This is a genomic window from Paenarthrobacter ilicis (assembly GCF_016907545.1).
GTDB lineage: Bacteria > Actinomycetota > Actinomycetes > Actinomycetales > Micrococcaceae > Arthrobacter > Arthrobacter ilicis.
In genome coordinates this window covers 453161-510831 of record NZ_JAFBCD010000001.1, presented here as the reverse complement: position 1 = coordinate 510831, position 57671 = coordinate 453161, and the positions used below count along the sequence as shown (strand labels likewise).

Annotated in this window: 51 protein-coding genes (2 of these 51 running past the window's edge); 18 read left to right on the top strand and 33 right to left on the bottom strand. The window is 62.8% G+C overall.

Annotated features, from left to right (window positions below; translation table 11 throughout):
- The 3 genes in view from JOE60_RS02480 to JOE60_RS02470 are tightly spaced (at most 32 nt apart) and all read left to right on the top strand, a layout consistent with a single transcriptional unit that may run on beyond the window.
- Window positions 1-321: the 3' portion of a glycosyl hydrolase gene (locus tag JOE60_RS02480; protein ID WP_167265237.1), read on the top strand. The gene continues 3051 nt to the left of window position 1, outside the view; the window shows 321 of its 3372 coding nt (coding positions 3052-3372); its start codon lies off the left edge, out of view; the stop codon is at window positions 319-321.
- Window positions 318-1493: a Gfo/Idh/MocA family protein gene (locus JOE60_RS02475; protein ID WP_167265238.1), complete on the top strand. Its 1176-nt coding sequence runs from the start codon at window positions 318-320 to the stop codon at window positions 1491-1493. The genes JOE60_RS02480 and JOE60_RS02475 overlap by 4 nt, the downstream gene beginning before the upstream one ends.
- Before the next feature lie 32 nt (window positions 1494-1525).
- A complete protein-coding gene (locus tag JOE60_RS02470) occupies window positions 1526-3088 on the top strand; it encodes a family 43 glycosylhydrolase (RefSeq protein ID WP_167265240.1) in 1563 nt (520 codons plus the stop codon).
- Here JOE60_RS02470 and JOE60_RS02465 read toward each other — a convergent pair.
- The 7 genes from JOE60_RS02465 to JOE60_RS02435 form a co-directional block, all read right to left on the bottom strand.
- Window positions 3085-3318: a DUF6480 family protein gene (locus JOE60_RS02465; protein WP_167265242.1), complete on the bottom strand. Its 234-nt coding sequence runs from the start codon at window positions 3316-3318 to the stop codon at window positions 3085-3087. The two genes, JOE60_RS02470 and JOE60_RS02465, sit on opposite strands and share 4 nt — an antisense overlap.
- Before the next feature lie 119 nt (window positions 3319-3437).
- Window positions 3438-4328, bottom strand: a complete 891-nt coding sequence (locus JOE60_RS02460) for an SMP-30/gluconolactonase/LRE family protein (protein WP_167265244.1) — start codon at window positions 4326-4328, stop codon at window positions 3438-3440.
- Between the two features lie 10 nt (window positions 4329-4338).
- Window positions 4339-5757, bottom strand: a complete 1419-nt coding sequence (locus JOE60_RS02455) for an MFS transporter (protein ID WP_167265246.1) — start codon at window positions 5755-5757, stop codon at window positions 4339-4341.
- 192 nt (window positions 5758-5949) lie between these two features.
- Entirely contained in the window at window positions 5950-7239 is a 1290-nt protein-coding gene (locus JOE60_RS02450; RefSeq protein ID WP_024819369.1) for an adenylosuccinate synthase, read from the bottom strand.
- 238 nt (window positions 7240-7477) lie between these two features.
- Complete coding sequence (locus JOE60_RS18260; protein ID WP_167265248.1) at window positions 7478-8629, bottom strand: signal peptidase I; 1152 nt, start codon at window positions 8627-8629, stop codon at window positions 7478-7480.
- A complete protein-coding gene (locus JOE60_RS02440) occupies window positions 8626-9282 on the bottom strand; it encodes a SipW-dependent-type signal peptide-containing protein (RefSeq protein ID WP_167265250.1) in 657 nt (218 codons plus the stop codon). Before JOE60_RS02440 ends, JOE60_RS18260 begins: the two co-directional genes overlap by 4 nt.
- 3 nt (window positions 9283-9285) lie before the next feature.
- On the bottom strand, window positions 9286-9900 hold the full coding sequence (locus tag JOE60_RS02435; protein WP_167265252.1) for a SipW-dependent-type signal peptide-containing protein: 615 nt from the start codon (window positions 9898-9900) through the stop codon (window positions 9286-9288).
- Between the two features lie 385 nt (window positions 9901-10285).
- On the opposite strand from JOE60_RS02435, the gene JOE60_RS02430 reads away from it, so the two are divergent.
- Window positions 10286-10918 carry a uracil-DNA glycosylase gene (locus tag JOE60_RS02430; RefSeq protein ID WP_167265254.1) on the top strand — a complete coding sequence of 211 codons (633 nt, stop codon included), beginning with the start codon at window positions 10286-10288 and terminating at the stop codon, window positions 10916-10918.
- 292 nt (window positions 10919-11210) lie between these two features.
- Here JOE60_RS02430 and JOE60_RS02425 read toward each other — a convergent pair whose 3' ends face one another.
- From JOE60_RS02425 to JOE60_RS02410, 4 genes are all read right to left on the bottom strand, one after another.
- Complete coding sequence (locus tag JOE60_RS02425) at window positions 11211-11633, bottom strand: DUF3151 domain-containing protein (protein ID WP_167265256.1); 423 nt, start codon at window positions 11631-11633, stop codon at window positions 11211-11213.
- Window positions 11633-12652, bottom strand: coding sequence for a class II fructose-bisphosphate aldolase (gene fbaA / locus JOE60_RS02420; RefSeq protein WP_167265258.1), 1020 nt, complete (start codon window positions 12650-12652; stop codon window positions 11633-11635). The genes JOE60_RS02425 and fbaA overlap by 1 nt, the downstream gene beginning before the upstream one ends.
- Window positions 12653-12800: 148 nt before the next feature.
- On the bottom strand, window positions 12801-13502 hold the full coding sequence (locus JOE60_RS02415) for a TrmH family RNA methyltransferase (RefSeq protein WP_204814814.1): 702 nt from the start codon (window positions 13500-13502) through the stop codon (window positions 12801-12803).
- Window positions 13503-13553: 51 nt separating this feature from the next.
- The gene (locus JOE60_RS02410; RefSeq protein WP_204814813.1) at window positions 13554-14834 is read right to left on the bottom strand and encodes a hypothetical protein; all 1281 of its coding nucleotides are present in this window, start codon (window positions 14832-14834) and stop codon (window positions 13554-13556) included.
- Between the two features lie 300 nt (window positions 14835-15134).
- On the opposite strand from JOE60_RS02410, the gene JOE60_RS02405 reads away from it, so the two are divergent.
- Window positions 15135-15965, top strand: a complete 831-nt coding sequence (locus tag JOE60_RS02405; protein WP_167265261.1) for an HAD-IIA family hydrolase — start codon at window positions 15135-15137, stop codon at window positions 15963-15965.
- Between the two features lie 25 nt (window positions 15966-15990).
- Window positions 15991-16761: a tyrosine-protein phosphatase gene (locus JOE60_RS02400; RefSeq protein ID WP_167265263.1), complete on the top strand. Its 771-nt coding sequence runs from the start codon at window positions 15991-15993 to the stop codon at window positions 16759-16761.
- A gap of 34 nt (window positions 16762-16795) precedes the next feature.
- Here JOE60_RS02400 and JOE60_RS02395 read toward each other — a convergent pair whose 3' ends face one another.
- From JOE60_RS02395 to JOE60_RS02300, 20 genes are all read right to left on the bottom strand, one after another.
- Complete coding sequence (locus tag JOE60_RS02395) at window positions 16796-17932, bottom strand: thioesterase domain-containing protein (RefSeq protein WP_167265265.1); 1137 nt, start codon at window positions 17930-17932, stop codon at window positions 16796-16798.
- Window positions 17933-18005: 73 nt separating this feature from the next.
- Window positions 18006-18578: an orotate phosphoribosyltransferase gene (gene pyrE / locus JOE60_RS02390; RefSeq protein WP_167265267.1), complete on the bottom strand. Its 573-nt coding sequence runs from the start codon at window positions 18576-18578 to the stop codon at window positions 18006-18008.
- A gap of 5 nt (window positions 18579-18583) precedes the next feature.
- The gene (locus JOE60_RS02385; protein ID WP_167265728.1) at window positions 18584-19600 is read right to left on the bottom strand and encodes a LacI family DNA-binding transcriptional regulator; all 1017 of its coding nucleotides are present in this window, start codon (window positions 19598-19600) and stop codon (window positions 18584-18586) included.
- 135 nt (window positions 19601-19735) lie between these two features.
- The gene (mmsB, locus tag JOE60_RS02380) at window positions 19736-21016 is read right to left on the bottom strand and encodes a multiple monosaccharide ABC transporter permease (protein ID WP_167265269.1); all 1281 of its coding nucleotides are present in this window, start codon (window positions 21014-21016) and stop codon (window positions 19736-19738) included.
- Window positions 21017-21021: 5 nt separating this feature from the next.
- A complete protein-coding gene (gene mmsA / locus JOE60_RS02375; RefSeq protein ID WP_167265271.1) occupies window positions 21022-22551 on the bottom strand; it encodes a multiple monosaccharide ABC transporter ATP-binding protein in 1530 nt (509 codons plus the stop codon).
- 126 nt (window positions 22552-22677) lie between these two features.
- Window positions 22678-23802, bottom strand: a complete 1125-nt coding sequence (gene chvE / locus JOE60_RS02370) for a multiple monosaccharide ABC transporter substrate-binding protein (RefSeq protein ID WP_405474443.1) — start codon at window positions 23800-23802, stop codon at window positions 22678-22680.
- Window positions 23803-24153: 351 nt separating this feature from the next.
- Window positions 24154-26454 carry a gluconokinase, GntK/IdnK-type gene (locus JOE60_RS02365; RefSeq protein ID WP_167265273.1) on the bottom strand — a complete coding sequence of 767 codons (2301 nt, stop codon included), beginning with the start codon at window positions 26452-26454 and terminating at the stop codon, window positions 24154-24156.
- Window positions 26444-27673 (bottom strand): D-mannonate dehydratase ManD, encoded by a 1230-nt coding sequence (gene manD / locus JOE60_RS02360; RefSeq protein ID WP_167265275.1) that lies wholly within the window; start codon window positions 27671-27673, stop codon window positions 26444-26446. The genes JOE60_RS02365 and manD overlap by 11 nt, the downstream gene beginning before the upstream one ends.
- Before the next feature lie 145 nt (window positions 27674-27818).
- Window positions 27819-29204 (bottom strand): glucuronide transporter, encoded by a 1386-nt coding sequence (gene uidB, locus JOE60_RS02355; protein WP_167265277.1) that lies wholly within the window; start codon window positions 29202-29204, stop codon window positions 27819-27821.
- A 233-nt stretch (window positions 29205-29437) separates the two neighbouring features.
- A complete protein-coding gene (locus JOE60_RS02350) occupies window positions 29438-30796 on the bottom strand; it encodes a mannitol dehydrogenase family protein (RefSeq protein ID WP_167265279.1) in 1359 nt (452 codons plus the stop codon).
- Complete coding sequence (gene uxaC / locus JOE60_RS02345; RefSeq protein ID WP_167265281.1) at window positions 30793-32199, bottom strand: glucuronate isomerase; 1407 nt, start codon at window positions 32197-32199, stop codon at window positions 30793-30795. Before uxaC ends, JOE60_RS02350 begins: the two co-directional genes overlap by 4 nt.
- A gap of 108 nt (window positions 32200-32307) precedes the next feature.
- Window positions 32308-33357 carry a LacI family DNA-binding transcriptional regulator gene (locus tag JOE60_RS02340; protein WP_167265283.1) on the bottom strand — a complete coding sequence of 350 codons (1050 nt, stop codon included), beginning with the start codon at window positions 33355-33357 and terminating at the stop codon, window positions 32308-32310.
- A 139-nt stretch (window positions 33358-33496) separates the two neighbouring features.
- Window positions 33497-34663: a Gfo/Idh/MocA family protein gene (locus tag JOE60_RS02335; protein WP_167265285.1), complete on the bottom strand. Its 1167-nt coding sequence runs from the start codon at window positions 34661-34663 to the stop codon at window positions 33497-33499.
- 43 nt (window positions 34664-34706) lie between these two features.
- Window positions 34707-35582: a sugar phosphate isomerase/epimerase family protein gene (locus JOE60_RS02330; protein ID WP_336110614.1), complete on the bottom strand. Its 876-nt coding sequence runs from the start codon at window positions 35580-35582 to the stop codon at window positions 34707-34709.
- Between the two features lie 30 nt (window positions 35583-35612).
- A complete protein-coding gene (locus JOE60_RS02325; RefSeq protein ID WP_167265287.1) occupies window positions 35613-36500 on the bottom strand; it encodes an ATP-binding cassette domain-containing protein in 888 nt (295 codons plus the stop codon).
- Window positions 36497-38377, bottom strand: coding sequence for a dipeptide/oligopeptide/nickel ABC transporter permease/ATP-binding protein (locus JOE60_RS02320; RefSeq protein WP_167265289.1), 1881 nt, complete (start codon window positions 38375-38377; stop codon window positions 36497-36499). Before JOE60_RS02320 ends, JOE60_RS02325 begins: the two co-directional genes overlap by 4 nt.
- Complete coding sequence (locus tag JOE60_RS02315) at window positions 38374-39315, bottom strand: ABC transporter permease (protein ID WP_167265291.1); 942 nt, start codon at window positions 39313-39315, stop codon at window positions 38374-38376. Before JOE60_RS02315 ends, JOE60_RS02320 begins: the two co-directional genes overlap by 4 nt.
- Window positions 39316-39321: 6 nt before the next feature.
- On the bottom strand, window positions 39322-40860 hold the full coding sequence (locus JOE60_RS02310; protein ID WP_167265293.1) for an ABC transporter substrate-binding protein: 1539 nt from the start codon (window positions 40858-40860) through the stop codon (window positions 39322-39324).
- 185 nt (window positions 40861-41045) lie between these two features.
- Window positions 41046-42053, bottom strand: coding sequence for a Gfo/Idh/MocA family protein (locus JOE60_RS02305; protein WP_167265295.1), 1008 nt, complete (start codon window positions 42051-42053; stop codon window positions 41046-41048).
- A 66-nt stretch (window positions 42054-42119) separates the two neighbouring features.
- On the bottom strand, window positions 42120-42965 hold the full coding sequence (locus JOE60_RS02300) for a TIM barrel protein (RefSeq protein WP_167265297.1): 846 nt from the start codon (window positions 42963-42965) through the stop codon (window positions 42120-42122).
- A gap of 196 nt (window positions 42966-43161) precedes the next feature.
- Between JOE60_RS02300 and JOE60_RS02295 the strand changes: the two genes are divergently transcribed.
- The 10 genes from JOE60_RS02295 (at window position 43162) to JOE60_RS02250 (ending at window position 53196) form a co-directional block, all read left to right on the top strand.
- Window positions 43162-44178, top strand: a complete 1017-nt coding sequence (locus JOE60_RS02295) for a LacI family DNA-binding transcriptional regulator (protein ID WP_167265299.1) — start codon at window positions 43162-43164, stop codon at window positions 44176-44178.
- A gap of 103 nt (window positions 44179-44281) precedes the next feature.
- The gene (nadE, locus tag JOE60_RS02290; protein WP_167265301.1) at window positions 44282-45103 is read left to right on the top strand and encodes an ammonia-dependent NAD(+) synthetase; all 822 of its coding nucleotides are present in this window, start codon (window positions 44282-44284) and stop codon (window positions 45101-45103) included.
- 296 nt (window positions 45104-45399) lie between these two features.
- Window positions 45400-46053 (top strand): PadR family transcriptional regulator, encoded by a 654-nt coding sequence (locus JOE60_RS02285; RefSeq protein WP_167265734.1) that lies wholly within the window; start codon window positions 45400-45402, stop codon window positions 46051-46053.
- A gap of 77 nt (window positions 46054-46130) precedes the next feature.
- A complete protein-coding gene (locus JOE60_RS02280) occupies window positions 46131-46889 on the top strand; it encodes a MerR family transcriptional regulator (protein WP_167265303.1) in 759 nt (252 codons plus the stop codon).
- A 237-nt stretch (window positions 46890-47126) separates the two neighbouring features.
- Window positions 47127-47264 carry a hypothetical protein gene (locus JOE60_RS02275; RefSeq protein ID WP_167265305.1) on the top strand — a complete coding sequence of 46 codons (138 nt, stop codon included), beginning with the start codon at window positions 47127-47129 and terminating at the stop codon, window positions 47262-47264.
- Between the two features lie 47 nt (window positions 47265-47311).
- Window positions 47312-48277 carry a HesA/MoeB/ThiF family protein gene (locus JOE60_RS02270; RefSeq protein ID WP_167265307.1) on the top strand — a complete coding sequence of 322 codons (966 nt, stop codon included), beginning with the start codon at window positions 47312-47314 and terminating at the stop codon, window positions 48275-48277.
- Window positions 48278-48505: 228 nt separating this feature from the next.
- Window positions 48506-49408: a hypothetical protein gene (locus tag JOE60_RS02265; protein ID WP_167265309.1), complete on the top strand. Its 903-nt coding sequence runs from the start codon at window positions 48506-48508 to the stop codon at window positions 49406-49408.
- Window positions 49409-49464: 56 nt separating this feature from the next.
- Entirely contained in the window at window positions 49465-50529 is a 1065-nt protein-coding gene (locus tag JOE60_RS02260) for a nitroreductase family protein (RefSeq protein ID WP_167265311.1), read from the top strand.
- Entirely contained in the window at window positions 50526-51803 is a 1278-nt protein-coding gene (locus JOE60_RS02255; RefSeq protein ID WP_167265313.1) for a hypothetical protein, read from the top strand. The genes JOE60_RS02260 and JOE60_RS02255 overlap by 4 nt, the downstream gene beginning before the upstream one ends.
- A 4-nt stretch (window positions 51804-51807) precedes the next feature.
- Window positions 51808-53196, top strand: coding sequence for an MFS transporter (locus tag JOE60_RS02250; RefSeq protein WP_167265315.1), 1389 nt, complete (start codon window positions 51808-51810; stop codon window positions 53194-53196).
- Window positions 53197-53206: 10 nt separating this feature from the next.
- Here JOE60_RS02250 and JOE60_RS02245 read toward each other — a convergent pair whose 3' ends face one another.
- Window positions 53207-54424: an acyl-CoA dehydrogenase family protein gene (locus JOE60_RS02245; protein WP_167265317.1), complete on the bottom strand. Its 1218-nt coding sequence runs from the start codon at window positions 54422-54424 to the stop codon at window positions 53207-53209.
- Between the two features lie 145 nt (window positions 54425-54569).
- On the opposite strand from JOE60_RS02245, the gene JOE60_RS02240 reads away from it, so the two are divergent.
- Together JOE60_RS02240 and JOE60_RS02235 are read left to right on the top strand one after the other, a co-directional pair.
- Window positions 54570-56288, top strand: coding sequence for an AMP-binding protein (locus JOE60_RS02240; RefSeq protein WP_204814812.1), 1719 nt, complete (start codon window positions 54570-54572; stop codon window positions 56286-56288).
- 25 nt (window positions 56289-56313) lie between these two features.
- Complete coding sequence (locus JOE60_RS02235; RefSeq protein WP_167265322.1) at window positions 56314-56823, top strand: MarR family winged helix-turn-helix transcriptional regulator; 510 nt, start codon at window positions 56314-56316, stop codon at window positions 56821-56823.
- An 8-nt stretch (window positions 56824-56831) separates the two neighbouring features.
- Here JOE60_RS02235 and JOE60_RS02230 read toward each other — a convergent pair whose 3' ends face one another.
- Window positions 56832-57671, bottom strand: partial view of an HNH endonuclease gene (locus JOE60_RS02230; protein ID WP_239528934.1) — the 3' portion only. It continues 450 nt past the right edge of the window; 840 of the gene's 1290 nt are visible here — the last part of the coding sequence; the start codon falls outside the window, past its right edge; it ends in the stop codon at window positions 56832-56834.

Genomic DNA, 57671 nt, shown 5'->3' with positions numbered 1-57671 from the left:
GCCAGCACTAAGGCAACGTACGTGATCGATCTGGGAGAAGTACGCGACATCGCCCAGGTCTGGCTCAATGACGTGCCCCTGGGCACAGCCTGGACGTCCCCGTTCCAGGTGACGGCCTCGGAAGCCATCCGCAGCGGGCTCAATCGGCTCCGCGTCGAGGTCACCAACACTTGGTCCAACAGGTTGGCCGGTGACGCCGTGCAGGGCAACACCACAAGACCTGGATCCGAAATTTTCCACCCGGATGCGCCATTGCAGAAGTCCGGACTTGTGGGTCCCGTGCGAATCCACACCACCAACCACCCGTTAGGACAGCCATGAATCACACACCAGAGGCCCGGCCCTTGGGTGTGGCCGCTATCGGCTACGCCTTCATGGGCAAGGCCCACTCGAATGCGTGGCGGAACGTGGCCAGTTTCTTCGACGTCCCGGCCTTCGAACAAAAAGTCCTCGTAGGCCGGGACGCCATCCAGGTTGCCTATGCAGCCGGTAAGTACGGTTGGGCTGAGTCCGCCACGGACTGGCGGGAGGTGATCGAACGCGATGACATCCACATCATCGATATCTGCGCACCCGGCTGGATGCACGCCGAAATCGCCATCGCCGCGCTGGAAGCCGGCAAGCACGTACTGGTTGAAAAGCCGTTGGCCAACACCCTGGCCGAAGCCGAACTCATGACCGCAGCCGCCGCGAAAGCCCGCAAGCGTGGCGTCCAGTCCATGATCGGCTTCAACTACCGCCGCGTCCCCGCCTTGGCACTTGCCAAAGAACTCATCGCCGAAGGCCGCCTCGGCACCGTCCGGCACGTCCGCGCCGCCTACCTCCAGGACTGGCTTAGCGATCCCGAAACCCCCATGAGTTGGCGGCTGCGCAAGGAAACCGCAGGTTCCGGCGCCTTGGGAGACATCGCCTCCCACGCCGTCGACCAGATCCAATTCCTCACCGGACAGGCGGTCATGGAAGTTACCGGCACCCTGCGGACCTTTGTGGCCGAGCGCCCCGGGCCCGGCGGCCCTGAGGAAGTGACGGTGGATGATGCTGTGTGGGCCACGCTGGGCCTGACCGGGAATCTCAGCGCTTCCGTAGAGGCCTCCCGGGTGGCCACGGGCCAGAAGAACTCCCTGAAACTGGAAATTTACGGCTCGGCCGGATCACTGACGTTCGATCTGGAGAACCTGAACGAGCTCATGTTCCTGGACGCCACCGTCCCGGTCCGCGAGCAAGGCTTCCGCCGGATCCTGGTCAACGAACCCGAGCACCCCTACCTGGATGCCTGGTGGCCGCAAGGACACATCATCGGCTGGGAACACACCTTCACCCACCAGGTCCGGGACTTCCTTCTGGCGGTCCGGGACGGAAGCCAGCCATCGCCGTCGTTCGAAGACGGACTGAACGTCCAGCGCGTCCTGGACGCGGTCCAGGAGTCAGCCAACAACAAAAGTGCCATCGCGGTCGTAGGCGGTACGGGCAACAGCCAATCGCACGCAGCGTGATCCCAACCATGGAGATGAAGCAGGAAATGTTGATGAAGGATGCCACACCCACTGCCCTGTCAGAGGGACAGCGTCGCGCCGATCGGGGCGATGGAACGTACCTCAACCCGGTGTTTTCAGGGGACCACCCGGATCCTGCGATTCTCCGCGACGGAGACGACTACTACCTGACCTTTTCCTCCTTCGAATCCTCGCCCGGCCTGATCATCTGGCACTCGCGAGACCTCCTGAACTGGCAGCCTTTGGGACCGGCACTGAAGGATCCCCTGGGAAATGTTTTTGCCGTGGATATGTGCAAGGTGGAAGACACCTATTACATCTACATCCCCGTCATTCCCACGGCGGCGTCACCGGATCCCGCCGCTCCACCGCTGATCTACGTCATCCACGCACAGTCCATGGCCGGGCCCTGGAGTGAGCCGGTGGATATCGGCGTTGCCGGACACATCGATCCCGGCCATGTGGTGGGGGAAGACGGCCACCGGTATCTGTTCCTGAGTGGCGTCAGCCGTGTCCGCCTCAGCGCCAATGGACTGGCGACAGCCGGCGACATTGAGCATGTGTACGACGGTTGGCGTTACCCGGAGAAATGGATCACCGAGGCCTACGCCCTCGAAGGTCCCAAGCTGATGCAGCGCGGCGGCTGGTTCTACCTGAGCACAGCGGTGGGCGGGACCTCGGGTCCGCCCACGGGACATATGGTGACGGTGGCGCGATCACGGTCGGTGCACGGCCCGTGGGAGGAACACCCCCGCAATCCCCTCATCCGGACGTGGACTGAGGAAGAACCGTGGTGGAGCAAGGGCCATGCAACCCTGTTCGAAGGTCCGGACGGCCAATGGTGGAGCATCTACCACGGCTACGAGAATGGCTTTGTGACCTTGGGGCGCCAGGTTCTTTTGGAACCCATCGAATGGGACGACGACGGGTGGCCCCGGGCCGTGGGTGGCGACCTCTCCGAGCCACTGCCGACGCCCATCCCGGCGGGTTCGCTGCAGGGCGACCAGGAGCACGGGATCGCTTTGTCGGACGATTTTTCCAACGTGCGGCTCGGGATTCCGTGGTCTTTCCATGCCCCCGCCGTTGGCGAGCAGCAGCGCATTTCCCTGGATGACGGGCTGGTACTCCAGGCCTCCGGGACCAACCCGTCGGACAGCTCCCCGCTGACCAGCACCGCCGGAGACCGCCGCTATGAGATCAGCGTCTCGATGGAACTATTTGACGGAGCCCAAGGGGGACTCCTCCTCTATTACAGCGACCGCTTGTACTGCGGCATGGGCCACGACGGGGCAGCAATGGCAAGCTACCGGGCAGGCCGGGCCATCCCTTATTGGCGGGAGCCTGCTCCGGCCGCGCAGACCATCCACCTCAAGATTGAAAACGACAACAACATCGTCACCATGCATTACAGCACCGATGGAGTGGAGTGGACCCGGCACGGGCTGCGCTTCAATGTGGCAGGCTACAACACCAACACCTTGGACGAGCTCTTGAGCCTCCGCCCAGCGCTGTTTGCCACTGGAAGCGGACAGGTAAAGTTCCGCAACTACACCTACAGGTCCTTGGACAACATCCAGTCGTCGAAGAAGGTCTAGTCGAAGAACCCCACGATGTAGCCGATGAAGTAGAGCATTGACATCAGCACTACCAGGCCGATGATCGACATCCACAGAATCTGGGTGCCTTTCCGCGGACCGCCTTCATCGTGGCCCTGCGGCCCTGCCGTGGAGGCTTCGCCCGGTGGCGTCTCACCGGGCGGAACTCCACCACCGGGTTCCAGGCCTGTGATCTTGTCCTCGTAGGGATCTGGATTTGGTCCTGACACGCTCACTCCCCTGTTTGCAGTGGTGATGCTTTGGTCCAGCGTATCGAACCGCCGCCCCCAGAACTACAGCAACCTTATGAAGTGGCCGATTCCATCGCGGCCAGGCGGGAGCTGACCTCTCAGCCCCGCCACGCAGCATCCTGCGCGGCAGTCCGCAGCCGGTACAGGGACGTGGTGGCCGTGAGATAGAGGTCCTGGCCGTCCGGCCCACCGAAACAGAGGTTGGAAACTCTTTCGGGGACGTCGACGGCGGCCAGCAGCCCGCCGTCGGGAGCGTAAACGCGCACGGAAGAGCCAGCGGACGTCCACACCCTTCCTTCGGTGTCCACTCTGAAGCCGTCGGAGACGCTGTCCTCATCCAATTCGACGAACGTCTCCCCCGCTCCGCACTTTCCGTCGGCCACCGGGAACACGGCGATGCGGAACGGGACGCCACGGGACGGCCCCGCGGTGTCCGAGACGTACAGCAGGGATTCGTCGGGCGAGAACGCCAGGCCGTTGGGATGGACCAGATCCGTGATGACCGGACGCAGCCCGTCCGCCGCAGGATCGAAGCGGAAAACGTAGCATCCACCGTATTCCTGGTTACCCTCATGGCCCTCAACGGTGCGGGGCAAAATGCCGTAGGGCGGATCCGTGAACCAGACGGTACCGTCTGCCGCCACCACAACATCGTTGGGCGAGTTGAGCCGATGCTCTCCGAACGAGTCAACGATTGCCGAGACCCCGCCGTCGTGATCGCGTTCCATGCGCCTGCGTCCGTGGCTGCACTGGACCACGCTGCCGTCCCGGTCAAGGGTGCGGCCGTTGGTGTACTCGACGCCGGTGGCGTACTCGCGCGTGGCGCCGGTGGCGGGGTTGAACTCCAGGATGCGGTTGTTGGGGATGTCGCTCCAGCGCACGGTCTGCGATTCCGGAATCCAGACAGGCCCCTCGGCCCAGACGGTTCCTTCGAACAGCTTTTCCAGGCTGCCTTCAATGAGCGGGGTGGCGGGGGTTGCTTTGTCCATGGAGTCGAGACTAGTCCTCCTTGGAAGGCATCAGGATCACGGCCACCACCGTCAGCACGGCGCATACCAGGACTGCGAGGAACACAGCGGAGGACGCTGCCACCGTGGCCGCCGGTCCGTGGCCGTCTGCTCCGGCGGCAAGGCCGGCGTTGGCGTAGATGCCGTTGGCCACGGCGCCGAACACGGCCACGCCTATTGCACTGCCAACCGAGCGGGCAAACAGGTTGGTTCCGGTCACTACGCCGCGCTCATTCCAGTCCACGCTGGACTGGGCAGCGATGAGGGTGGGTGTTGCCACCAGTCCCAACCCAAGGCCCACGATGAAACAGGACACGGCTACCAGCAGCACATTGGGCGAGGAGGCCGTGAGGGCCAGGATGGATGTGCCCACTACGGTAATGGAGATGCCGATCAGGGCCGTTTTGCGGAAGCCGATCCGGAGGTAGAACCGGCCGGCCTGGGAGGCGCTGATGGGCCAGCCGAGGGTCAGGGCCGCGAGCGCGAGTCCTGCCAGAATCGGGGAGGTCTTGATGGAGCCTTCCAGGAAGGTGGGGACATAGGAAGTCAGCCCGAGCAGCACCGCACCCACGCCGAAAGAGATGAGTGCCGTCGTCGCAAGCAACCGGCGGGAAACCACCCACGGCGGAAGGACGGGTTCGGCGGCCTTCCGCTCCACCAGGAGGAACAGTCCGAAAAGGACCGCGCCGGCAGCGAACACGCCGATGCTGATGGCGGAGTTCCATTCCCAGGCCTGGCCACCCTCCAGCGCGCCCAGGATCAGCAGGCTCAGGGACACGGTCAGCAGTGCAGCGCCGGGGTAATCCACACGGTGTTTGGTGCGTTCAACGTCCTCGTGGAACGCGCGCACCAGCATCCAGCCGGCCAGGAGGCACAGCGGGATGTTGATGAGGAAGATCCAGCGCCAGATTCCCAGGGTGGAGAAAACGCCGCCCAACGTTGGCCCCACCACCGAGGAGATGGCCCACACGCTGGCCAGGTAGCCCTGGACTTTGGCGCGTTCGGCGAGGGTGTAGATATCGCCGGCAATGGTGATTGAGACGGGCTGCACGGCCCCTGCTCCCAGACCCTGGAGGACGCGGAACGCGATCAGTGCGGGCATGCTCCACGCCAGCCCACACAGGATGGAGCCCAACAGGAACAAGCCGATGCCAAAGAGAATAAGGGGTTTGCGGCCCACCATGTCGGACAGTTTGGCGTAGATGGGAACGGAGACTGCCTGCGCCAGGAGGTAGGCCGAGAACAGCCAGGGGAAGGACGAGAAACCGCCGATGTCTTCCACAATGGACGGCACTGCCGTGGCAACAATCGTGGAATCGATCGCCACCAACCCCGTGGACAGCATCAACGCTATGAGGATGGGTCCCCGTTTGGAGCGGAATCCGACGCCGTCGCTTGCCGTTGTTGTCATGAGGTCTCGTTTCGTCCGCATCGCCGGGAAGGCGCTCACCGTATCCAGTCCCATGGCGTAACCGCCACTGTCCCGGATTTAGTCCCGGGTGGCGGCTGGGGGTGCTCTGTAGGCAGAGCACAAACGGCGACGGCGGACAGCCCCGGCTCCGTGGGAAGAACCTGGGGCGGCCCGCCGCCGTCGAATGTTAAGTCAGTCGTTGATCAGGTCGTGGACAACAATCGTCTGGTCGCGGTCCGGGCCTACTCCGATGGCGGAGAAGCGCGTACCGGAGAGCTTCTCCAGTGCCAGCACGTAGTTGCGGGCGTTCTCCGGGAGGTCTTCCAGGGTGCGGGCGCCGGTGATGTCCTCGGTCCAGCCGTCAAAGTACTCGAAGACGGGCACTGCGTGGTGGAACTCGGTCTGCGTCATGGGCATTTCGTCGTGCCGCACGCCGTCAACGTCATAGGCAACACAGACCGGGATCTGTTCGATGCCCGTGAGAACGTCCAGCTTGGTGACGAAGTAGTCCGTGAAGCCGTTCACGCGGGCAGCGTGGCGGGCCAGGACGGCGTCGTACCAACCGCAGCGACGGGGACGGCCGGTGTTCACACCGAACTCGCCGCCGGTCTTCTGCAGGTAGACACCCATGTCGTCGAAAAGTTCCGTGGGGAACGGTCCGGCGCCAACACGGGTGGTGTAGGCCTTGATGATGCCGATCGAGCGTGAAATGCGGGTGGGACCAATACCCGAGCCCACGGATGCGCCGCCAGCTGTGGGGTTGGACGAGGTGACGAACGGGTAGGTGCCGTGGTCAACGTCCAGGAACGTTGCCTGGCCACCCTCCATGAGCACCACCTTGCCCTCATCCAGGGCGTTGTTGAGGACAAGTGTGCTGTCAATGACCAACGGGCGCAGGCGCTCGGCGAAGGACAGGAAGTACTCCACGATCTCGTCCACCACAATGTCGCGGCGGTTGTAGACCTTGACCAGCAGCTCGTTCTTCTGGCGCAGCGAGCCTTCCACCTTCTGGCGGAGGATGGACTCGTCAAAAACGTCCTGGACGCGGATACCCAGGCGGGCCACTTTATCCATGTACGCCGGGCCGATGCCGCGGCCGGTGGTGCCGATTGCGCGGCTGCCGAGGAAGCGTTCGGTCACCTTGTCCAGCACCTGGTGGTAGGGCGCAACCAGGTGGGCGTTGGCCGAAACACGCAGGCGGGACGTGTCCGCACCGCGGGCCTCAAGGCCGTCGATCTCCTGGAAGAGCGCCTCCAGGTTCACCACGCAGCCATTACCGATAATAGGGATTGCGTTGGGGCTCAGGATGCCCGCGGGAAGGAGCTTCAGCTCATACTTCTCACCGCCAACAACCACGGTGTGCCCGGCGTTGTTACCGCCGTTGGGCTTGACCACGTAGTCAACGCGGCCACCGAGCAGATCGGTTGCTTTGCCTTTGCCTTCGTCGCCCCACTGGGCTCCGACGATCACGATAGCGGGCATGGGATCCTCCCCCATTCTTTCGGGCCCGCTCCGGATGGATCACCAGGGTCAGGCGCCGTACATGAGAATGCCCCGACATAACCGGTGCAGTTCACCGCGGGCGGTGACCAGCGCAAGAGTTCGGGGCTCTTACCAGCCAAGTTTAGCCGATTGCACTGGAATACTTTGTGTCAAGGACTGTACGACGGCGGTTCGGTGAAGTTTGGTTCGTGGCTGCCGCGCTCCTTGGACTACGTTGTTACGTCAGATTCCGGCAGGTACCGCCCAAACCAGCCACCAAGCCTGCGTTGCTGGCAACGGATGCGGCCTGCGAGGTCCAGGTGTACCGCTTGACCACGATCGCTAACTGCAGCTCCGTGCCCAGCCCCAGCAACCCGCCCAACAGGTTGGTGGGCACATCCGTGACGTAGCCGGTGAGGGCGTTCCCGGTGGTATTGCTGCCGCTGAAGCTGAAACCCGTCAAGGGTGCGAGCGCCGAGCCCAGCCCACTGGTGGACGCCTGCACCTCGGCATCAGTCAGGCTGTAAGTACTGGGTGGGAGCCACCGGATCCGCACGTAGGCACCCAGCCCAAGAACACCTGGGTTGTACGAGCATGGACCGTTCAGCACCGGGGCCGGGACAGTCAGTGCCCCAAGGTACGCTGGCGCCGGGTTGCTCCGCTGCCAGGAAGCTTCCGTTTGGCCCGTTGTCCCGGAGAGCGGAATCAGCACGGCCGGCACCAGGATCAGGGCTGTTCCTGCGGCGGCTTTCTTCCCTTGGCTTTTGTGGTTGCCTGCCGCGCGTCGGCGCCCGTGTTCCTTGCCCTGCCGTTCGCCGACCTGCCGTTCGCCGACCTGCCGTTCCCCGACCTGCCGTTCCCCGACCCGGGGTTCGCCGACCCGGGGTTCGCCGACCCGATGTCCCCTGCCCCGCCGCGGCCACAACACCCACGTCACCAACGCGGATACTGCGACCGTGGTGGCACCCAGGACCGCCGGAGTGGCAGTCGCCGCCAGCGGGTACGCCAGGCCCGGGGCGGACCAGAGCACCACCCGCACCTGGTCCACCACGTATGGCTCCGGATCGTCCTGGGCGTTGGCGTCGCCTTTCATGGTGATGGTCCGCGTTGGACCCTCGCCGGGCTGCACCGTTTGCACCCTGTGCGTGATGGGGAGCTTCCCGGGACGGTCCACCGTGACCACATCCCCCACGCTTATGTCCGACGCCGGGACCGCCCGCACCACAGCCAAGGATCCGGCCGGTATGGCCGGCGCCATGGATCCGGTCTTGAACATGATCAGGGTGATGTTGAACAGCACAGCGCAGAGCGCGGCAACAATGCAGACCGCTCCCCCGGCCGCCGCGATGTTCAGGAGGGCGTTCCGCAGCCTGGCTCCACGGCTTCTCATGTGGTGGAGGTGGCCGTGAACGGCCAGGTGACGGTGGCGGTCTGACCCTGCAGTGCAGTGTTCGCTCCTGCGGGCAGGCTCACTTCAAAGCAGAACTGCGTGGGAGCCCCCGGTTGGTTGATTGTCGCGGCTGCCAAGGGATTCACGACGCCGGCCGCCTGGCCCTGCGTGAGGGGCTTTGCCCCGTCACTGCCCACCACAAATGCGGGTGCGCCCCCGAACGCAGAGGCATCGCAACTTGCTGACCGCACCACACGGTACCGAAGTGCCGTGCCAAGGTCAGCGGCGCCGCTGTTGCTGCTGACCACGGAAGGAACCCCCAACACCACCGTGCCTGCAACGGATTTTTCTGTGGTCCTGATCGCGAACGGCGCGTAAAAGGCTGTCCCGGGGCTCATCCCCGTGGCCTGGAACAGCAACGTAGCTCCAGGCACTGTGTCGTTGGCCGCCCACGGTCCGCTGGCAACGTAGGGCTTGGCCGCTGTGGACTCCGTGGCAAAGACACTCGTGCCAAAGGAGCCAGTTGCCTGGTCACTGTCAGTCCACGCAGCAAGGGTTACCGAACTCCCCACTCCAAGCACCAAGGCCCCGGCCAGGACGGCCCGGAGCCGCAGCAACGTCGCGCCACGGTGGTTTGCAGCTCGCCGTCCCACGGATCACTCCGAGGTAGCCGCAAATTCCCAGGTGGTACTTCCGGTCTGGGCTTGCGGAAGCGTGGATCCAGCAGTCACCTTGAAGCAGAGATTTACTGCCGCACCGGGATCCGAGCCGGCTCCCTGGCTCAACGCGAAGGTGACATTTGCCGGCGTCGAACCCAGCGTCTGACCGCTGGCCACCAGCGTTTCGGTGACGGCCTCACCGCAACCGAATCCGGACGTCTGCGTGAGCTCGTAGGTCAGGCCAGTCAGTGCACCCGTTGAACCGGATGTAGACACCAGAACGGTGGCGTCGTTGCTGGAGGCTCCATCCAAGCGAACCGCGAACGGGGCGCTGACCACGTCCCCGGGCGCAAGGTTGGTTGGGTTGGTGGTGAAGCCCAGGGTGGCGGGCGAGTCCACCGGGTTTTCCGTGAACGTGGTGCCGTTGGTGCTGCCCTGAAGATTGAAGGAGCCGGCGGTGAAAGTGCCTTGCCCGAATTCAGAATTGTTCCACGCGGCCAAGGTGATCGCGGCCCCCACTCCGAGGACCAGGCCACCGGCCAGGATGGCGCGGACCTTTGGTGCCTTGTTTTCCGGTGTTGTCCCAGCTGACGCTTCTTGTGTAGCAACCACTTTTACCCCCACGGTAGTTTCCAAGCTGCGGTCCCGGATTGGGTCCTGGGTATGGGGGTGCCCAGCCGGTTTCCCCCAAACCGTTGGGTTCAACACACCATCCAGGGGACGGAAAGTCAACACTAAGGCTCCTGAGCTGCGACGATACGGCGTCACACTGCACCGGAAACACCCCGGCATAACGGGCACCAATAACGTGGTTTTCCATCACATTTGCGGGCAACACGCCGGGTCGCAACCGGAAGGCGCGCCGCAGCGGGACCCGTGGGCGCCCATAGTCCGGTAAGGTTAGTTAGCCCCCAACAGCACCCTTTGAGGTTCGGCTGCGGCATGCCCGCGGCACCTTGGAACGGTGCGCTGTAACACCTAGGAGACCTAACCCCTGATGCAAGAACTGGCGACTGAATCACCCGAAGAAATCCTCTGGAACCGCCGCTACGAACCGCACATCGCCGAGGTCAACGAGCTGTGCGACTCCATCAAGGAGCAGAAGCCGGGCAGCGAGGTCCTCTACATCGACCCCGCCCACAGCATGGATGACTGCCGCATCGTCAGCCTTTTCTCCAACCAGCGCACCACCTCCGGCGAGGGTTTCATCACTCCCGGCGATGAAGAAGCAAACACCCGTATGCTCGGCATGCAATGGCAGCTGGGCCTCCGTCCCGAGCTCATGATGCCCTGGAACGCCTACCCGTGGATCGAGCCCAATGGCGAGGCCGGCAAGCTGACCCCGGCAAACATCACCGAGGGCCTCAAGCCGCTGCTGCGCCTCCTGCAGCTCCTGCCCCGCACCTCGGCCCTCGTGGCCCACGGCAACGAGGCACACCGTTTGGCAGACCAGCTCATGAAGGCTGCACCCGCCAGCATCGCCCGCCGCGGTTTCAAAACCTTCAAGGTCCGCTCGCTCGGTGGCCGCTCGTTCGCCGGCACCCCGGCACGCCAGCAGGAATACCTGGACGCCATCCACGGCGCATACGCCGAGGCCATGGCCCGGACGGGCATTCCCCGCAAGGCCTAAGTACCCCTTCGTTGTGGGGCCTGCTTTGCGCCTCAAACCCACGGGATAGCCCGCAGACCAGGCCTCACAACACACGCACCCTTTCGTTGTGGGGCCTGCTTTGCGCCTCAAACCCACGGGATAGCCCGCAGACCGGGCCTCACAACACACGCACCCTTTCGTTGTGGGGCCTGCTTTGCGCGCCAAACCCACGGGATAGCCCGCAGACCGGGCCTCACAACGCACGCACACAACGACGACGGCCCCCACCTTCCGGTGGGGGCCGTCGTCGTTTGTTATCCGGGGGTCAGCTTCAGCGGGCTTCGAGCGCCGCTTTGGCCGTGGGGTCGGAGTCGTTCAGGAACTTCGCGATCCGTTCCGGCTCTTCAGCCTCACCGATGGCAGACGCCGCACGGCCCAGCGCGAAGAGCGCACGCAGGAAGCCCTGGTTGGGCTCGTGCTCCCACGGGATGGGTCCGACGCCGCGCCACCCGTTGCGGCGGAGCGAGTCCAATCCGCGGTGGTAGCCCACCCGGGCGTAGGCGTAGGACTCGATGGTCCGGCCTTCCGCCCAGGCTTCCTCTGCCAGGATCGCCCACAAAAGCGATGACGTGGGGTTCTGGGCTACGAGATCCAGTGCTTCCTTGCCGAGGGCCAAGTGCTGGTAGATCTCGGTTTCGGCGGGCAGGAGTGTTGGCTCCGGCCCCATCAGGTTCCTGCGAAATTCGTCCGACATCAGAAGGTCTTGCCTACCGATCCGAGCTGCTGGGCAGCCTCGACGATGCGTGCGGCCATGCCGGCTTCGGCCGAAGCACCCCAGACGCGGGGGTCGTACGTCTTCTTGTTGCCCATTTCGCCGTCGATCTTCAGGACGCCGTCGTAGTTGGAGAGCATGTGGCCCGCAACCGGACGGGTGAAGGCGTACTGGGTGTCGGTGTCGATGTTCATCTTGATGACACCGTAGGAAACGGCGTCCGCGATTTCCTGCTCGGTGGAGCCCGAGCCGCCGTGGAATACGAGGTCGAACGGGTTTTCCTTGCCGATCTTGGCGCCAACTTCAGCCTGGATCTGCTTGAGCAGTTCCGGGCGGAGCTTCACGTTGCCGGGCTTGTACACGCCGTGGACGTTGCCGAAGGTCAGAGCGGTCAGGTAACGGCCGTTTTCGCCGGCACCCAGGGCCTCGATGGTGGCGAGGGCGTCCTCGGTGGTGGTGTAGAGCTTCTCGTTGATCTCGTTCTCAACACCGTCTTCTTCACCGCCCACAGTGCCAATTTCAACCTCGAGGATGATCTTCGCAGCTGCGGCGCGTTCCAGCAGTTCGCGGCCAATGCGCAGGTTGTCCGTGAGGGTCTCGTGCGAGCCGTCCCACATGTGGGAGTTGAAGATGGGGTCCTTGCCGGCCTTGACGGCTTCCTCGGAAGCGGCCAGCAGTGGAAGCACGAAGCCTTCCAGCTTGTCCTGCGGGCAGTGGTCCGTGTGCAGGGCGATGTTCACGTTGTAGTTCTTGGCAACTTCGCGGGCGAACGCTGCGAAGCCCAACGAACCGGCAACCATGTCCTTGACCGAAGCGCCGGACCAGTAGGCTGCGCCACCGGTGGAAACCTGGATGATGCCGTCCGACTCGGCCTCGGCGAAACCGCGGATCGCAGCGTTCAGAGTCTGCGACGACGTCACGTTGACCGCGGGGAAAGCGAATCCGCCAGCCTTCGCGCGGTCGATCATCTCGGAGTAAATCTCTGGGGTTGCAATGGGCATGGTGACTCCTATGCTGAATTCGTCTGTGGGCGGGTAGCCCTGGAGTAGACCGCTTACGGCTAGGCACCATCCTAGCGACAACGGCCCCGCGCCGTGTTTCCGGTCACTGAGGCCCTTAACACTTGCGCCGGGTGCCGTCCGGCGGGAGTTAAACGGGTTGCTGGAACACGTGCCGGCGGACCCAGGCGTGCATGGCGATTGCGGCGGCGGATGCGGCGTTCATGGACCGAGTGGATCCGAACTGCTCAATGGACAGCGTGGCCTCGGCAGCCTCGTGAACCTCCGGCGTCAGCCCGGGTCCCTCCTGGCCGAACACCAGCACGCACTTCTCCGGAAGGTCGTAGGTTTCCAGCGGCACTGAGTCCGGGAAAATGTCGATCCCGATCACGGCCAGCCCCTCCCCCTGCGCCCACTGGACAAAATCCTCCACTGTGGGGTGGTGGCGGACGTGCTGGTAGCGATCGGTGACCATGGCGCCGCGCCGGTTCCACCGCCGTCGTCCGATGATGTGGACCTCTTTGGCAAGGAAAGCGTTGGCTGTGCGGACCACGGTGCCGATGTTGAGGTCGTGCTGCCAGTTTTCAATGGCAATGTGGAACTCGTGGCGTTTGGAGTCGAGGTCGGCCACGATCGCTTCGTGCTTCCAGTACCGGTACTGATCCACAACGTTGCGGCGGTCACCGTCCCTCAACAGGTCCGGGTCCCAATGGTCGCCTGCAGGCAACTCACCTTCCCAGGGGCCGACGCCGACCTCCACTTTGGCTTCTGCCTCGCCACCCGCAGGGGCTTCTTCGGCAGCCGTTCCGTCGGCAGGGGCGGGCAGGGCGGAGTTGGGGGGAAGGTCAGTCACCCCTCAACTTTAGCCCTGCCCGGAGTTCAACCTGCCCGGCTGTTCGGAGCCTTAGCCCACTTTCCACTTGTTGATGCGGTATGAGTTGGCCAGCTGCTCAAACAGTCCGGGGTGCGCGTCCCAGTACTCCTTGTGCCCGCTCACGCCGAGCATCTGCGGGGTGCCCCACGGTGTCACGGAGAACAGGTTGACCGCCTGGATGGCCTCGCCGCGGGCGTTGTTGCAGGTGAAACCAATCACCACAGCTACGCCGCGGCGGAACTCACGGGCTTCGGGCATGCTGGTTTTGAAGTTGGAAGTACATTTGTGGCCCACAAGGTTCTGCGGCAGTTCCGTGGCAGTCATGCCCTTGAACCGGGCCTCAATGTCCTTGATGGCTTTCTTGACGTCGTCCGGGTTCTTGCCGAACTTGCCCTCCTCCGACTCGGCGAAGAACGCGTAAGCCTGCGCAATTCCGTCCGCATCGGTTTCCACCGTGCCCTGGGCGCGCTTCTGGATTTCCTCACCCGTGGAGGGATCCTTGGTAATTCCAAACGACTCGTCATGGGTCCACTCAGCAAGGTACTGGAAGGACGATTCGCCCGTTACCCACTTGCTGAACAGTGGATCCCCATCAGCGGGAACGTTGCTGGGACCCTGGAGCTGCTCCCAGACCGCAGGCAGCGGGATGGCCCCGGCAGGGATGTCCGTTGACCCCGATGCCTGGGCCGAAGGCTCTGCGTCTGCGGAGGGCTCAGGATCGGTTGAAGGCTCGGCTGCGGCATCCGAGGCTTCCTCAGACGCCGCCACGGACGGCGACTCAACCGCCGTCGGCTTCGCCATGGACGGAATCAACCACGTAAACGCCACCACCAGCGCAATGATCACGACGACGGCCACGCCGCCCAGGATGAGGAACAGCGACTTCTTGTTCTGGTCACCCGGGCCCTGGCCCGGACCCGCTGGTTGGCCGGGTCCCGCTGGTTGGCCGGGTCCCGCTGGTTGGCCGGGTCCCGCTGGTTGGCCGGGTCCCGCTGGTTGGCCGGGTCCCGCTGGTTGGCCGGGTCCCGCTGGTTGGCCGGGGTAGTGCGCCGCGGGCGGCGGGAAACCCTGCTGGCTTGGGTACTGCTGCGTTGGGTACTGCTGCGTGGGGAAAGCTTGTGTAGCTGGCGGCTGGGTGGGGAAGGCTTCCGTCTGGCCCTCCTGCCCCTGGCCGGGCTGGTACTGGCCCGGCTGCTGGTTCTGCGCGCCCGGCTGATACTGACGATACGGCTCCTGCCCCGTTCCGTAGCGCGGCTGGGGAACGCCGTCCGGGTTGTAGGGAGGCTGGGGTACTCCGTCGTTCTTGCTCATTGCAGGCCCTTTCGTAAGCAGTGGTGGTACCGGCGTCCACGGGAAATCCGGTGGACAATCCTGAAGGGGACCTGCGGAAGCGCGGGAGCCTGTATGAATACCGTGATGATCCCCCGACCCGCGGTGTGGCCCGTTCCGTGCAGCCACCAGCGTAGTTCAGCAGGCGGCCTGCCTTGCAAGTCACAAGGGGTTATCCACATGGGCAGAACTTCCCACATAGGGATCCTTCCGGGATGTCCAGACGGCCGAATGATGGAAGACTGGTACCCAGTGCATGTTCAACACCAGCCGGAGGCAAATATGGCAGAAGAAACCACGCCCCACACGTCCACCTCTGTGTACCGCAACGGTCACGAGATCGAATGCTGGCTCACTGACATGGACGGCGTCCTGGTCCATGAAAACCAAGCGATCCCCGGCGCGGCGGAGTTGATCCAACGCTGGGTGGATACGTCCAAGCGGTTCCTGGTCCTGACCAACAACTCCATCTTCACTCCCCGGGACCTCGCAGCCCGCCTGCACGCCTCCGGGCTGGAAGTTCCGGAAGAGAACATCTGGACTTCCGCCCTGGCCACGGCCCAGTTCCTGAAGGACCAGGTCCAGTCGTCCGATTCGGGCAACCGTGCCTACACCATTGGCGAGGCAGGCCTGACTACGGCCCTTCACGAGGCCGGCTTCATCCTCACGGACACGGACCCGGACTTCGTGGTCCTGGGGGAAACCCGCACCTACTCCTTTGAAGCAATCACCATGGCCGTCCGGCACATCCTGGCCGGCGCCCGCTTCATCGCCACCAACCCTGACGCCACCGGCCCATCCAAGGACGGCCCCATGCCGGCCACGGGTGCCATCGCGGCGATGATCACCAAGGCAACCGGCCGGGAACCCTACATCGTGGGCAAGCCCAACCCCATGATGTTCCGGTCCGCCATGAACCAGATCGATGCCCACTCCGAGACCACCGCCATGATTGGCGACCGCATGGATACGGACATCGTGGCAGGAATGGAAGCGGGCCTTCACACGGTGTTGGTGCTCAGCGGCATCACTCAGCGGGAAGAAATTGTGTCCTTCCCCTTCCGGCCCAACCAGATCCTCAACTCCGTGGCTGACCTGAAGAGCCAGATCTAGGCAAACCTTCCAAAGGAACTCCGCAATGGCCGTGCTCAATCTCCGTCCGCTGGCTGGTGGCCGGATCCTGCGGGGCAGCCAGCCCTTCGGGTTGGATGCGGCGGCCACGTCCGGCTTCCTCAGCGGGCACGGCATCCAGGCAATCGTGGACCTGCGGAGCGAGCTTGAACGGTCCTTGGTGCCATGGTTGGTCACCGACCCTGGCCGGACGACGGGTACCGGACAGGCTGCGGTGGACGGCCCGGGCATTACCGCAGCCGACGGCGGATCCGCACCCGCCGCCGTCGTCCCGCCTGCTGTTGAGCTGATTCTCAACCCGTTGGATCCCACCACGGTGGCGGGATCGCTGCAGTCTGTCCGGACGGCGGAGGATTTGGGCGAGTTGTATCTGGACTGGGTCCGGATGCGTCCGGAGTGGGTGGCAACTGCACTGCGACCTGCTGCCCGCGGTAAGCGCACGCTGATCCACTGTTCCTTGGGCAAGGACAGGACGGGTGTGGTTTCCGCGATCGCCATGCTGGCAAGTGGCGGGAACGAGGACCAAGTGGTGGCTGACTATGCGGCCACCACGCCCAACCTTCCGGAGGTCCTGAAGGTCATGGCGGAGACGTGGCGGCTCAGTGTCCCTTCGGCCCGGGAAGAATTCTTCAGTCCTGACCTCATGATCCTTCAGAGCCCCGAAACCGCCATGCGCCACTTCCTGGCCGGGTTTGCCGGGGAGTTCAAAGATGCCGGCTCGTTCCTGAGGGACGCCGGACTCACCGCTGCAGACGTCGCAAACCTGCGTCTGCACTAGTTCTGCCGTCCAAAACCAGTTCTACTGCCCACATCTAGGCTGGCCGGATGATCTTGCCGTTCGGTTCCTGGTAGGACGGCTCTTCGGGTTGAGCGGGCAAGGGCTGCAGTTGGTCCTGGACCTGTTCCAGCAGCCTCCGGTACACGTCCCCGTTCCACTGCGGACTGGCGTGGGCGGGCCTGGCGCCTTCTGTGCTGAGGGTTGGCAGTGCCATGTTGGCACCAAACACCCTGCTCCATCCTGCGCGGGCGGACTCGTAATTGACGGTTCCATCCTCGGAGTTCCCCAAGAACGCCATTTTTGCGTTCCCGATCTTCCCCGCCAACCGCAGCCCGTCAAAGTGGTAGATGTACGCGGACTCGGTTTGGATCAGCACACTGGACGGGGCAATGGGTGAGAGTTGTTCCAGCGTTTGGTCCAGGATCTGGCGCCAGGTGCGCTCATCCTTGTGCACCACCCGCTCCCCCAGTTCGTAGCCACCACGCAGGACAGAGGGGATGCGGAAGCCGTTCTCATAGAGGAACACCACGCCGTCGAACCAGCTCTGGTCAAGGACATCGGACCTGTTGAACGGGCTGGAGTCCAACACGATCAGCTGCGTCTCCTGGCCGTGGAGTTCCAGCAAGCGCGCAGCAACCTGGGTGGCCAGCATGCCGCCGAAACTATGGCCGTAAAAGTACAGCTTCTCCAGCCCCAGTTCCCTGACATGCAAAATGATGGCGCGCACAATTTCGTCCACGTCCAACCCCAGGTTGGAATACCCGACGGCGGCCATGCGGCCGCGCTGGTGCATGGCCGGGCGGAGCGTATTGAGGATCCACTGCGCCTCTTCCCAACTTGTCTTGAACCCGGGGAAGAGGATCCAACTGGCTTTCGGGAAGTAAAGGTCGGAGAAGTTGTCCGGCATGCGAAGGATCTTGGTGGATCGCCGTTCGGCCTGCACGTGGCGCGTGAACAGCATGTCTCCGACCAAAGCAGCGGACGCTCCTGTGGCAAGGAGGAAGTTCCGGCGCGAGGACTTTTTCAGGCGCGCAGCGTAAGGGAGGACACGGGCCCACGAGCCCGGATCCTCTGCCGTTTCAGGCTGCGCGGGGGACGGGCCGGCAACCGGCGCGCGGAGGTGTTCGTCCACCTCCGGCGGCGCCGGTTGATTCCCTACTTGCACATCCACGCAGCAAGCATAGGCTTCAGGAGCAGAACCTCACATCCTCAGCATGATGACTGCCCGCGGTATGGAATGGTGCTTAGTCCAGGCCGAGCTCGTCCTTGCCGAAAGCAAAGAGGTACGGCACGCCTGTTTCGGCTTCGATCTTCTCTTTGGCACCGGTGTTGCGGTCCACGATCACGGCAACAGCCACCACGTTGCCGCCGGCTTTGCGGACACCCTCGACGGCGGTCAGTGCGGATCCGCCGGTGGTGGACGTGTCCTCCAGGACCACAACATTGCGGCCTTCAACCGAGGGACCCTCCACCTGGCGGCCCATGCCGTAGGACTTCTGGGCCTTGCGGACCACAAAGGCGTCCACGGCGCGGCCAGCATCGGCTGCCGCGTGCATCACGGCGGTACCCACAGGGTCTGCCCCCATGGTGAGTCCACCTGCGCACTCAACCTGCACACCGGCGTCGTCAATCATCTCCAGCATGACCTGACCCACCAGTTTGGAGGCTTCGTGGTGCAGGGTGATGCGACGGAGGTCAATGTAATAATCCGCTTCTTTGCCGCTGGAGAGGATTACCTTTCCGCGGACCACCGCCAGCTCTTTGATGAGTTCAAGAAGGCGGGCGCGGGCAGCAGCAGTGTCATGCGAGGAGGTCATGGCTCCTAGTTTAGTGGGGACAGCGCGCTGCGGGCGTCTGTGACAGGAGCCGCCGTGGTGGAACGGATCACCAACCGGGGGGTGACCATTTGCTCAACGTTGCCCGCAGGGTCGGCGCCGATCTGCTGGAGCACCGTTTCCATGCAGCGGCGTCCCAGTTCCTCAAAATCCTGTTTCACCGTGGTCAAGGGAGGCATGAAGAACTCCGCTTCAGGCTGATCATCGTAGCCAACCACGCTGAGGTCCTGCGGAACCCGCAACCCGGCTTCCTGGACAGCCCGGAGGACGCCCACCGCCATTTGGTCATTGGCAACGAAGACGGCGGTGATATCGCTGTGATCAACCAAGGCAAGCCCGGCACGGTAACCGGAGGCGGCGTCCCAGCCACCCCGGAGCAGCACCGAGGCCTCGAAGCCTGCGGTGCCCAGGGCTTCCTGCCACCCTTTGATGCGCTCCGCGGCATCGATCCAGTGTGGTGGACCGGAAATGTGGGCGATCCTGCGGTGCCCCAGTTCAATCAGGTGTTCCACCGCCAAACGTGCACCCATTCGTTGATCCAATGAGGCTCCGGCCAACTGGTTTCCGACTCCTGCGCCCACGGCGACAATTGGCACCGGCGCGGAGACATCCCTCAGGACTGCGAGGACATCCGGGTGCGGAACCAGAATGACGATCCCGTCCACGGATTGGTTCCGGAAATGCGCCAGGGCGTCGTCGATGCTCTCCCGGGTCACCTCACGGAGATTGGCGATACTGACGAAGTATCCTGCCTCCCGCCCGGCCTGTTCAACGCCCAACAGGGTATTGGCGGGCCCGAATTGCCCCGTTTCGCAGGCCAGAACACCAATGGTCCGGGACTGCCGGGTCACCAGGCTCCGGGCCGCGGTATTACGCCGGTAACCCAAACGGGAGATAGCGGCTTCCACGCGTTCCTTGGTGGTGCTGCTGACGTTCGGGTGGTGGTTGAGGACACGCGAGACGGTCTGGTGCGAGACGCCGGCCAGCTTGGCGACATCCCCCATCACCGGCGGCCTGGCCGGTGTACCCGGGCCGGCCGCCGTCTCCGGGCCGGCCGCTGTCTCCGGCCCGGCCGCCGCGCCCGGCCCGGTCCCGGGAACTTCCTGGGACCGGGCCGCTCCCCCGCGTGACATCAGTGGCTATTTCGCGTCGACGCCAACAGGTTCTTTGGCAGCGGGGGCTGCCTCGGTTGCCGGCGGTGTGGTCTTCCACTTGAAGCGGCGGGCAATGCCGGAACCGCCACCGGCACCGGTGCGGTTCTTGTTGAAGATATCGAAGGCCACAGCAAGCAGAAGCACCAGGCCCTTGATGAGCTGCTGGTAGTCAGTACCCAGGCCCAGGATGGACATGCCGTTGTTGAGCACACCCATGATCAGGCCACCAATCATGGCACCGGCAACCGTACCGATACCGCCCTGGACCGCAGCGCCACCGATGAAGGCCGCGGCAATGGAGTCCAGTTCAAAGCCGGTGCCGCCGGCGGGCTGGGCGGAGTTCAAACGTGCGGTGAACACCAGGCCGGCCAGTGCTGCCAGGACGCCCATGTTGACGAAGAGGCGGAAGGTGACCTTCTTGGTCTTGATGCCGGAGAGTTCAGCAGCGTGCAGGTTGCCACCGATTGCGTAGGTGTGGCGCCCAAAGATGCTGTTGTTCATGAGTGCCGAGTAGAGGATCACCAGTGCAGCCAGGACGATCAGCACGATCGGGGTTCCACGGTAGCTGGCCAGCAGGAACGTGATGATGAGCATCAGCACTGCAATGAAGCCGTTCTTGACGGCGAACCACGCCATGGGCTCGTTTTCCAGGTTGAACTTGCGGCGGACGCGGCGTTCTTTCAGGGCCTGGAACAGGATGGCGGCGGTACCGCCCACACCAAGGATCACGGTCAGCCACTCAAGAACAGAAGTACCACCGGAGATGTCCGGCAGGAAGCCGCCGCCCAAGGCGCGCAGTTCGCTGGGGAACGGGGTGATCTGCTGGTTCTTGAGGGTGATCAGGGTCAGGCCGCGGAAGATCAGCATGCCGGCAAGGGTGACGATGAAGGCCGGAATGCCCACGTAGGCGATCCAGTAGCCCTGCCACGCGCCAACCAAGGCACCCACCAGGAGGCAGGCCGGAATGGCCAGCCACCACGCCCAGCCCCAGTGCACAATCATCACGCCGGCCACGGCGCCAATGAAGCCTGCAATGGAGCCGACGGAGAGGTCGATGTGGCCTGCGATGATCACCATGACCATGCCGATGGCCAGGATCAGGATGTAGCTGTTCTGGACCACCAGGTTGGTGACGTTCTGGGGTTCCAGCAGAATGCCATTGGTGAGGACCTGGAAAAGGATGACGATGAGGATCAGGGCGACGAAGATGCCAACCTGGCGGAGGCGGCTTGTGAGGAAGCCAAGGGATTCTCGTAGGGCGGACATGTTCGTTATTCCTTCTCTTTGGTCATGAAGTGCATGAGGGTTTCCTGGGTGGCCTCGGCGATGGGGACTTCGCCGGTGATGTGGCCCGCGGACAACGTGTAGATCCTGTCGCAAATGCCCAGAAGCTCAGGCAGTTCAGAGGAGATCACAATGACGGCTTTTCCGGCCGCCGCGAGCTGGGCAATGATCGTGTAAATCTCGAATTTGGCGCCCACATCAATGCCACGGGTGGGCTCGTCCAGGATCAGGACGTCCGGGTCCGAGAACATCCATTTGCTCAGCACCACTTTTTGCTGGTTTCCGCCGGAAAGTTTGCCGGTGATCGCCGCAACGGAAGGAGCTTTGATGTTCATGCTCTTCCGGTACTGGTTGGCCACGGTGGTTTCCTGGTTGCCGTCCACCCAGCCGCGCTTGGCAATTTTTCCCAGGGAAGCCATGGAGATGTTCCGCTTGATGTCCTCGATCAGGTTCAAGCCGTAGTGCTTCCGGTCCTCGGTGGCGTAGGCAATTCCGTTATCGATTGCGTCCGACACCGTGGACGTGTTGATTTCCTTGCCGTACTTGTAGACCTTGCCTGAAACGGCGCGTCCGTAGGTCCGGCCGAAGACGCTCATGGCCAGTTCCGTGCGGCCTGCTCCCATGAGTCCTGCCAAGCCGACAACCTCGCCCTTGCGGACATTGAGGTTGGCATTGTTGACCACCATGCGGGAGTGGTCCTGCGGGTGCTGGACAGTCCAGTCTTCAATGCGGAGGACTTCCTCCCCAATGCTGGGAGTCCGGTCCGGGTACAGGCTTTCGAGGTCACGGCCCACCATGCCGCGGATGATCCGCTCCTGGGTGATCTCTCCCTGGTCCAGCCGCAGCGTTTCGATCGACTTGCCGTCGCGGATGATGGTGACGGCGTCGGCCACCTTGCGGATTTCGTTGAGCTTGTGGCTGATGATGATGCTGGTGACGCCCTGGCCCTTGAGGTGCAGGATCAGGTCCAGCAAGTGGTCCGAGTCCTCGTCGTTGAGCGCGGCCGTGGGCTCGTCCAGGATGAGGAGTTTCACCTCTTTGGACAGCGCCTTGGCGATCTCCACAAGCTGCTGCTTGCCGACGCTGATGTGCTGGATGGGGGTGACCGGGTTTTCGCTGAGCCCAACGCGCGCCAGCAACTTGGCGGCTTCCAGATTGGTCTTCCGCCAATCCACCCAGCCCTTGTTGGCGAGCTCGTTGCCAAGATAGATGTTCTCCGCGATGGACAGGTAGGGGCTGAGTGCCAGTTCCTGGTGGATGATCACGATGCCGCGCTTCTCGCTGTCGGTGATATCGGAAAACTCGCAGGGCTGGTTCTCGAACAGGATGTCGCCGTCGAAAGTGTTGTGGGCGTAAACGCCGGACAGGACCTTCATGAGGGTGGATTTCCCAGCGCCGTTCTCGCCGCAAATGGCGTGGACCTCACCTCTGTTGACGTCCAGGGTGACGTCCTGAAGGGCTTTAACCCCGGGGAAGGTCTTGGTGATTCCTCGCATTTGAAGAATGGGTACGTTCATCGTCAATTCCCGCTGACTGGTTGGAACTTGGCCGGGCCGAGGACTCGGACAGGCTCTAAGGAGGCGGTGGCCCCGCCGGACCGGGCTGCAGGGAATGCAGGCACGGAACGGCGGGGCCACGGGGTGTTACTTGACGTCGGATTCCTTGTAGTAGCCCGAGTCGATGAGTTCCTTCTTGTAGTTGTCCTTGGTGATGATCACGGACTTCAGGAGGAATGCCGGGACAACCTTGACCTTGTTGTTGTAGGTCTTGGTGTCGTTGGTTTCCGGTTCGGTGCCCTTGAGGACTGCGTCAACCATCTTCACGGCCTGTGCGCCCAGCTGGCGGGTGTCCTTGAAGATTGTTGAGTACTGCTCGCCGGCGATGATGGACTTCACGGAGCCCTTTTCAGCGTCCTGACCGGTCACTACGGGCAGGCTGCCGGTGGCGTAACCGCCGGTGCTGGTCAGTGCGGAAATGATGCCGATGGACAGGCCATCGTACGGGGACAGAACACCGTTCAGCTTGGTGCCGGAGCTGTAAGCCGAGGTGAGGATGTCTTCCATGCGCTTCTGGGCAACGGGTGCCTGCCAGCGCAGGATGGCTGCCTGCTCAAACTTGGTCTGGCCGCTGGGTACCTTCAAGGTGCCCGCATCCAGGTACGGCTTGAGGGTGTCCATGGCGCCGGTCCAGAAGAAGTTGGCGTTGTTGTCGTCCGGGCTTCCGGCGAACAGTTCAACGTTGAACGGGCCCTTGCCCTCAACCTTCTTGCCGCTGGCGTCAACAAGGCCCAGGCCGGTCAGCAGCGATGTGGCCTGCTGGACGCCCACTGTGTAGTTGTCGAAGGTGGTGTAGTAGTCCACGTTCGGGGTTCCGTTAATGAGGCGGTCGTAGGCGATGACCTTGACGTTCTGCTCCTTGGCCTTGGCCAGGACATCGGTCAGGGTGGTGCCGTCGATCGCTGCGATGATGAGCGCCTTGGCACCCTTCGTCAGCATGTTCTCGATCTGGGAAACCTGGGTGGGAATGTCGTCGTTGGCGAACTGAAGGTCGGTCTTGTAGCCGAGGTCCTTCAGGGACTTCTCAACGTTGGCTCCGTCAGCGATCCAGCGCTCGGACGTCTGGGTTGGCATCGAGATACCCACCAGGGAGTCGCTGGGGTTGGCGGCCGTGCTGGACTCGGCGGTTCCACCGCGGGCTCCGCAGCCCGTGGCTCCCACGGTCAAGGTCAGGACCACCGCGACGGCGCCCAGGAGTTTCTTCAATCTCACGTTGCTCTCCTTACGCGGCAGCTTTGCCGCGAACTCTGATGCAAGCCGGAGCATCTGCGCGTCCGGCACGGTAACGCTTAGTGGGCTTGTGGGCTGGGGTGCGGCACATGCCACTGAAAGGTGGTGCGAATGCCATTGTGAACGCTAACAATACCGTCGGTCAAGTGGGCTGGATCACGAAATGGTTTCGATGGACGCGTACCCGAAAGGTGTTGACTTGAAACGTTGTTAGCGTTCACAATCAGCGGCACTACCGTGGAGAGACGCAAGGAAGGCCCGATACCGCTGGATAACGCGGCATCGGGCCTACCCGGAAGTAACATGGCCACGGCCCCGTTGGGGCCTGCTGGACTAAAGCCTGGTGTCGAAGGAGTCGCAGAAAACGTTCTGGTTGAAGGTGCCCTGGAAGTCCGATGTGCCTTGGATTTTTCCGACGACGGCCCGTATGGCCTCACGGGATGCAGCATGGGCGTGGATGGCAGTCCGCACCATGGGCACATCAATGAGGTGGTTGGGCTGGTTCAGGGAGACGAAAACCGTGGGAACCTCTGTGGCGTACCAAGGAATCTCCGCCGCCATGGGCGAGGACCATTTGATCCGGATGGACGCCTCCTGGGCGAAGCCCTTCACGTTGGCGAATACCAGGGCCGCGTCGTAGCGCTCCGCGTAATCGGCAGTGGCTTCTTCGGAGAGAACCCGCATGAAGTTCATGCCCTTCTCCCCCGCCGCTTCCCGCTGATCCGCCGTCTTGAACACGTCCACGTCAAAACCAGCAGCTTCAAGCTCCTCCTTGACCACGTCAAGGTAAGCCAGCGGATCCCCCCGGGTGAAGTCGGCCCCACCCGAAATCCCATAAAGCCGGATGCGCTTGTGCGTTTCCGGAGTCAACGGCAGGTTGTGCGCGGTGTCCTTCACCAGGGTCACGGTTTTGTCGGCAATATCAGCAGCTATGACCTTGTGGGCTTCACTGCCGATGACTGCCAAGGCTTCGGCCGGAGGGACCAGCGCGCCCCGGACGTGCAGGCCCAAGCTGGCTTTCAGTCCAAGAATCCGGCGGAGTGCATCATCCAACCGCGAATCGCTGATGACGCCGGACTTATAGCCATCCATCATGTACTGGAAGTCTTCGCCGCCATTGCGGAAGAACAGGAACATATCGCAACCGGCGGCGATGGTGGCCGGCACCAGGTCGCGGCGCTTCATGGCCTGCGTCAGGCCAACCATCAGCGAAGCATCCGTGAGGACCAGCCCGTTGAAGCCGAGCTCTCCGCGCAGCAGGTCCTGCAGCAGTTCGGGAGCAAGAGTTGCCGGGAGGATCTCCGCGTCCGTCAGGCCTGGCCGGAAATGGCGGGATACCTCGGGGGCGCCTATGTGGCCCACCATGATGGACTGCACGCCGTGCCCGATCATCTCCCGGTACACGTGGCCGTACGTCTGGTCCCATTCCCTGTAGCCAAGCGTGTTGTAGGACGTGACCACGTGTTGGTCCCGCTCATCAATCCCGTCTCCGGGGAAATGCTTCATGGCGCACACAGTGGGTGACTCGCTGATGCCGTCGAAGTATTCCTTGGCCCGTTCCACCACAATCTCCGGCGTGTTGCCGAACGCCCGCGTGGAGATGACGGTGTTCCGCCAGTTGTAGTGGATGTCCACAATCGGCGCAAAGGCCCAGTTGCAGCCCAGCGCGGCAGTTTCCACACCGGCTACCTGCCCCATCTTCCGTGCGATCGACTTGTCCGGGTGCGAACCCGCCTGCAGGTGCGTGGACACGAATGTGCCGTCGTCACAGCTGCCGGCCCCACCCATTTCCGGGTTGGAGGCGATGAGCAGGGGGATCCGGGTTTTGGACTGGGCGTACCGGATGTGCTCCTGCACGGCCGCTGACGGCCCCGGCCGGTAGCGCATCCCACCCACGTGGAAGTTCTCCAGCACGTCGTCGAGGTACTCCGGGGAGTAATCGTTGTTGTGGTTGATGAACAGCTGGCCGATTTTTTCCTCGAGCGTCATGCTGCCAAGGGTGCTTTCCACCCAGGCGACGGCGTCGTCGTCGAGATTGAAGGGTGCGGCCGTCAGGTCCACCAGATACGGACCGGCCGCGGCGGTGGCCGTGGCCGCTGCCGCATCAATGAGTTTGGCGCTGACTGCTTCCACAATGTCCTCCACTGACGTTTCGATGCTGACCACCATGCCCGCCTCGTCATCCTGCAGGGGCTCCAGTGTTGCCAGCTGCGAGTCCAACAATGACGCCGGCATGAAATGCCCCGGACGGGAGTTCATGCGCTGGTGCAACACGTCCCTGGTGCCGTGCAGGTGCACGAAAACCACGGACGAATCACCGGCACGGATGATGTCGCGGTAGGCGCGCTTGAGCGCGCTGCACGCAATCACCAAGGGAGAGTCCGACGCCGTGAATCGCCTTCCAATTTCGGCCAACCACGGTGAGCGGTCGTCGTCGTTCAACGGGGTTCCGGCGGCCATCTTGTCGATGTTGGACTGCGGGTGCAGCGAGTCGCCATCGAGGAATTCCGCGCCAAGGCGTTCGGCGAGGGCGGCGCCGACGGTGCTCTTTCCGCAGCCGGCCACGCCCATGACCACCACGTGGTGGCGGTTACCAGAGCCCTGTTTACCGGCCATGGCTGCATCACCAGTCATGGACAGTGCCGTCCACGAGGCGGTTGTACGGCAGGTAGGCCTGCTGGTAGGGGAAGGCCAGCGCCGCTTCCTCGTTGAATTCCACGCCGATGCCGGGGTTGTCGCCGGGGTGCAGGTAGCCGTCCTTGAAGGTCATGGACTGCTGGAAGACCTCGTTGGTCTTGTCCGAGTGCTGCATGTATTCCTGGATCCCGTAGTTGTGGATGGCCAGGCCAACGTGCAGCTGCGCAGCGAAACCAACCGGTGAGATGTCGGTGGGTCCGTGGAAGCCGGATTTGATTTGGTACTGCGCAGCGAAGTCCATGACCTTCTTCAGCGGCGAGATCCCGCCAAAGTGGGTGGACGCGGCACGGACGTAGTCGATCAGCTGTTCCTTGATGAGGGTCTGGAAGTCCCACACCGTATTGAATATCTCGCCGATGGCCAACGGGGTGGTGGTGTGCTGGCGGACCAGGCGCAGGCCCTCCTGGTTTTCTGCCGGCGTGCAATCCTCCAGCCAGAAGAGATCGTAGGGTTCCAACGCCTTGCCCAGTTTGGCGGCCTGGATGGGAGTCATGCGGTGGTGGCCATCGTGCAGCAAGGGGATTTCCGGGCCGAACTCGTTGCGCACGGCCTCGAACACGGTGGGCAGGTGACGCAGGTAGGCACGGGTGTCCCAGTCCTCTTCCAGCGGGAAGTTGCCGCGGCCGGCGGGCTCGTAATCGTACCGCTCACCCGAAGCCTGGGCCTGGGCAGCCACACCGTACACGGCCTTGATACCCGGCACCGCGGTCTGGATGCGGATGGACTTGTAGCCCAGTTCCAGGTGCTCGCGGACGGAGTCGAACAGGGACGGGATATCGGCGCCGGATGCATGTCCGTAGGCCCGGAGGCCACTGCGGGACGCGCCGCCCAGCAGCTGGTAAACGGGCATTCCCGCCATTTTGCCCTTGATGTCCCACAGCGCCATGTCGACGGCGGCGATGGCGGCCATGGTGACCGGGCCACGGCGCCAGTAGGAGCTGCGGTACAGGAACTGCCAGGTGTCCTCGATCCGCTGCGGATCCTTGCCGATGAGCAGCTGGGCCACGTGCTCCTTGAGGTACGCGGCGACGGCCAGCTCACGGCCGTTGAGCGTCGCATCTCCAATACCCGTCACACCATCCTCGGTGGTGATGCGCAGGGTGACGAAGTTCCGGGACGGGCTGGTCACAAAGACGTCAGCGGCAATGATTTTCACAGCTTTTCCTTTCGGGCCGCGAGGGCCAGGTCCGGCACGGTCAGTGGTTTCCGCGCCGGTCCGGCCATCTCGTGGAGAAGTGGGGTTGGATCGAGTGTAGAGGGGATGACAGAAATTGGCAATCGGTTGCCAAAGGGTGGAGCGACTACTGCGTTTTGACGACGGCGGGCGTGGCAGCTTCCGTGGCGGCGCCATGATCCTGGGCCGTCCGCCGGGCGTGGATCTCGGTGACGATCCGGGCATGCACCGCATCGGTGAGTTTGTACTTCGCCATCACGGCGATGGCCAGCACCACCATGATGGCGGGCAGGGCCCCGGCTGCGAACTGGATACCCAGCAGGGCCTCGGGCGTCTGGGTGACCCCTGATCTGTAGCCACCCCAGGCCAGGGCGTAAGCAGCAAGGGCGCCACCCACCGCCTGTCCGGTCTTGCGGGTAAAGGAGAACAAAGCATAGGTAATGCCCTCCGTGCGGACGCCGGTCTTCCATTCGCCGTACTCAACAGTGTCAGCCTCAAGCGCCCACACCACGATGCTTACAGCCATCACACCGAGCATGCTCACCAGCAGGCCGGAGAAGCCAACCCAGGTCATGCCCGCAGGAGTGAGGAAGATGATGACGCCGCCCACGGCGCTCAGTGCTCCCGCCGCAACATAGACGGTCTTCTTGCCGAACCTGTTCACCAGCTTGGGCATGAAAGCGGCCAGAACAAAGGTCATGACCAGCTGCACGACGGACATCACGGCGTAGAGATCCAGCCGGCCAAGGACGTCGCGCAGGTAATACAACTGAACGGAGGATAGGGCCATGTACCCCGTCAGGAAGAGGAACGAACTCAGGCAGAGCATCAGCAGCGGCCGGTTGCTCTTGAGGGTGTCCATGCTCTGTTTGAAGGAAACCCGCGGCACCGCCCTGTGAACCCGCTCCCTGGCAGTAACGAACGTGAAGAAGTACAAGGCCGCGCCGATTACCACGAACACCAGGGTGACAGTGGTGAACAAGCCTTGGAGGTTGGCGCCGGGTTTGATCAGCGGGGCAACGAAGATTCCCAGCGCGGACCCCACAAGAAGAGCGCCCACCATGCGGGCCGATCCCAATTTGGCGCGGTCCCCCGGGTCCTGCGTCATGGCGCCAGCCAGCGATCCATAGGGAATGTTCACCAGCGAGTACGCCAGTCCCAGCGCAGCATAGGTGACGTAGGCATAGAGCAGGGTTCCCGTTTCACCCAGTTGCGGAACTGAAAAGGTTGCAACGCTCAGGAGCAGCAGCGGTATGGAGCCAAACATAATGAACGGGCGGAACTTCCCAAAGCGCTTGCTGTAGGTCCGGTCCACCAAGCGGCCGGCAAAGACGTCCGCGAAAGCGTCGAAAATGCGGACCACCAGCAGCAGCGTTCCCGCTGCGGCGGCGGAGATCCCGGCGACGTCTGTGTAGTAGACCAGCAAAAACATGGTGGCCGTTGTGAAGGCAAGGTTGTTGGCGGCATCGCCGGCTCCATAGCCGAGGATGGTGGTTTTGCTGAGCTTCTTCAATACGGGCTCCTTTACCCATCGCTTCATTGCGTGCCGCACCGCTCAACGCACGCGGAGACCGGAGCAGAAACGGCTTGTGCAGCTGATGTAACTCTAGTCACTTTGGCAATGCTTGGCAATCGGTTGCCGCAAATTTCCTTCACGAATCCACGCATTAAATGAAAGTGGCCCAGGAGCCGGACAAATCCGGACACTCTGGGCCAGCCAACAAGCCGGCAATCAGAGGGAACCCCCTAAGCCGCCGTACCTGAATCCACGGTTACTGGAGCCGCAAAGTCGCCACTGAGTTTGGTGACGAGCTCCACTATCGCCGCGTCCCGGGCCAGCTCTGGATCAAGCAAGCGCACCAGGGCAGCCGTTCGTTCAAGGCCGGTCAGTTCGTTGGCAGCAGCCACCGCCCCCGACTCTGGATCCTGCAGCCCGGGGCTTACTCCCACGAACGCAGACCAGACGGCGATCATCCTTGCCGCAGCTTCACCGCTCCTGCCCGCATCGCGCTCAGCCCGCAGCACAGGGACAGCCCGCATCCGCAGTTTGGTGGTGGCGTCCATGGCGATCTGCGCAAGGTGGTGGGCAATCCGGGAGTTGCCGAACCGCTCCAGCAGGGCGGCCCGGTATCCGGGGACGCCAAGATCATCACCATCCAGATGACGTGAGGCCTCGTCCCAGAATTCCTCGACGGCACGCAGACATACGGGGTCAGCAAGCGCTTCGGCCACCGTGGTGTGGCCACGCAACTGCCCGGCGTAGGCAAGGATCGAGTGGGCACCGTTGAGGAGCCAAAGCTTCCGGTTCTCGTACGGTTCAATCCCGTCCACGAACACGGCCCCGGAGTCCTCCCACCGCGGACGGCCCGCGGGAAAATCGCCGCTGAGAACCCAGTTGTGGAACGGCTCCGTGACCACCGGCGCGTGGTCCCGGTACCCGCACGAGGCCGCAACGGCGTCGAGATCCGCGTCCGTGGTACGGGGCGTAATCCTGTCCACGGAGGTGCTGACAAAGCTGACATTGTGTTCAATCCACGCAGCCAGTTCCGCACTGTAGTCCTGCGCAATGGCCAGCACACCCCGCTTGGCAACCGAGCCGTTGTCGGACAGATTGTCGCACGACACCACGGCGAGTGGTCCGGCGTCGGCATCCCTGCGGGCGGCGAGGCCAAGAACCAAGCGGCCCAACGGCGTCGCAGGTTCACCTCCGGCGCGCAGCAACGGAACATCAGCTGCGCCGAATCCGTAGGCTGCTTCGGTGATGGTCAAGGTGACAACAGCGGTGCTGCCGGCGGCCAGCAGTTCCACCAAGCGCTGCACATTGGCGCCGTCCACAGCTTCAACTATGCTGCCAACAACCTCGAAGGTGTCGCCCGCATCGGAGCGCTCCACCACGGTGAAAAGGCCATCCTGGGCGGCCAGAACTTCTGCGGCGTCCGGGCGCCGGCCGGTGAAGGAGGCAATGCCCCACTCCGCCGCGTCGCCCGCGTGCTGCGTGTACCAGGCCTGATGGGAGCGGTGGAAAGCGCCCAGTCCCAGGTGCACTATCCTGACCGGCGCCTTGGCGGCATGCGAGACTTCCCTGCTCAGCAACGGCTCGCTCATAGCTTGAACACCCGGCGCGGTGAAGAGTCGACGACGTCCAGGATCAGCTCGTGCGCGCGGTCTTCCGTGACCCGGTGCTCGGCAACCAGGCGGGCAAGGAAGGACGCTTCAATCCGGCGGGAGGCGTCGTGCCGCGCCGGGATGGAACAGAAGGCACGGGTGTCATCGATGAATCCAGACGAGCGCGAGAAACCGGCGGTCTCCGTGACGGCCGAGCGGAAGCGCAGCATGGCGTCCGGGGCGTCAAGGAACCACCACGGCGCACCGACGTAGACCGAGGGATAGAAACCAGCCAGCGGTGCGAGTTCGCGGGAAAAGACCGTCTCATCCAACGTGAAAAGGACAAGGTGGAAGTCTTTGGCGGTGCCGAAATCCTGCAACAACGGGCGGATCGCCTCGGTGTAATTGACGGCGAACGGGATGTCGTGACCGGTATCCGCACCGAATTCCTTGAACGTAGGCTCGTGGTGGTTGCGGTAGGAGCCCGGGTGGATGGTCATCACCAGGCCGTCCTCCACGGACATGCGCGCCATCTGGTACATCATGTGGGCCTCGAAGGCGTCCCTGTCCGCGTCCGTAGCCTTGCCGGCACGGGCCTTCTCGAAGAGCGCCGCGGCGTCAGCATCCGTGAGCTTCAGCGTTGCCGGCGTCCGGACACCATGGTCCGCGGACACCGCGCCATGCTCTACAAAATAACGACGCCGGTTCTCAAGCGCCGCAATATAGCCCGCGTAGCCGGTGGCACCGTCAGCAGCTGTCTCCATCAAGCGGTCAACATTGCTGCTCCACTGCGGGTGGGCAATGTTGAGGTAGGCATCCGGGCGGAACGTGGGGAGCACCCTGCCGTTGAAGCTGGGGTCATCCGTGAGCGCCTTATGGCTGGCCAAAGAGTCCAAGGGATCATCAGTGGTTGCCAGGACCTCTATGTTGAAGTCCTTGAACAGCTGCCGTGGGCGGAAGTCGGGTTCCACCAGCTTGGCGGCGATCGCGTCATAGCTTGTATCCGCAGGGATCTCACTGAGGTCCGCTCCAAGCTTGAAGACGGAGTCGAATTGGGTCCGCAACCAGTACCCGGAGGCCGTTCCTTCGAACAAGGGCCACGCCTCAACGAACGTCCGCCAGATCTCCCTGGACTCCGGCGCAGACACGGATCCTGCCAGCAGTTGGTCCATGGGGGCGCCATTGGCGTGGATCAGGCGCGTGACGTAATGGTCGGGGCTGACCAGCAGTGCCGAGGGATCGGGGAACGGCGAGTTCTGCTCGATGACGGCAGCGTCAACGTGACCGTGAGGAGAAATGATGGGCAGGTCCTGGACGCGCTCCAACAAAGAGCGCGCGATGCTGCGCGTCCCGGGATCTGCGGGCAGGAGCCTGTCAGGGTGTGCGGCGATGGACTGTGACATGGATCAATCTTGCGTTCCGCGTGGGAACTTTGTCAACCGGTTGCCAAAAATTGCCAACTAGTTGCGATGGGGTGGTCCGTTACTGACCAATGGCTTGTCAGGAGGGCGTCAGGAGGCCTTCAGGAGGCGGCCGCTGGAGCCGCGCACCACCAGTTCCGTCTCCACGCTCACTGCTTCCTGGGGAGCCTCGTGGCCCTGGAGGATGTCCAGGAGGATAGTCACGGCTCGTGTTCCGCACTCTCCCAGAGGGGAACGGACCGTAGTGAGGGCCGGAGTGGTGAAGTCGGCACCAAAGATGTCATCGAAACCCACAATGCTCATCTGGTCCGGCACCTTCATGCCACCGGCCTGGAGTTCCTGCATCAGGCCAATGGCGAGGAGGTCGTTGTAGGTGATGACCGCCGTCGCGCCGCTCTCCAGGACCTGCCGCGCAACCTGCCGGCCGCCGTCCACCGTGGGTTTGCTTGATTCCAGGCGGGTAGCAGTCAATTTGGACCACTCGGAGGCGGCTTTCACGCCTTCCCAGCGCCGGCCGGTCATCCAGGACTGTTGCGGACCGGCCACGTAGGCCAATGTGTGGTGGCCGTTGGCAGCCAGGCTGCGGACGGCCTCGCTGATGCCCTTGTTGACGTCCGGCACCACGCAGGGAACGCCGGCTACCTCGCGGTTGATGACAGCCACGGGCTTATCCGCTGCCAGCGCCCGGATATGGTCATCGTCCATGCGGGGGCTGGCCAGGATCAGGCCGTCCACCGTGCTGAGGAGGCGCCTGGCTGCTGTCACTTCGGTTTCAGGGGACTCCGCCGATTCTGCCAGGACCAGCGTGTAATCCCGCGCGGATCCCGTGGTTTCGGCGCCCCGGATGATGTCAAAGAAGGTGGGGTTGGTGATATCGGCAACGATCAGCCCGATTGTCTGGGTGCGCCCCGTGGGCAGAGCCCGGGCAAAGGGGTTCACCTGGTAGTTCAGCTCGGAGGCTGCGTCCTCAATGATCTTCTGGGTCTTGGCGCTGACGCGGCCCGGCTTGCTGAGTGCGCGGGACACCGTTGAGGGGTTCACGCCGGCCAGCTTGGCGATGTCGTAGATGGTGGCGGAGGACTTCTCCCCGCGTCCACGCTTGGCGGCGGCGGGGTTTCCGGAGTTCGTCACGTCAGTCACTGCTTCATAGTAGACCGGGTGGCAACAAAAACAACGCGGTTGCCAAATCCCCCCACCGTCCCTCTCTCACATCCCTACCCTCCTTGGGCGGGATGTGAGAGAGGGATCCCCCAAAGGCGGCGGGATGCGAGAGAGGGATTCAGGCGCGTTCGGCGAACTTGCCTTCTTCGCTGATGCGCTTGTTCAGCTCGGTCAGGAACTCGTCCTCATCGAAGTCCAGCGACACTTCCTTGCCCGTCCAAGCAGAAAGGTGGATGGCGTTGGCCAGGCGGACGCCGTTAATGCCGTCGGAGCCCGGCGCCAGGAGCGGCGTGCCGTCCAGGATGTTGGCGGCAAAGTTCTCCAGGACACCAGCGTGCTGCCCGCCCCATACCGATTCGAACTCGATGGTTTCGGTGCTGTACAGCTCTTCGCGGTTCAGCTGCCCCATGAAGAGCTTCCGGACATCGTCCATGCCCATGGAATCACTGATCTGGCGCTCGGGCTTCACCAGCCGGGTAACGGTGGCTACCTTGCTGTTTTCCACTACGATCTTGCCTTGGTCGCCCAGGATTTCGAAGCGGTCGGTGCCCACAATGTCGTGGGTGGCGGTCACGAAAACGCCAGTGGCGCCGTCGCCATAATCGACTACCGCGGTGACCTCATCTTCGACGGCGATGTCCCGGCGGAAGCCGAACGCCACCTTGGAATAGACGGACTTGGGGACGCCGCAGATCCACTGCCAGAGGTCCAGCTGGTGGGGTGCCTGGTTGACCAGGACGCCGCCGCCTTCGCCGCCCCACGTGGCACGCCATTCGCTGGAGTTGTAGTACCCCTGCGGACGCCACCAGTTGGTGATGATCCAGTTGGTGCGGCGGATGCTGCCGATTTCGCCGCCGTCAACAATCTCTTTGAGCTTCTTGTACAGCGGGTTGTTGCGCTGGTTGAACATGATGCCAAAGGAAAGTTCAGGCTTGGAGGCAGCGAATTCGTTCAGCTCCTTGACCTGCTTGGTGTAGACACCGGCCGGCTTCTCCACCAGGGCGTGGATGTTGCGCTTGAGCGTCTCGATGCCCATTTCCGGGTGCAGGAAGTGCGGCACGCAGGTGACGATCGCGTCCACGGAGCCGCTTTCCAGCATGGCTACGTAGTCGTCGTAAAAGGGAACGTCCGGGTACTGGGCGGCGGCCAGTTCCTTCTTGGCGGGATCGGTATCGCAGATCGCGCCGATCTCCATGTTGGGAACAAGCCCGTCCTTAATGAATTTGGCGTAGGCGCCGCCCTGCTGCCCAAGGCCGATGATGCCGAGTCTTACTTTGCTGCTCATGAGTGCAATCTCCTGTGCTGAAAAAATAGAAAGTCTGGAAACCCTAAGGGGCTGGAATCTGGAAAAGGTCGCCGTGGCCCATGGCCACCAGGTTGTCGTACGAGGTCTGAAGGGCATCCCATACCGTGCGCCCGTACAGCTCGTCCTGCTCCACCAGGAGGTACTGCGCGCCGGCCGCAATGGCGGCGGGAACAATGGCCGGGAAGTCGAGGTTGCCTTCGCCTACCTCGGCGAACTGCACCACGTTGCGGAACTCGGCGTTGAACCCCGCGAAGTCGCCCTTCTCCAGGAGCCCGAAGGACGATTCCGGCATTTGGCCGATCCTGTAATCCTTCAGGTGCACCATGGCGGTTTTGCCGGCGTACTTTTCCAAGGTCCTTACCGGATCCAGGCCACCACGCTGCACCCAGTGGACATCGATTTCCATGCCCATGGCCGGGGAGTTCTCGGCGATGATGTCCAGCATGTACTTGCCGTCGAACTTCGCGAACTCAATGTGGTGGTTGTGGTAGTACAGGCTGATGCCGTGTTCCTGCAGCCGTTCGGCATAACCGTTGGCTTGCTTAGCGAATTCGATCACTGAATCCAGCGATTTCATGGCCCCGAAAGGAAGCATGCCGATCCGCAGCAACGAGGTATCCAGGCGCTTGGCTTCGTCCACGATCTTGTCGAAGTGGTCAGCCAACGTTTCCACCGCAAACCCTTTGCGGCCCTCCAAGTAGACCGAGAGGGCGGCAATGTCCATGCCCAGTTCCGAGCGGGAACGGTCCAGCTCGTCCACGTTCTCCGGCGTCATGGGGATCTGGGAGATCTCCACGGCGTTGTATCCGATCGCGCTGACCTTGCGGAGAGTTTCGAATGCTCCAATGTCTGAAAAGCTGTCTTTCAGCATCATCGCTTGTACGCCTATTGTGGCCACTTTTTCCTCCATGTTTTGCCGGGCCGGCCGTCAGGCCACGGCTCCGGCTTGTTCGTTCTGGTTGCGCTGGTTGGCTAGCAGCCGGTGGCGGTCCGCGCGGCGTTGTTCCTGCCGGTCGGGATCGGGCACGGGCGAGGCCAGCAGCAAGCGCTGGGTATACGGGTGTTCGGGTTCGCGGGTGACGATCTCCGCCGGCCCCTGTTCCACGATCTCTCCGTGGTACATGACGGCCACACGGTGGCTGATGTGCCGCACAACATCGAGGTCGTGCGAGACAAACAAGTACGAGACGCCGGTGTCCTTTTGGATCTGCAGGAAGAGGTCCAACACGCGGGCCTGGGTGGAGAGGTCGAGTGCACTGACGGGTTCATCGCAGACAATCAGTTTCGGGGACAGGGCAAGTGCCCGGGCGATTGCAACGCGCTGGCGCTGCCCGCCGCTGAACTCCCGTGGCAGCCTGTGGATGGCGTCGGTTGGCAGGCCCACCTGGTCCAGCAGTTCCTTGACGCGCTTCTTCGCGGATGCGGAATCCATGCCCTGGACACCCAGCGGTTCGGCCAGGATATCCCCGATTTCCAGCGCCGGGTTCAGCGAGGTGTACGGATCCTGGAAGACCACCTGAAGATCCCGGCTGAGCGTCCGGCGTTCCTTGCGGGACGCGTTGCTGATGTCGTTGCCCTCAAAGACCACCTTTCCGGCGGTGACCGGAGCCAGGCCCAGGACTGCACGGCCCAGGGTGGTCTTGCCCGATCCGGACTCCCCCACCAGGCCCAACGTTTCGCCTTGGCCGATGCTGATGTTGATGTCCGTCAGTGCCCGGAAAGGCTTGGCCCGGAACCGTTTGCTGGGATATTCCACCACCAGGTTTTCCACCGAAAGCAGCGGCGCACCGTGGGACGGTTTTCCTTGGATGCTCATGCCACAGGCTCCTTCTGTGCTGCAGATCCGGGGGTGGAGACCAACATGGTCATGGGAGTCTTTCCTTCAAGCATCGATCCCAGCAGCGTCTGTGTGTACTGCTCTTTCGGGTTGCGGAGGATCTCCCTGACCGGCCCTTCTTCCACCAGCCGGCCGTTCTGCATGACCGCCACGCGATCGCACAGGTCAGCCACCACACCGAAGTTGTGGGTCACAAGAACCACGCCGATGTTCAACCGCTGCTGCAGTTCGCGGAGCAGGTCCAGCACATCTGCCTGCACCGTCACGTCCAACGCGGTGGTTGGTTCATCGGCAATCACAAGGTCCGGTTCGCAGCTGATGGCGCCGGCGATCAGCACACGCTGGGCCATGCCGCCGGAAACCTCGTGCGGGTAGGCAGCGAAGGTGCGCTCCGGGTTGGCAATTCCGACGTCGGTGAGCAGCTTGATCGCGCGGGTGCGGGCCTCTGCCTTGGAGATTCCCAGCACCCGGACCATGGGCGTCACCAGCTGGTAGCCGATGGTGAAGGCCGGATCCAGGTTGCTCATGGGTTCCTGCGGAATGTAGGAGATCCGCTTGCCGCGCAGCTTGGTGAGCCGTTCCTGGCTCACTCGGTCCTCGCCGGGAGCCACGGTGTAGTTCCCATCGAACTGGATGGAACCGCCCACAATGCGTGCGTTGTCCGGGAGCAGTCCCAGGATGGAGAACGCTGTTTGGGACTTGCCCGATCCGGACTCCCCCACGATGCCCAGGATTTCGCCGCGGTCCACATGGAAGGAGACGTCGTCCACAACCTTCTTGATGGAACCGTCCGCCTGCGGATAGCCAACACCCAGGTTGGTCACCTTGACCAGGTGGTGCTCGGTTCCGCTCTCGACGGCGGCAACAGACTTCCGTGACTGGCGCGCCTTGGCGGGTTCCGGCGTCGTGCGTTCTGTTGAGGAGGCAGCGGAAACTGAACCGCGCTTCTTGCGGTGCTTGATTTTCTCGCCGTCTTCCAGTGCATCCCGGATGGCATTGCCCAGCAGGACCAGGCCGCCGATGGTCAGCGCCATGGCAAGCGCGGGCCACACCAGGAGGATGGGGGTGAGGTAGACGTTCTTGAAGCCTTCCGAGAGCATGACGCCCCAGGTGGCTTTGGTGGGATCGCCCAGGCCCAGGAACTCCAAGCCGGACTGGATGCCGATGGCGACGCCTGCGATCGCGGCGGTCTGGATGATGATGGGAGCGCGGACCACGGAGAAGATGTGGCGGGCAACGATGCTGACGTCCGAAAGGCCTGATACCCGCGCTGCGTCCACGTAGAGCTCGTTGCGGACCGATTGGACGGCTGTCCGCGTCAGCCGGAAGTAGGACGGGCTGATGAGGATGCCGAAGGCGATCATGGAAATCCACACCGACGGGCCGAAAGCCGCCCGGATGGTCAGCAGGACAATCAGGCCGGGAAGGCTCATGAGGATGCTCACCACCCAGTTGGAAATACCTTCGAACTTGCCGCCGTAGTAACCGGCGATCAGGCCCGCGGGAAGCCCGATGGCAATAGCCACACCGGCGCACAGCAAGGCTGAGAGCAGGGTCAGCTGGGCCCCGAAGAGCAGGCGGCTCCAGGTGTCGCGGCCGGCGCTGTCCGTGCCCAGGATATTCACGGAGTCCGGTGCGGCCAGTGTCTTGGAGATATTGGCGAAGTTCTCTTCGAACGGTGCCAGCATGGGAGCGAAGATGGCCAGGAAGGCGATGGTTGCCAGGATCAGCAGCGAAGCGATTCCCAACGGGTTCTTGAGGAGCCTGCGTGTGACGCTGGAACGGACTACGGTGCCGCTTTGGCCTGCCTTTGAGGCCGCAACGGCTACGGCTGCTGTATCTACGGAATCGCTCATGACACACGCACTTTCGGGTTGAGCCAACCATTGAGGATGTCCACCAGGAGGTTCACCACGATGACCACCACCACGGTGTACATCACGACTCCCATGACGACGGGAAGGTCTGTCTGGCCGGTTGCGGCCACGGCCAGCGGGCCCATGCCGGGGAGGGCGAAAATCTGCTCGATGATCACCACACCGCCCAGCATGCCGATCAGCTGAAGGCTCAGCACGGTGAGGCCGGCCGGGGCCGCGCTGCGCAGCACGTGCTTGAAGAGGATTTCACGCTCTCCAATCCCGCGGCTGCGCAGCGTGCGAACGTAGTCCCGCTCGAGTTGCTTGATCACGGCACTGCGGATCTGCTGCGCACCGCCGGTGACGCCGTTGATCAGCAGGGCAATGACCGGAAGGGTCATGGAGACTACCCAGGCTTCCGGCCCCACCTCCGGGGAGATGGTGCTGGTTGCCGGGAAGAAGCCCAGCTGGATGGCCAGGATGGTCACCAGGAACACGCCGATCACGTACCCCGGGATGGAGTCACCAATGATGGCGCCGATCTGGACCACCCGGTCCACCCAGCCGCGCTTGACTGCTGCTGCAACACCGATCAGTGCTGCGCAGATGGCGATCAGGATCATTGCGGCGAAAACCATGGTCATGGTCACCGGGATGCGGGTGGCCAGGGAGTTGGCCACCGGTTCCGAGGTAAACCATGAGGCGCCGAGGTTTCCGCTCAGGGCATCGCCCAGCCAGGAGAAGTAGCGGACAAAGAGGGGCTGGTCCAGCCCCAGTTCGTGTTCTTTCATAGCCACTTGTTCAGGGGTTGCCTGGTCTCCCAGGATGTTCTGGGCAATGCTGCCGCTGGCTGTGTACAGCAGGGTGAAGGTGAGCACTGAGACCACGAACAGCACCACCACCCCGCTGCCGAGCCTTTTCGCAATGAACTTGATCATGGGGTCCTACTTGGCAGGCGAGTAGTTGTAGATGGACGGAACCGCCTGCTGGGCCTGCGGAGTGACCTTCACTTTGTCGTTGTGGTAGTACATCTGGTTCACGCGGAACAGGGGTGCGAACCATGCTTGCTCCACCACGTACTTGTTGACTTCCTTGGCCTTCTCGCCTGCACCCTCGCCGGCGGTACGCACGGCTGCGATCTTGGCTTCCAGATCAGGGCTGGTGGTCTTGAACGGGTTGTACAGGGCCTTGGTGGAGACGATCTGGTCGATTGCCACGGTGGGCTGGCCCTGGAACAGGTTGTAGAACAGGGCCGGGTACTTCTGGGCGGCAACGTCAGCGGTGAAGGTGTTGGTGATGGCGGCGCCCGGGTTCAGGGTGATTCCAACATCGGCAAGCTGCTGCTTGAGCACGGAGATCAGGGTTTCCGCACCGGGAAGGGTGGGAACATCAATGCTGACCTTGCCCTCAAAACCGGATTCCTTCAGGAGTTCCTTGGCCTTGGCGGGATCGTAGCTGTAGTAGTTCTCCAGCTCTTCGGACCATGCTCCGCTGTCCTTGCCGAACGGCTGCGAGGTGGGGGTTCCCTGGCCCAGCATGACCTGGTCCAGGATGGTCTTGCGATCGAACGCGTAGTTAATGGCCTGGCGGACCTTGACGTTGGCCAGGGCTGGATTCTTTGCCCCGTCGCGGTCCAGGAGCAGGAGTCCGGACCAGTCAACCTGGTTGGTTTCGAGCTTCATTTTGGCGCCTTCGGCCTGCTTGCCGTTCTTGGGATCCAGCAGGGTGGCGTCGATCTGGCCGGAGACCAGGGCGTTGGTGCGGGCTGTGGGATCAAGGAGTACCTTCAGCGTCAGCTTCTTGTACTTCTGCAGGTCCTTGTTCCAGTACCCCTCGCGCGCCGTGAACACCGTCTGCGAGTCCTTGACGGAGGCGGCCTTGTCCATCACGTAGGGGCCGGAACCGACGGGGACGGTCTTGATGGCGTCCGTGCCCAGCGCAGCAGGGCTGCCCATGAGGCCCGCTGCCTGGCTAAGGAAGAATTCAAGGGCCGGCTCCGGGGAGCTGAGATTGATGTCGATGGTGTCGGCATCCACCACGGCAATGTCGGAGACCGAGCTGAGCTGGGCCATCTGCGGTCCGTTGGCCTTCTTGAAGTGATCCAGGTTGGCCTTGGCTGCCGTGGCGTCGAACTTGGCGCCATCGCTGAAAGTGACGTCCGTGCGGAGGTCCACCGTGAGCTTGGTGTTGGTGTCGTTGTACTTCCACGCCGTTGCCAGCATGGGGCTGAGCTTGCCGTCGGGTTCGCGGAGGATCAGCGAATCATAGGCGGCCTGGTACGGCTGAAGTGCGTGGCCGACGTGGGCCTGTGCGGGATCCCACGAGGTGAGGTCCCGGAGCGTGCCCAGGGTCAGGGCCGTGACGGTGGTTCCGCCGCTTGCGTTGGAACCACCGGTTCCGGCGGCGCCGCCACCGCATGCGGTGAGCGCCAGGGAGGCGCTGAGTACAAGAGCGGCTGCTGCCGCCTTGGGACCTAACTTCATTGTCGGCTCCTACTGGATCTTGCCTGATGCGAACGGAGTGCGATCAGTGCGAGGGGGTGTGGTCTGCACCACATATTCGGGGTGTGGGATTTACAGTACGGACTAATGGTTGGTTTGGCAACCGATTGTCAAAAGTTTCTGCATTTGTTGCCAAGTTGCAGCCCGGCGTGCTTTTGCGCGGCGGATCATGCCACCGTTGCGGGTATCTCCGGGTAGCTCTGGGCGTAGATTTCCTTGATGATGGCAAGGGACTTCCCGGCCTCCGCGGGATTGATCCAGAAGGGTCCGGGCTGGTCCAAGGTGGCGTAAAAATCCTTGATGAGCAGCTCGTGCGAGACACCCCAATAGGACCTGCCGCCGGATTCCGCCACACGCTCCTCAGTCACGGCGACCGTGCCATCGGCATAGGTGACCGTCAGGTCCCCCCGCAAGCTGAGCGTCGCCTTTTCTGTGACGATCTCCAAGGTGACGGGAGCATTGCTGGCATTGGCCAGGGTCGCGTAGAACACGCTGCGGGCCCCATTGACATGCTCCGCAGCGAACTCGGCAGTGTCCTCCACCTCGATCACACCACCCAGGGAGCGCGTGGAGGCGTGCCCTTCAACCTTGGCAACGTCACCCACCAGCCACTGCAGCAGGTCCACGGTGTGGATCGCCTGGTTCATCATGAGCCCGCCGCCGCCTTCAGCCCAGGTGCCGCGCCACGGCCGGCTCCGGTAGTAGCCGGCATTCCGGTGCCACATCACGGTGGCCGAGGCGCCCAGCACCTGGCCCAACCCGCCGTCGTCGAGCAATTCACGCATGGCCCTGGACGTCGCGTTGTATCGATTCTGGAAGCAGACGGCGATTTTCGCCGTACTCCTCCCGGCCACGTCGATCAGCCGGCGCCCCTCCTCCAAGGTGTGGGCCAGGGGCTTCTCCACGATCACGTTCACACCACGCTCAAGGCAGTCGGCCGCAATGGACGCGTGGAGATGGTGCGGCGTGCAGACATGGACGACGTCGGGACGCGCCTCCTCCAGCATCTCAAGGTAATCGGCGTACCCGGCCACGTTGTGGCTGGCCGACGCTGCGGCCAGCCTGTCCGGATCCGTGTCGCAGACAGCCACCAGCTGCACATCAGGGGTGGCGGCCAGGGCCTCGAAATGGACGGTTGAGATATCTCCGCAACCAATGACTGCCGCTGTAGGCATTTCCTGCTCCTTCGAAGGATGATGCTGGGGTGATACTGGGTGGTTCATGCAGGGTGGTTCATGGGGTCAGGAAAGAGTGACGCCGCTCTTTGTTGCCAACCCAGCGAACGCGCGCGCCGCCACGCCAAAAGCAACCGGACCCGAGTAGCCGCCCAGCTCATGGGCACTGGCAAGGTGCGGCTCCAGCGAGGCGAAGCCCGTGTAGCCGTCGGCAGCCAGTGCGGCGATGGTCTCTTCGAGCTCGCCATCCCCCTCACCGGAGGGCACTACCTCTCCCGTGGTGGCAATGGCATCCTTGACCTGAAGGTATTCCAGGTACGGGCGGAGGAGCGCGTAGCCTTCCGTGTACGGCTTGACGCCCACCTGGACAAAGTTGGCGTTGTCCCACGCGACTTTCAGCGCCGGCGACTTGACCGACTCCATGATGTCCAGGACCCGTTCCGGGGTGTCTCCGTAGATGCCCTTTTCATTCTCATGAAGCAGCACAATGTCCTGGCCGGCAGCTTCTTTGGCCAACGCTTCCATCCGCTCCATGACGGCGTCCCGGATCTCATCCTGGCTTTGGCCCTCGGCGCGGTAGAAGGAGAAGATCCGGACGTACTTGGCGCCCAGCCCCTTGGCTACGGAAATGATCTGCCGGAGCCTGGTGACCTCGTGCTCAACAGGGAGCGAGACATCCACCTTGCCAATGGGGCTGGCTACTGCGGATACCTTCAGGCCCTTGTCATCCAGGATGCCCTTCAGCCGTACAACATCTTCCGGCGCGAGCTCCGAGACATTGGTGCCCCACGCGCTGCGGACTTCAATATGGCTGGCTCCCAACGCCAGGAGCACGGCGGCTTGGACGGCGGGATCGGGGTCAACTTCGTCGCCAAAACCTGAAAGGTTCCACACGGCGCTGGGGTGGGTCACGTCATCTCCTAGGTTGCCCTGTGGCACTCTCCGAGGGCGGTGATGCAGTTCACAGGAGCTTCTTTGTCCCCGAGTTTAGCCAGTTTGGCACGGCATTGACAACCGATTGCCAATAACTGCCAAAGTGTGGCACTCTTGGTCAACGGTGTGGCAGTGGTCACAACCCGATCGCTCCACGTTCAGAGAGGAACGCCCCATGGTGACGCAACCCGTGGCTGCAGGCCGCCCGGCCACCATCCATGACATCGCAGCATTGTGCGGTGTCGCAGCGTCCACCGTTTCCCGGGCCCTCGCCAATCCCGAGCGGGTCAATATCCGCACCCGCGAGCGGATCCAGGCTGCCGCCGTCGAACTCAACTACACGCCCAACTCACAGGCCAAAGCACTGAGTTCCGGCAAGACCGGCGCCGTGGGCGTCCTGGTGCCTGACATCACCAACCCGTTCTACTTCGACCTCATCAGGGGAACCCAGCTGCAACTGAAGGCCGCCGGTTACACGCAACTCCTGGTGGATACGGAGGAATCGGATGAGGTGGAGGCCAGCACCCTTGAACAACTGCGCAAGAGCGCGGACGGCGTCATTGTTGCCGCCTCCCGCCTGAATGACGAGGCACTGGTCAGCGCCGGCGCCAAGATGCCCATGGTCACGGTGAACCGCGACGTTGACGGCGTGCCGGCGGTGATCATCGATACCCCGTCCGCCATGCCTCAGGCGTTGGACCACCTCATCTCACTGGGTCACACCTCGGTGGCGTACGTTTCCGGCCCGGCCGTCTCGCAATCCAGCGCACGCCGCTGGGAGGCGCTGTCCGCGGCGGCCGAAACGCGCGGCATCGACGTCCGCGTACTGGGCCCCTTTGCCCCTAAAACCCAGTCCGGGGCAGCTGCCGCCGACGCCGCCGTCCACAGCGGTGTGACGGCGTGCATCGTGTTCAACGACCTCATTGCCATCGGCATGCTGCAGCGGCTGCGCGAGCGCGGACTCCGGGTACCCGAGGACATGAGCATTGTGGGCTGCGACGATATTTTCGGTGCCGACTTCTGCAATCCCCCGCTGACCACCATGAGCTCACCCATCGAACAGGCCGGGCGGGTGGCCGTTTCCATGCTGCTGGCGCAGCTGAACCCCTTGGCCGGCGGCGGGAACCGCAACCGGTCGGTGATGCCCACCCACCTCACCGTGCGCGGCTCCACCGGTTCCGCGCCCAAGTAGGTAACCGCGCCCAAACAGGTTACCGTGCCCAAACCTGTAACAGGGGCAACTTGGGCGGCGAAATGGTTGAGCGTTCACAACTGCGCTGACTAGTGTTGAACCCATGCGCGAACTCCAGGCCACAATCATTGAGGAAATGGGCGTCCAGCCCCGGATCAATCCTGCGGAGGAGATCCGCAAGCGGGTGGACTTCCTGAAGGACTACCTGAAAGCCACGGGAACCAAGGGTTTTGTCCTGGGCATTTCCGGTGGACTCGATTCAACCCTGGCAGGCCGCTTGGCCCAGCTGGCCGTGGAGGAACTGACGGCCGACGGCGTCGACGTCAACTTTGTAGCCGTGCGGCTCCCCTACGGCGTACAGCATGATGAGGACGATGCCCAGGCTGCCCTGGACTTCATCAACGCCAAAACCGAATGGACCTTCAACATCGCCGCGGCCGTGGACGGTTTCGAGGACGAGTTCCAGAAGACCACTGGCGAGGAAATCTCCGACTTCCACAAAGGCAACACCAAGGCCCGTGCCCGCATGATCGCCCAGTACGCACTGGCCGGTGAGCACAACTACCTGGTGATCGGTACCGATCACGGCGCCGAATCCGTCACGGGATTCTTCACAAAGTTCGGCGACGGCGGCGCGGACATCCTCCCCCTCTTCGGCCTCAACAAGCGCCAGAACCGCCAGGTCCTTGCCGAGCTGGGCGCCCCTGAGCGGTTGTGGAAGAAGGTCCCCACAGCAGACCTCCTGGACGACAAGCCGGGCCGCACCGACGAGGACGAGCTCGGCATCACTTACGACCAGATTGACGATTACCTGGAGGGCCGGGACGTTCCTGGGGATGTCGCGGCGAACCTGGAGCAGAAGTACCTGCGCACCCGCCACAAGCGCACCGTTCCGGTGACCATCTTCGATACCTGGTGGAAGTAACCTTCGGCCTACAGCAGCAACCCACGGCGGCGGGTGCCGGCTTCCCCACGGAAGCCAGCACCCGCCGTCGCCCTTTAACGTCCCTCTCTCACATCCCGCCCCGTTCCCGGCGTCCCTCTCTCACATCCCGCCCCGTTTCGGGCGTCCCTCTCTCACATCCCGCCCCGTTCCGGGCGTCCCTCTCTCACATCCCGCCCCGTTTTCATGAACCCCTTGACGTGTCGATAGTTACCGATATATCGTTAACTATCGCCGATACCCAATCGGTGAACACCAACCGAAAGGACGATGCTGCCATGAAAGGCATCAACGAAAACGACAACACCTTCCCCGAACACGAGCACCATGGCCACCCCGGCCACGGACAAGGGCGGGGACGATTCAACCGTGGCAAGGGCCGGCGCGGACCGGGCGGCCACGGTGGCGGCGGCTTCGGCCCGGGCTTCGGTCCCGGCGGATTCGGACCGGGATTTGGTCCAGGCTTCGGACCCAGGGGCTTCGGTCCCGGCGGTTCACGGCGCGCCAACAGGGGCGATGTCCGCGCGGCAATCCTGTCGCTTCTGGCGGAGTCACCCTCCAACGGTTATGGCCTGATCAAAACCATCGCCGAGAAGACCTCCGGAGCCTGGCGCCCCAGCCCCGGATCCGTGTACCCCACGCTGCAGCAGCTGGTGGATGAAGAACTCATTGTTGCTGTGGGCGAAGGCCGCCGCACCGAGTTCACCCTCACCGAGGACGGCAAGGCGTACATCGCCGAGCACGAAGAAGAACTCGCCAGCGCCTGGAACCAGGAGGCTGATGGCACCGGCGCAGCCTTCCACCAAAGCGTGGGCAAGCTCATGGGAGTCATCCACCAGTTCCGGACAGCGGCCACCGATGAGCAACGCCAGGCCGCCATGGAAAAGCTGGACGAAACCCGCCGGGCCCTGTACCTGATCCTCGCCGATTAATGGTGAAAAACAGGCCCTTGACCTTGACGTAACGTCAACCTTTACTGTCGAAGAACAAGCACAGAACGGGGAGACGAATGGACTGGTCAATCCAGGAAATCGCCAGGATCGCTGGAACCACCAGCCGCACGCTGCGCCACTATGACAGCATCGGGCTGCTCACGCCGAGCCGGACCGGCCATAACGGCTACCGCTTTTATGACGGTCCGGCCTTGGTGCAGCTGCAGCGGATCCTCTTGCTCAGAGAACTGGGCCTGGGCCTGCCGGACATCGCGGATATTCTCCACCGTGAGACCGACACTGCGGTGGCCCTGAGTGGCCACCTCAACTGGCTCACCCAGGAGCAGGACCGGATCTCACGGCAGATCGCCTCCGTTCAGCACACAATCGACACTTTGAAAGGGGATGGCACGTTCATGGCACACACCATGTTTGACGGCTTCGACCACACGCAATACAAGGACGAGGTGGAGGACCGCTGGGGCAAGGAAGCCTACGCCTCAGGCGATGCCTGGTGGCGGGGCATGAGTCCCGACGAAAAGCAGCATTGGAAGGACCGCGTCCGGAATTTGGGCACGGACTGGATGGCGGCAGCGGAATCCGGCGTTGTACCCGACAGTGCTCAAGCCCAGGCATTGGCAAAGCGCCACGTGGAGTGGCTGCGCGGCGTTCCGGGAACCCCGACGGCGGCACCTGGCGGGGACGCGAAAGGTTACGTGATCGGGCTGGGCAGGATGTATGTGGAGGATCCGCGGTTTGCAGCCAATTACGGTGGCGAAACAGGGGCAACATTTGTCCGCGATGCGTTGCGGATCTACGCGGAGGGGAACCTCTGAGCGTCACGGAACGGACCGGGTGGACTTGACTTTGCCGCTATCGGAAAATGTGGAAGAATGCATCGGCTCAATCAAATTAAGCGGAAAAAGCACTTTATTGACAGAGTTGACAACATGATTTCAAAACCTTAAAAATTTTAGTCTCCAAGGTCTGGATTTACTGCACATCAATCCCCTAGGCTCGGTTGCGGGGGATGCAGAAAGCATTTCCGTCCGATTAACGAACGGGAGCATGATATGCAGAAGTCTGATACAAGCATTGAGACCGGGGCCCTCGAAGCCCTCGAAGACGGCCTCAAGGGCATCGAGTTCGACGAGTTCTTCGAGACGACCACCAACTTTGATCCCAGCGAATTTGTGATGCGACGCTGCTGATCAAATCACAGGGAGCGGCGGGTGCCTTTCGGCGCCCGCCGCATTCTATGTTCCAGTATCGATTTCATCCTGCCAAGGCCGTCAGCTTCGACGGCAGTACCCTCACCATTGACGATGAGCGCGCGCGCCGTACGGTTTCGCTTGCCAAGTTCAATATCACTCCTCAAGGCCTGCTTTCAGCAATGGCAGCGCCAGGGGAAGCCCAGCCGGAGGTTCGACGCCTGCTGCACGAATTCCTGGTGAGGGGTCTTATTGTTGAGCACCATCCGGAACTGTCTACCGACGCTCGCCTAAGCCGCTCCCAGGGCTACCTGGCAACTCTTTGCAATGACCCCCAACGGGCGCAGCAACGCATCAGCAATCAGCGCGTTCTGGTACTCGGAGTGGGCGGCACAGGCACGGTAGTGATCCAGCACTTGGTAGCCGCCGGTGTACGCGACTTCGTGCTCCTCGATCACGACAAAGTTGAGCTCTCCAACTTCAACCGGCAATTCCTGTGGCGGTCTTCCGAGGTCGGTGCCAGCAAGCTCGAACGGACGGCAACCTGGATAGAGGAGCGCGCGGGCAATCCTGCCGTCACGACGATCGAGCAACTCATTACCAGCGGTGACGATGTGGCACAGTTGCTCCTTGACCACCCCGATGTGACCGTGGTGGCGTCCTGCATAGATACTCCTGCAGGCGCTGAACGTTTGGTTGTCGACGCCGCCCTGCGTCAGGGAAAGCCGGTGATGACCGGTGCGGTGGGAGTCGAATTCGGTCACGTAGGACCGTTGTTCATCCCGGAACACCGCCCATGCTTGGCGTGCTGGTATCCCGAAACCGCGGCCGGCAATGGTGTTACCCCGTGGTCCCACGGTGTCACCAACACGCTGATCGGTGCCCTCATGGCCCAACGTATCCTTGAGTGGGTGGTGGATCCCACGCTGGTCCGGCAGCCTGCACGCATGACCTTGGAGTTTGGTTCGCTGGACGTCAAAAGCACTCCGGCACCCGATTGTGGGCACGCATGATCCTGAGAGCCGAAGCCGAGCTTCCCCTGAAACGGGTCACCTTCCCCCCCTCGTCTTGACCACTCGTGGTCCTTCACCACCTCCGCCATGCATGCACGTCCTTTCAAGCTGCGGTCCGAAGGAACGGCCGATCCCCAGGCCGCGCACCTGCATGAGGTGGACAGCGGGGTATTCATGCTCGGGGTAGCAGAAAGTGCTTCGTGGACGGATGGCCGGCCTGTTACGCCCATGGAACTTGCCCGCTGCTTGAGGCGTGGGCTGGCCCTCACTGCTGCGCCGGACATACGGATCCTGGAAGAATCGAACGCCGGGATACGGATCGCTGCCGGGCAGAGAGCGCGGACGGTCGCAAAGTTTCTGGCTACGTCAGCTTTCTCACTGACCCCGTGCATCCGCGACACGCCCGAGCGCCATACCAGCGGGCCATTCGCCATTGCGGCAATTGACGACGGCGGCAGGACAGTTCGCCTGCGGCGGCGGGCATCCGGGGCAGCCGAAGGGGACATCAACGAGATCGCCCTGGTGGCAACCGGTTCAGTGTCCGAGGGCATGGACCTCTTCAAGAAAGGCGCACTCGATCTGACCCGCGTTTTGGGTGGGTGCTTGGATACGCGCTACGAAGGTCCCAACTCAACCGTTGATCTGGTAATGGGGCTGCGCGGTTCTCCGGGGTCGGCTATTGCAGGAACAATCGCAGCAAACGTGAACTGCGACAAGCTGGCTGCCGTTACCGGCGGAACTTATCTAACAGCCGCAGGACATATAACCAATTTGGGGCGCAAACCACGGAAACCCGGAGTTTTTACCCAAAAGCGCCTTGTTGTGCAGTACACGGACTTCCATCCGAACAGGAATGTCGCAGAAGCACTGCTGGAGCAACTGGAACCAATTGGCGTGGATTGCCAATTGCGCGCGGTGAGTTATGAGGACTATCTTCGCGGCGAAGTCCCGGCCTTCGGAGTTCAGTTGGAGATTATCGATCCCGTGTACGGCACCGGATCGGGATTTGCAGCGCTTTTACAGGCGCGTTCAACTCTGGTGTGCGGAGATCGAATCAGAGTCAAAGGACCAGTGGTCAATTCCAGGGCGGAAATTGATTGGGATCAAATTCAGTGGGGAGCAGCATGCTGAAAGAACGGGTAAGGACCGCTCAGCGGCTAAGCTTCAGGTTTCGCGACGGGAGTGTGGTGGGCGCCAACCCATCCGTGGGAGCGGTACGGCGAATCCCGCCGCCCCTGTGGACGCTGCTGCGGCAATGCGCCGAGTGGACCGAGCGTGAACACATCAGCCGCCTGCTTCACGACGGTTTGGGGGACGAAGCCCGCGCGGCCGATATCCTGGCAGCCTTGATCAGTGAGGGGTTCCTCCTGGAAGAAGGCTCACCGGCGGCGCAGGCTGAATCGACGTTCCAGGCCTCTTGGCCCTTTGGGGAAACAACGGCCGATCACCACCTGGTGACCCGCAGCCTTCGCTTCAGCGACGACCGGACCGAGGCTTTGGAGTTCGGCCGCGCACTCCGCACTCATGCCGATGATGACTTGGCCCCGGGCGTCCCTGAGGGCGCTCCTGCCGTGGACCTACCACCCGAATCACTGTCGACTGAGCTTAAATCAGTACTTGAACGGCGGCGGAGCAGGCGTGACTTCACCAGCGACCCCGTCAGCTTGGACCACTTGGGCAGCCTCTTGTGGGCTGCGGCCGGCATACAGGGGTATCGGCATGCACCCCAGCGTCCCCCGCTGCCCCTCACCTATGCCCCGAGCGCGGGCGGGCTGAACGGCGCGGACTGCTACGTTATCTCGCGGAATGTCCGGGGCCTTGATACGGGCGTTTATCGCTACCGTCCCGCCGCCAACGCTTTGGAGGTAGTGTCCGGGGAAGTCAGGGCAGACCCCATGGTTTTGTTGGGGAACCAACGGTGGGCAAAGACTGCTGCGGCCATCATCGTTTTTGTGGGTGCGGCTGAACGCACCGCGTGGAAGTACAGCGCCGCGTCAGGCTTCAATGCCCTCCTGCTGCAGGCCGGGCATATGTCCCAGAATGTGCTGCTTGCTGCCGCGGACAAGAGCCTGGGTGCAGTACCTTCGAACGCCATCCATGTGCCGGACATGGAAGCGGAGCTCAAGTTGACCACAGGCGAGCAGATTGTCCTCTCCAGCGTCAGCATCGGCCATATCAGCGGCGCCGAATCAAGCTATGAGGAATATGCTGCTGGGAATCTGGAACTTCTCCGTAAAGCTGCCGGCGAATGAGCGCCGCGCAGCGGACGGTAGCGGCCGGCGAATCCCTGGTTCCCGCAGTTATCGGAGCCTTCTTCGAGGGACCGCATTATGTTTGGGATGGCCCTCCCGCAACAGCTTTGGAGAAAACCACTGGAATCACGCTGGTAACTGGCCCCAGCGGCTGCGGCAAGTCGTCCATCCTCAAGCGGGTGCTCCAGGACGAACCATCATGGAGTCTCCTGCCCGGGCTTGATCCGAGTGTGCCGTTGATCGATCAGATCCAAGGGAGCTTGGGCGAGCGCATCGCGCTCCTCGCCCGCTTTGGACTGGGAGATGCGCAGGTGGTGATCAGGCCCGCTTCATGGCTTTCGGATGGTCAGCATTTCCGTGCCCGGTTGGCGTTTGCAGTGGCCAGCGGTGCACGGCGAATCCTGGTGGACGAGTTCCTTTCAACAGTGGACCGGGCTGCCGCGTCCGTGGTTGCCCACAACCTGCAGCGTATTTGTCGCCGCCAGGGCATAGACCTCTTGGTCGCCACCGCTCACGGCGATCTGGAGGACGCTTTGGCACCGGATCGCACCATCCGCGTCCGGGCCAACGACACTCCCTTGGTCCAGGAATACAGCGGCCATGCGCCGTGGGCGGTGGGTGAGAAGATCGACGTCGGACACGGCACCTTTGATGACTTCACGCGCCTTCAGCGCTTCCATTACTACCCCCACCTTGACTTCAATCCGGAGCAGCGGGAGGTCAGCATCGTCGCTGCCACCTTGGACGGCGAACCCATTGCAGCGCGCTTGTACTGCGCTCCTTATCCCCGCACCTGGGCGGCCGCAGTTCCTGAGTTTGCTCGAATTAACCTGGCTTTGACGTTGGGACAACGGTTGGTTGTCCATCCTGTGTACCGGGGCATCGGCTTGGCGCGCCGGGTGACGGATGCCAAGTGGTCTCCCCGGGATCTCATCTACACCCGGTCCGTCATGAGCCGCCACACGGACATGCATTCATCCTTGGGATACCAGCGCCACGAACCACTGACCAACGCCCTGCCGGAGCAACTGACCGGCTCCCTCCGTACCGATGCGCTCAGGACGCTGGTGACGGAGTACGCGGACTATAAGTTGGTCATGGGATCCCCTGCTTCCAAAGACCAGGTTGAAGAGGTGGCGGGGTGGTTCGCCCGGACCTTGGGCGGACTCACCGATGAGCAACTGGCAGCAAGTACCACCAGCACCTTGATGGGCGGTTACGTTCTCAGGAAACACCGCCCGGACACCATCACAACACACAGCACCCAGGAGTAAACCCTTGCCCGAAGCAACTCAAACAAGCGATGCCTCCAGCGGCACCTCCCGGACGCCTGGCTTGGCCAGGACCGGTTTCTACAGGCTCTGGGTGGGTGACTTTGTTTCAAATGCAGGCTCGGCCATGATGGCCTTCGCAGTCCCGGTGATTGGGGTGACTTTCCTGAAGCTCGACGCCGCGCAAGTGAGCTGGGTGGTGGCGGCCGGGTTGTCTGCTCCGCTGTTTATTTCCTTGTCCGCCGGAGTGATCGCCGACCGCTCCCGCCGCCGGGTGCTCCTGCATCTCTGCAACGCCGGCCGTTTTGTGGTGTTTGCCGCGCTCCTGGCTTTGATGTTGGCCGGGTCTTTGAACTGGCAACTGTTGGCCATAGCACTGTTCCTGGTAGGTGTACTGACCCTGCTTTATGAAAGCTCAATGGCCGCTGCTGTGCCATCCGTTGTTCCCCGGCCTTTGTTGATCAGGGCAAACTCCTGGATCGAAGGCGGATTGTCGGTCACAGAGTCCGGAGGGGCTGCTGTTGCCGGCATTATCATCACAGTTCTTGGTGCCCCGTTCATTGTGGCCGCCAATGCGCTCAGCTATGTCTTCAGTTCACTGATGCTCATCCGGCTTCCCTTGGACAGGGCGTCAGCCGAGCAAGCGGAAACCGTCGAACCGGAGCACGGAGTCCTCCGACGGCATCTGCATGACATCCGGCTCGGATTCAGCCTGCTGTGGAAACAGACCCCCCAGCGTGTGGTCCTGCTTGCCGCTACGGCCTATAACTTTTTCGACTCCTGGATCCTTGCGGTCTTTGCTGTTTATGCGCTCACTGTGCTGGGCATGAACCCGGCACTGCTGGGACTGGTCTTTGTTATCCCGGCGGTGGTTGGCATTCTTGGCTCCGCCGTGACTGACCGCCTGACCCAGCGGGCCCATCTGGGTCAGGTCCTGACCGTTTCCTTCTCCGTCATTGCCGTAGCAGGGCTGTGCTTGCCGCTTACCGCCACGGCCCATGGGATCGGCGCCGCCATCATCACCACCATTGTCTTCGCAGTTTTCGAACTGTGCATTGTGGTCAACATGATCATCGGACGCTCCATGCGGCAGGCCCTGTTCCCGGAGCGCCATCTGTCCAAGATCGCGGGGACAGCACGGTTCGTCTCGTGGGGCGTGGATCCCATTGGCGCTCTGGCAGGTGGAGCTGTGGCCGCGTTGGCCGGAACCCAAGTGTCGGTGATCGCAGGAAGCTGCGGATTCGTTGTGGGCGCCCTCATCTGCTTGTCGAGCCGGCAATTGCGGGAGTTCCGTCGACTCCCTGACGATCATGGTGGGCCGGACTCCGGAACAAACCAAGACAAGGGGACCCGCCAAGGCGACGGGGCCCAGCCCAAGCCGTTGCCTGCCTCCTAAGAACCTGGAACTAAACGAACGCGGACTTCCCCGTCACAGCCCGGGCCACGATCATCGAGTTGATCTCGTAGCTGCCCTCGTACGTGTAGAGGATTTCGGCATCCCCAAAGAGCTTGCCCATCTCATAGTCCGTGGTGATCCCGTTCCCGCCCAGCAGGGAACGGCCCATCGCCACGGACGATCGCGCGAGCCGGGTAGTGGTGGCCTTGCACATGGCCGCCTGGACCATTTCCAACTTACCGGCCTGCTGGATCCGGGCGAGCTCCACCATCATGGACAGTGACGCATTGGCGTTGCCCAGGATATCTGCGAGCTGTTGTTGCACCAGCTGGAATCGGGCCAGTTCCTTGCCGAATTGTTGGCGTTCCAAGGCGTAGGAACGGGCAATATCAAACGCAGCCAGTTGAATGCCGGCTGCCTGCCACCCAACCCAAGCCCGCGAATCACGCAAGAGCTCGTTGGCGCGGGAAAACCTTGTGGCTCCGGGCAGCAGGTTCTCAACCGGAATGCGGACCTCGTCCAACACGATGTCCGCATTCTGCATAATGCGCAACCCTATCTTGTTGGAGATTTTGGTGGCCTTGTACCCCGGGCGGTCTGTCTCCACAATGAAGCCTTTAATCTGGTCATCCTCGACGTCGCGGGCCCACACCAAGGCGAAGTCGGCGATGGTCCCGGCCCCGATCCAGCGCTTGGCACCGCTGATGACCCATTCACCGCCGTCGCGCCGCGCCGTCGTCGACAATCCTCCGGCGATGTCCGATCCGTGGTCGGGTTCCGTGAGGGCGAAAGCCCCCAGCTGGGTGAGGGCTTCAAGGCCGGGCAGCCAGCGGCGTTTCTGCTCCTCCGAGCCCAAATGGTGGATCATGCCCACAATGAGCTCGTTGTGGATACCCACCAGCGCGGAAAGGGACACGTCCGCGCGGGCAACCTCGGTGTACATGAGGCCTTTGAACAGTTGGGAGGACCCGTCCGTCTGGAGTGCACCCAGCCCGTACTTCGCCATGTCGGCCAGCAAGTCGAAGGGGAATTCCTCGCGGTTCCAAAAATCAATGCTCTGGACCCTGGTGGAGGCTTGCAGGAACTCCCGGACTTCCAGATACCGCGACCGTTCCCCCGCCGGCAGCAGGTCCACCACGTGCATCAAGTCCACTTCCGGATAAGGAGGCTGGACTTTCTCTGGTGCCATTCCGCTTGTGGCGGTACCGGCAGCTTGGTTGTCGAGCATTGGACCCCTTCGTCATGTGCCATACAGGCCCGTCATGTCCCGCGCCCGCGCTTCCAAACCCTTGGATGTCCTAGTATATTGCAAGGTGATGTGGATCACTAGGAGTGAGTCCGGGTGTAACATTCCGGACGGCGAAAGGCGGACTATGACAGTCACAGACGACTTCCGTGCAGCCCGCAACCGGCTGCTGGAACTGCGCAACGATTACCGGCAGGCGCACGCGGAATTCCAATGGCCCCGCTTTGAGGAGTTCAACTTCGCGCTGGACTGGTTCGATCAGCTGGCCGCCGATGACGCCACAGCCAACAAGCCGGCGCTGGTGATTGTTGAACAGGACGGCACCTCCACCCGACGCACCTTCAAGGAACTCTCAGTGAGGTCCTCACAGCTGGCCACCTGGCTAAGAGGCCAAGGCGTGAAGCGCGGGGACCACATGATCATCATGCTGGGGAACCAGGTTGAGCTGTGGGAACTGATGCTGGCGGGCATCAAGTTGGGAATCGTCATGATTCCCACCACCACCCTCATGGGTGCCCGCGACCTCCAGGACCGCGTGGAACGCGGCGGTGCCCATTGGGTGGCAGTGGGCAGCGCCAACATCGGCAAGTTCGCCGCCGTCGACGGCTCCTACACCTTGCTGGAGGTCGGCGCGGAACCCACCAATGCAGAGGCACTGCAGTACGCGGACTCGTACGACGCCAGCACGGACTTTACGCCGGACGCCCCCACCAAAGCGGACGACACACTCCTGCTGTACTTCACGTCCGGAACCACCTCCCGCGCCAAGCTCGTGGAGCACACCCACACTTCCTACCCCGTGGGCCATTTGTCCACCATGTACTGGATCGGCTTGGAGCCCGGCGACGTGCACCTGAACGTCGCCTCCCCGGGCTGGGCGAAGCACGCCTGGTCCAATGTGTTCACCCCCTGGATTGCCGAGGCCTGCGTCTTCATTTACAACTACGAACGCTTCGACGCAGCTGCCCTCATGAACCAGATGGGCAAGGAAGGCGTCACCAGTTTCTGCGCCCCTCCCACAGTGTGGCGAATGCTGATCCAGGCCGACCTCACCCAGCTCACCACGCCGCCGCGGAAGGTGGTCTCTGCCGGCGAACCGTTGAACGCCGAAGTGATCGGCCAGGTGGAAAAATCCTGGGGCGTCACCATCCGCGATGGCTTCGGCCAAACCGAGACCACCGTGCAAATCGCCAACACCCCGGAGCAGCCGGTGAAGATCGGTTCCATGGGGCGTCCGCTGCCTGGTTACGACGTTGTGCTGGTGGACCCGAACACAGGAAAGGAAGCCAACGACGGCGAACTCTGCTTGCGCTTGGACCCACGGCCCGTGGGGCTCATGAAAAGCTACTTCGGCGATGAAGCGAAGACGGCCGAGGCCTTCCGTGATGGCTACTACCACACTGGGGACATGGCCAGCCGGGACTCCAAGGGTGTCATTACGTACGTGGGCCGGGACGATGACGTGTTCAAGTCATCGGACTACAGGCTGTCCCCGTTCGAGCTGGAAAGCGTCCTGATTGAGCATCCGGCGGTGGCCGAAGCAGCGGTGGTCCCTTCTCCCGATCCGGTGAAGCTGTCCGTTCCCAAAGCGTTCGTCGTGTTGGCTGCGGGCTATGACGCCGGGCCCGCCGTGGCGGAGGACATCCTGAAATATTGCCGTGAACACCTGGCGCCGTTCAAACGGATCCGGCGGATCGAGTTCGGTGAATTGCCCAAGACCATTTCCGGCAAGATCAGGCGGGTGGAGCTTCGGGGAACCGAGGTTTCCCGGCATGGCGATGGGCCGTTGCCAGCCGGGCTGGGCGTTGAATACACCGAGGAAGAGTTCCCGAATCTGAAAGACTAGCCACCCGGACACAGCAAGGAGACCCATGGGCACCCCACTCCCCCGAGACCCCATTGCCGACGCCCAGCGCAACTGGGAACGGCATGGCTGGGGCAATGTTGCCGCGCCCATGGCTGCGATCACTGCCATCATGCGCACCCAACAGATCCTCCTGGCGCGCATTGAGACGGTCCTCAAGCCTTTCGGGCTGACTTTTGCACGCTACGAACTGCTTGCGCTGCTGAGTTTTGCCCGCAGCGGCGCGCTGCCCATGAACAAAGCGAGCGCCCTCCTGCAGGTGCATCCCACCTCGGTGACCAACGCCGTCGACCGCTTGGAAAAGGCAGCTTTGGTTGTGCGGTCACCGCATCCAACAGACGGGCGCACCACCCTGATCGAGCTCACCGCAGAGGGCCGCACGCTCGCCAAGAAGGCCACCGCGGCGCTCAACGCCGAGGTTTTCGGCCAGTCCGGTTTTGGCGACGACGACGTCGATCACCTCATCCGCGTCCTGGGGACCTTCCGCAGGGATGCCGGAGATTTCACGGAGGAATAGCGGAATCTCTACGTTCTGAACGGGAGATGTCCCGGCAGGGGTGGGGCCTTTGATTGGTACGTGTGCCCGGTGGGCGTGGTGACTTCCAACGTGTGCACGTCGGCATGTACGGCTCGGATGGCCCAGCCGGGGTGTTCTTTGGTGTGGTTGCATGCTTCGCAGAGTCCTGCGCCGTTGGCGAGGTTTGTTTGCCCTCCGAAGCGCCACGGAACCACGTGGTCGATGTGTCGGATGGGCGCATCGCAATACGGCGTCCGGCAGGTATCGTCGCGGGTTTCGATGAAGCGCCGTAGCCGACCGCTAAAGAACCGGGCTCTGGAGTCTGTGCCAAGTAGCTCTCCCGTGGACGGCGCGGTATACAGGCGGCGAAGCCAGACAGAGAACTCCTGGTCCTGGGCCGGCCGCTCCGCGCCAACAACGGTTCTGGCCCATTCTGCCGGGACGATTCCGTAACCCTGAAGCCGGGCTGGTTCGCTGTCGCCTTGGAAGAGAGTGCGGTCGGTCATGACAAGGTTCAGGTTGATGCCTGAAATCCCGCCCGGGGTGCCGGTGACGCGCTCCACCAGGGTGTCGGCCATCAGTTGACCACGACCCCGGCCGTCCCCGCTGGACCGACCTGGATCCCCTGCGGAACGGGCCGAATCAGCGGCCCGAGTCAGCGCGGCGTAGACCGCCACCCCTTGGGCGACCGGAAGCAGCGCGGTCAGGTAGGTCATGGTGTCCGGCGCCGGACGCAGACTCACGGTCCGTTCACTCGCGGCACGGCTGGCACGGCCGACCACCGAGCGCGGATCCCTCCGATACGCAGCAGCCTTGGCCGCCGCAACGATCGCCTTGTCTCCCTTCCC

Bases quoted from the DNA above. Each gene is read 5' to 3' on its own strand.
- JOE60_RS02475 (WP_167265238.1), top strand. From the start codon at position 318: ATGAATCACACACCAGAGGCCCGGCCCTTGGGTGTGGCCGCTATCGGC.
- JOE60_RS02470 (WP_167265240.1), top strand. From the start codon at position 1,526: ATGAAGGATGCCACACCCACTGCCCTGTCAGAGGGACAGCGTCGCGCC.
- JOE60_RS02460 (WP_167265244.1), bottom strand. From the start codon at position 4,328: ATGGACAAAGCAACCCCCGCCACCCCGCTCATTGAAGGCAGCCTGGAA.
- JOE60_RS02455 (WP_167265246.1), bottom strand. From the start codon at position 5,757: ATGACAACAACGGCAAGCGACGGCGTCGGATTCCGCTCCAAACGGGGA.
- JOE60_RS02450 (WP_024819369.1), bottom strand. From the start codon at position 7,239: ATGCCCGCTATCGTGATCGTCGGAGCCCAGTGGGGCGACGAAGGCAAA.
- JOE60_RS18260 (WP_167265248.1), bottom strand. From the start codon at position 8,629: ATGAGAAGCCGTGGAGCCAGGCTGCGGAACGCCCTCCTGAACATCGCG.
- JOE60_RS02430 (WP_167265254.1), top strand. From the start codon at position 10,286: ATGCAAGAACTGGCGACTGAATCACCCGAAGAAATCCTCTGGAACCGC.
- JOE60_RS02425 (WP_167265256.1), bottom strand. From the start codon at position 11,633: ATGTCGGACGAATTTCGCAGGAACCTGATGGGGCCGGAGCCAACACTC.
- fbaA (WP_167265258.1), bottom strand. From the start codon at position 12,652: ATGCCCATTGCAACCCCAGAGATTTACTCCGAGATGATCGACCGCGCG.
- JOE60_RS02410 (WP_204814813.1), bottom strand. From the start codon at position 14,834: ATGAGCAAGAACGACGGAGTACCCCAGCCTCCCTACAACCCGGACGGC.
- JOE60_RS02405 (WP_167265261.1), top strand. From the start codon at position 15,135: ATGGCAGAAGAAACCACGCCCCACACGTCCACCTCTGTGTACCGCAAC.
- JOE60_RS02400 (WP_167265263.1), top strand. From the start codon at position 15,991: ATGGCCGTGCTCAATCTCCGTCCGCTGGCTGGTGGCCGGATCCTGCGG.
- pyrE (WP_167265267.1), bottom strand. From the start codon at position 18,578: ATGACCTCCTCGCATGACACTGCTGCTGCCCGCGCCCGCCTTCTTGAA.
- JOE60_RS02385 (WP_167265728.1), bottom strand. From the start codon at position 19,600: ATGGGGGATGTCGCCAAGCTGGCCGGCGTCTCGCACCAGACCGTCTCG.
- mmsB (WP_167265269.1), bottom strand. From the start codon at position 21,016: ATGTCCGCCCTACGAGAATCCCTTGGCTTCCTCACAAGCCGCCTCCGC.
- mmsA (WP_167265271.1), bottom strand. From the start codon at position 22,551: ATGAACGTACCCATTCTTCAAATGCGAGGAATCACCAAGACCTTCCCC.
- JOE60_RS02365 (WP_167265273.1), bottom strand. From the start codon at position 26,454: ATGACTGGTGATGCAGCCATGGCCGGTAAACAGGGCTCTGGTAACCGC.
- JOE60_RS02350 (WP_167265279.1), bottom strand. From the start codon at position 30,796: ATGAGCGAGCCGTTGCTGAGCAGGGAAGTCTCGCATGCCGCCAAGGCG.
- uxaC (WP_167265281.1), bottom strand. From the start codon at position 32,199: ATGTCACAGTCCATCGCCGCACACCCTGACAGGCTCCTGCCCGCAGAT.
- JOE60_RS02335 (WP_167265285.1), bottom strand. From the start codon at position 34,663: ATGAGCAGCAAAGTAAGACTCGGCATCATCGGCCTTGGGCAGCAGGGC.
- JOE60_RS02325 (WP_167265287.1), bottom strand. From the start codon at position 36,500: ATGAGCATCCAAGGAAAACCGTCCCACGGTGCGCCGCTGCTTTCGGTG.
- JOE60_RS02320 (WP_167265289.1), bottom strand. From the start codon at position 38,377: ATGAGCGATTCCGTAGATACAGCAGCCGTAGCCGTTGCGGCCTCAAAG.
- JOE60_RS02315 (WP_167265291.1), bottom strand. From the start codon at position 39,315: ATGATCAAGTTCATTGCGAAAAGGCTCGGCAGCGGGGTGGTGGTGCTG.
- JOE60_RS02310 (WP_167265293.1), bottom strand. From the start codon at position 40,860: ATGAAGTTAGGTCCCAAGGCGGCAGCAGCCGCTCTTGTACTCAGCGCC.
- JOE60_RS02305 (WP_167265295.1), bottom strand. From the start codon at position 42,053: ATGCCTACAGCGGCAGTCATTGGTTGCGGAGATATCTCAACCGTCCAT.
- JOE60_RS02295 (WP_167265299.1), top strand. From the start codon at position 43,162: ATGGTGACGCAACCCGTGGCTGCAGGCCGCCCGGCCACCATCCATGAC.
- nadE (WP_167265301.1), top strand. From the start codon at position 44,282: ATGCGCGAACTCCAGGCCACAATCATTGAGGAAATGGGCGTCCAGCCC.
- JOE60_RS02285 (WP_167265734.1), top strand. From the start codon at position 45,400: ATGAAAGGCATCAACGAAAACGACAACACCTTCCCCGAACACGAGCAC.
- JOE60_RS02280 (WP_167265303.1), top strand. From the start codon at position 46,131: ATGGACTGGTCAATCCAGGAAATCGCCAGGATCGCTGGAACCACCAGC.
- JOE60_RS02275 (WP_167265305.1), top strand. From the start codon at position 47,127: ATGCAGAAGTCTGATACAAGCATTGAGACCGGGGCCCTCGAAGCCCTC.
- JOE60_RS02270 (WP_167265307.1), top strand. From the start codon at position 47,312: ATGTTCCAGTATCGATTTCATCCTGCCAAGGCCGTCAGCTTCGACGGC.
- JOE60_RS02265 (WP_167265309.1), top strand. From the start codon at position 48,506: ATGGAACTTGCCCGCTGCTTGAGGCGTGGGCTGGCCCTCACTGCTGCG.
- JOE60_RS02255 (WP_167265313.1), top strand. From the start codon at position 50,526: ATGAGCGCCGCGCAGCGGACGGTAGCGGCCGGCGAATCCCTGGTTCCC.
- JOE60_RS02245 (WP_167265317.1), bottom strand. From the start codon at position 54,424: ATGCTCGACAACCAAGCTGCCGGTACCGCCACAAGCGGAATGGCACCA.
- JOE60_RS02240 (WP_204814812.1), top strand. From the start codon at position 54,570: ATGACAGTCACAGACGACTTCCGTGCAGCCCGCAACCGGCTGCTGGAA.
- JOE60_RS02235 (WP_167265322.1), top strand. From the start codon at position 56,314: ATGGGCACCCCACTCCCCCGAGACCCCATTGCCGACGCCCAGCGCAAC.